Raw genomic sequence first — 55,097 nt, forward strand, 5'->3', positions numbered from 1 at the left:
CTTCTGCGAGGGTGGGCCCGCCCTGGCCGATGCCCTGGCGCGGCAGGATCTGGTGGATGAGCTCGTTCTCGTCACCGGCGGCTCGGGCCGGGGGCGGGGCGATGTCCCGGCCTTAGGTTCTGCCCTTCAGGAAAGAATGGACGAGCTGCGGCTCGTCGGCGAGGAGCAGCTGGGCTCCGATCTGTTCATGTTCTGGGAGAAACCCTGATGTTTACCGGGATCGTCACCGATGTTGGCGAGGTTGTCGCAGCGGAAGGCGCTCAAGGAACCCTGCGTCGCCTGCGGATCAACGCGTCTTACGACCCGGCCTCCATTGCGCTCGGGGCTTCGATCGCGTGCGGCGGGCCGTGCCTCACGGTGGTAGCCGTCGGCCCCCGCGAGAACGGCTGCTGGTTCGACGTGGACGCGGCCAGCGAGACCCTGGAGCGCACCACGGTGCCGCACTGGGAGGTCGGGACCAAAATCAACCTGGAACGCTCCCTGAAAATCGGCGACGAACTCGGCGGCCATATCGTCACGGGTCACGTGGACGGGGTCGCGACCATCGTGGCGCGGGAAGGGATCACGGCGAGCGACGATCCATGGGGACCGACGGCCCGATTCTACATCAAGGCGCCGGCCGCGCTTGCGCCCTTCATTGCCGAGAAGGGCTCCGTCTGCCTCGACGGAACGTCACTGACCGTGAATTCCGTCACGGAGGACGTGTTCTCCGTGCTGATCATTCCCCATACGCTCGCCGTCACGACCTGGGGCGAGCGGCAGGTCGGGGATCTTCTCAACCTGGAGGTCGATCTGATGGCGCGCTATGCCGCACGGCTTGCGGAGGCGCGCCGGGCGGGGTAGGGGACGCACAACACCTTCCCTATCGGTCCATCGCCTTCGTTCCCGGAAGCCGTGTGGATGCTTTTTCGAGGCGGCGGGCCTGAGCCCGCCCGGCTCGGCGGGGCGTCCCGGGCCTTCTCCGGATCCTCCCTCGGGATGGGCGAAGGTTCAGGACCGGGGCTTCGGCCCTCCGACAGTTTCAGAACGGTTTTCCGATGGTCGCTCATTCCGCAAAGTCTTCCTCCCCCCGTCCGCCCGTCCCCGGCGCCCGTATCCTGATCGTCGAAGCCCGCTTCTACGACGACATTGCGGACGAGCTTCTGCGCGGTGCCCGGCAGGCTGCCGAGGCGGCCCAGGCCAGCGTCGACGTGCTGACTGTCGATGGCGCGCTCGAAATTCCGGCGACCATGGTGATCGCCCTCGAGGCGGCCGCGAAGGCCGGCCGGCCCTACGATGCCGTCGTGGCGCTGGGCTGCGTTATCCGCGGTGAGACCGGGCATTACGACATCGTGGCCGGCGAGAGCGCCCGCGCGCTCATGGACTTGTCGGTGGAGCGCCGCCTCCCGCTCGCCAACGGCATCCTGACCGTCGAGAACGACGAGCAGGCCTGGACCCGCGCGCGCGTCAATGAATTGAATAAGGGCGGGGGCGCCGTGGACGCGGCTCTCGCGGTCCTGCGTATCCAGCGGAAAGTCCAGGAGGCCTGATCATGGCGAAGCCCGCAGAGCGTTCGGCCGCGCGCCTCGCAGCCGTGCAGGCCCTCTACCAGATGGACGTGTCCGGCAAGGGCGTGATCGACGCGCTCGCTGAGTTCGAGGCCTTCTGGATCGGCCGCGAGGTCGAGGGAATCGAGTTTCAGCCCTCGGACATCGAATTCTTCCGCAACATCCTGTCGGGCGTGGTCGACAACCAGCGCGCCATCGACGTGAAGATCGACAAGGCGCTCGCGGCCGGCTGGCCCCTGAAGCGGGTCGAGGCGGTGTTGCGTGCGATCCTCCGGGCCGGAGGCTACGAGCTCATGTTCCGCAAGGACGTGCCGGCTCGCGTCGTCATCACCGAATACGTGGACGTGGCCCACGGCTTCTACCACGAGGACGAGCCGGGCCTCGTGAACGCCGTCCTCGATACTCTCGCCCGGGACGTGCGGGCGGGCGAGCTGGAAAAGAAATCCGCCGGGCACCCGAAGCGGTAACCCAAACCCGGAAGAGGTAGGACGGCCCATGACATCCGCGCCGCGCCCCTCCGAGGATGCCCTCATCGCCCGGTTTTTCGCGCCGCTCGCGGCCGCAGGCGGGCTTGGCCTGAAGGACGACGCGGCCTGTATCTCTCCACGCCCGGGGCATGACCTCGTCCTCACGACGGATGCCCTTGTCGAGACGGTCCATTTCCTCCCAGGCGATCCGCCCGGCTCGGTCGCGCGCAAGGCGCTCGGCGTGAACGTGTCCGATCTTGCGGCCAAAGGCGCCGAGCCGGTGGGTTTTCTGCTCGCGCTCGCCTTGCCGGAGGATTGGACGGAGGCTTGGCTTTCCGCCTTTGCGGCGGGCCTCGGCGAGGCGGCCGGGGATTTCCGATGTCCGCTCCTGGGGGGCGACACCGTGAAGGCGAGGGGAGCCCTCACACTCTCGGTCACGGCCCTCGGCGAGGTGCCGGCAGGCCGCATGGTGCCGCGCACGGCCGCAAAGGCGGGCGACATTCTCTGCGTCACCGGGACCATCGGCGACGGCGCTCTCGGGCTCGACCTGCGCAAGGATCCGCCCTGGGCAGCTGGGCTCAGCCCGGGCGAGCGGGACTTCCTGGCGGCCCGCTATCTTCACCCCCAGCCGCGGCACCAGCTTGCGGTGGCCCTGCGCGATCAGGCCCGCGCTGCCATGGACGTGTCGGACGGGCTCGCGGGCGATCTCGCCAAAATGATGCGGGCGAGCGGCGTCTCAGCCGTCGTCGACCTCGACCGGGTTCCCCTGTCGCTGGCGGCGGCCATGGCCGTGAGGACCGATCCTGGCCTAATCGACCGGATCGTCACGGGCGGGGACGATTACGAGATTCTCTGTGCGGTCCCGGAAAAAAATGTCGACAGCCTGCGCGGTGCGGCCGAAAGGTGCGGCGTGGCGCTGTCCGTCATCGGCCGAGTCGTGTCGGGACACGAGGCACCGGTCTTTCGGACGGAATCAGGCGAAAGACGGTACGATGGCGGCTCCTTCTCTCACTTCTGACGTGGCGACACCGGCCGCAGGCGACGGGCTCGCCAAGCGGAATGCTCTCGTCCTCGCCTGCGCGCAGGCCCTGGGCGGCGCGAACCCGGCCATCGTCGTGTCCCTCGGCGGCCTCGTCGGGCAGGTGCTGGCCGAGAACAAGGAGCTCGCGACCCTGCCCGTGAGCCTCACCAATCTCGGACTGGCTCTCGGGACCATCCCGGCCGCCATGCTCATGCGCCGCGTCGGCCGGCGCAGCGGCTATATCGCCGGGGCCGGGATCTGCGTCTTCGCCGGGTGTCTCGCGGCGTTCGGCATCGCGTCGGGCAGCTTCCTGATCTTCTGCCTGGGCACCTTCATCTCCGGTTTCTACGGCTCCTTCGTTCAGAGCTACCGCTTCGCCGCCACGGATGCGGCTTCCGATGCCTTCAAACCGCGGGCCATCTCATGGGTGATGACCGGCGGCCTCGCGGCCGGCATCATCGGGCCGCAGACAGTGATCTGGACCCGCGACCTGATCCCGACCGCGCCCTTTGCGGGCGGGTTTCTGGGGCAGGCGAGCCTTGCGCTCCTGTCCCTTGGGGTCGTGTCCCTCCTGCGGACCCCGCCGGCCGGTCCGGCACCCAAGGCGGGCTCCGCTGCGGCCGGTGGCCGGCCGCTGAAGGAAATCGTCTCCCAACCGCGGTTCATCGTCGCCGTGGTGGCCGGCCTCGTCTCCTACGGGCTGATGAGCTTCATCATGACGGCCGCGCCCCTGGCGATGATCGGCTGCGGCCATCCGGTAGGGACGGCGGCGCTCGGCATTCAATGGCATATCCTCGCCATGTTCGGCCCGAGCTTCTTCACGGGCCGTCTCATCGGGCGCTTCGGCAAGGGCACCGTGACGGCCACGGGCCTCCTGCTCATTGCCGTTGCGGCAGCCATTGGGCTCTCGGGTCTGACCGTCGCGCATTTCTGGGGAACGCTCATCCTCCTCGGCATTGGATGGAATTTCGGCTTCATCGGCGCGACGGCCCTGGTGACCGACTGCTACCGGCCGGAAGAGCGGGCAAAAGTGCAGGCGGCCAACGATTTCCTCGTCTTCGGTTCGGTCGCCGTCGCGTCCTTCTCGTCGGGAACGCTTCTGAATTCCGGTGGCTGGGAGAGTGTGAACTGGCTCGTTTTCCCGCCCGTCATCGTCGCGCTGATCCTGCTCGCGTGGCAGAAAAGCCGAAAAGTTCCCGTGCCTGTCTAAAGTCTTCCTGTGAGTCATGCGGAAGTTGCGTTGCAGCCTGTCTTGATTTTTGGCAGCGTTTGCGGACTTCGCTGGGGGTAAGGGCCGATCAAGGCCGATAATCAGGCCTTGAGAGCGGCATTCTGCTTCCCATAACAAGGATGGCACAATGGCACTCACCCTGATTATTTTGGGCGGCCTTCTTTCGATCGTTTATGGCCTCTGGGCCATCAACGACGTGATGAAGCGCGACGCCGGCTCACAGCGCATGCAGGAGATCGCAGCCGCGATCGCCGAAGGCGCCAAGGCCTATCTGCGCCGGCAATACATCACCATCGCCATCGTCGGCGTGGTGCTCTTCATCATCATTGCCTATCTGCTCGGTATCCGGGTCGCCATCGGCTTTGCCATCGGCGCCATCCTGTCCGGAGCCGCGGGCTTCATCGGCATGAACGTGTCCGTTCGCGCCAATGTGCGTACCGCGCAGGCGGCCACCCAGTCCCTGGGCGGCGGTCTCGACGTGGCCTTCAAGTCGGGTGCCGTCACGGGCCTCCTGGTGGCGGGCCTCGCGCTCCTCGGCGTCGCTCTTTACTTTGGCTATCTCACCCGCATTGCCGGCCTCGCGTCGGGAAGCCGTGAGGTCATCGACAGCCTTGTGGCCCTGGGCTTCGGCGCCTCGCTCATCTCCATCTTCGCCCGTCTCGGCGGCGGCATCTTCACCAAGGGAGCCGACGTGGGCGGCGACCTCGTGGGCAAGGTCGAGGCCGGCATTCCGGAGGACGACCCGCGCAACCCCGCCACCATCGCGGACAACGTGGGCGACAACGTCGGTGACTGCGCCGGCATGGCGGCCGACCTCTTCGAGACCTATGCGGTGACGGTGGTCGCCACCATGGTGCTTGCGGCGATCTTCTTCGCCGGTCAGCCCATCCTCGAATCGATGCTGCTCTATCCGCTCGGTATCGGGGCCGCCTGTATCCTGACCTCCATCATCGGCACGTTCTTCGTGAAGCTCGGACAGAACGAATCGATCATGGGTGCTCTCTACAAGGGCCTGATCGCGACCGGCATCCTCTCGATCGTCGCCATCGCGCTCGTGACCTACTTCACCATCGGTTTCGGGCCGGTGGAAGGCACGTCTTACACGGGGCTGTCCCTGTTCTGGTGTGCCGTGGTGGGTCTTGTCGTGACGGCGCTCATCGTGGTCATCACCGAGTTCTACACGGGCGTCGGGTTCCGGCCGGTCCGGTCCATCGCCCAGGCCTCGGTAACGGGTCACGGCACCAACGTGATCCAGGGCCTTGCGGTGTCGCTCGAATCGACCGCGCTTCCGGCTCTCGTGATCATCGCGGGCATCATCGTCGGCTATACCCTGGCGGGCCTCTTCGGCATCGCCATCGCGGTCACGGCCATGTTGGCCCTCGCCGGCATGATCGTGGCGCTCGACGCCTTCGGGCCGGTCACCGACAATGCGGGCGGCATCGCCGAGATGGCCGGCCTGCCCAAAGAGGTGCGCAAGTCCACCGATGCGCTCGACGCGGTCGGCAACACCACGAAGGCCGTGACCAAGGGCTATGCCATCGGTTCGGCCGGCCTCGGCGCACTGGTGCTGTTCGCGGCCTATACGTCGGACCTCAACTACTTCACGCAGAATGCGGCGACCTACCCGTATTTCCAGGGCGTGAAGCCGGACTTCTCCCTCGCCAACCCCTATGTGGTCGTGGGCCTGCTGTTCGGCGGCCTCATCCCGTTCCTGTTCAGCGGCATCGCCATGACGGCCGTCGGACGCGCGGCGGGCGCGGTGGTCGAGGAGGTGCGGCGGCAGTTCCGCGAGAAGCCGGGCATCATGGCCGGGAAGGATCGTCCCGATTACGGACGTGCGGTGGACATGCTCACCCGTGCGGCCATCAAAGAGATGATCATCCCGTCGCTGCTGCCGGTCCTCGCGCCCATCGTGACCTACTTCGTGGTCTATGCGATTGCCGGCAAGAGCCAGGCCTTCTCGGCGGTCGGCGCCATGCTGCTCGGCGTGATCGTTACGGGCCTCTTCGTGGCGATCTCCATGACGTCAGGCGGTGGCGCCTGGGACAACGCGAAGAAGTCCTTCGAGGACGGCTTCACGGATTCCTCGGGCACCACGCACCACAAGGGCTCCGAGGCGCACAAGGCCTCGGTCACCGGCGACACCGTCGGCGACCCCTATAAGGACACGGCGGGGCCCGCCGTGAACCCGGCCATCAAGATCACCAACATCATCGCGCTCCTGCTGCTGGCGATCCTGGCCCACTCCTGATCGTTCGGGCATAGTCCCGAACAGGCCCCGCGGTTCGCGCCGCGGGGCTTTTACATGCGGGCAGGAACTGACGCGGCGTTGCGGCGCTTGATCCCGGCGGCCACTCGTATTATCGAGGCGCCACGGTCTGCAGTTCACCGAGGCATCGCCGCCCTTACCGGGTACGCTAAACCTGCCACTCTCGAAGTCGACGGACACCATTCTCCCGTGCCGCGTCGGAAGGGCGATCACCGGTCATCCCCAGTCGGATCAGGCACGATACGAGGGATAGGTCATGTCCAGAACGGCACTGCCATTTTACGCTCACGATATTTCCGCCGTAGCGCGCTCCCTGCGCCAGCAATTGGCCGAGCACGATGCCCCGCCAGGGCACGTGGAGATGCTCAACATGCTGGCCCGCTCCGTCGGGCACCGCAATTTTCAGCAGCTCCGCGCCCAGATCGCCGCCTATGAGCGCCTGAGCGATCCGCCCTCCGCCGAGGCGGAGGGCGTGGATTTCCGTAGGCTCGAGCGCCTCGCGCGCTGCTACGACGGGGAAGGGTGCCTCGCACGCTGGCCCGCCAAGCACAGCGAGCGTCTCATTGCCCTGTGGGTGCTCTGGTCCCGCCTGCCGGCCAAGCAGGCTATGACCGAGCGTGAGGTCAACGAGCGGCTCCAGGCCCTCCACGGCTTCGGAGATCATGCCCTGCTGCGCCGGGAACTCTGCGATCTCGGCCTCATGGAGCGGACCCGGGACGGACGGGTCTATCGGCGAGTCGAACGGCCCATGCCGGCTGACGCCCAGGCGATGGTCCAGGCCCTGAAACGCAGGAACCGGGACGCCTGATCGACACGGAGCTTCCGCAAGGTCGCTCCATGGCAAAAAGCAAAGCAAAAGGCCGGGCAAATGCCCGGCCTTTCTGTCGTCTGCCCTTAAGGCGTTGATCAGACCCCGAATGGGTTGAAATTGTTGGTGCCGCGCAGGATCTGACCCAGGAAGCTCGCCTCCTGGCCGCCAGAGGGCGTCGTCCGGGTGATGAAGTCGAACACCTTGCCGTCCTGCAGGCCGTAGAGCGCGACCCGCTCCACCTTGAGGTTCTTGTCGAAATAGACCGCCATGACCTTCTGTTCGACGATCTGCTCTCCCATGAACTGGAAGGTGCGCCGGGAGGTCTGGCTGATGTAGTACCAGGACTTGTTGCCCACGGTGGACACGGTGGACGGGGTCCCCAGGGTGGTAAGGACCTGCTCGCCGTTCATGCCCTTCTTAACCTGGCTGACGGTTTGTTCGTCCACAAAGTAACCGCGATGGAATTCTTCTCCGCCCATGCAGCCTGCAAGGGATGTGGCCAGGAAAGTCGCCGCCGCCAAGCGCACGAAGAGAGTGTGATATCGACGCATCGTAGGGTTCTTCCAGGATTGTGGCGCGGACAAGCTTGCGCCTTCGGATGGTGATGGCGTAACCCGGTGTCACGTTTTTGACAAGGCGGGAAGGTAGTGGAGCGGTGATCTTCAGGCTGTTTCGGAAGGATCCTCAGCGCATCCTGATTGCGTCCCTTTACAAGAGGGTCGCCGAGGCCTCCCGTGTCCCCGGCCTCTATGCCGGGCTCGGCATACCGGATACCCTGGAGGGGCGTTTCGAGTCTTTGTCCCTGCATATGGTCCTGACCCTGAGAGCCCTGCGCCTTCTTCCTCCGCCGGCCGACGAGCTGGCCAAGGACCTGACGGATGCGTTCTTCCAGGACCTGGATGCCTCCTTACGGGAGATGGGCGCCGGCGATACGGTCGTGCCCAAGCGTATGAAAAAGCTCGCTTCCTCCTTCTACGGCCGGGCCCATGCCTATGATGCGCCCCTGGACCGGAAGGACGAGGCCGCCCTTGCTCTGGCGCTCGGCCGCAATGCTCTCGGCAGCGACGCGCCGGCCTCGCCCCTGGCCCGCTATGCCCTGACGGCGGATCTTGACCTGAAACAAGCGGATCTCGCCTCGCTCCTGGAGCGGGGCCCCGTTTTCCCGAATTCCGAAGCCTTTGCAGGGGAGAAGCATCATGACGCCTGAAGCCGTTGGCCCGCTGACCCGGATCGTCGATGTCGTGAACATCCCGCCGGCCGGCAAGCCTGTCCATGTGGTGGCGTCCGATGAGGAGTGCCGGGCGCTCGCGCAGGATTTCGGGCTCCCGGGGATCCAGACCCTTTCGGGCGATTTCAACCTCACGTCCACGGCCAAGGGCGTCCATGTGACAGGTGTCGTCAAGGCCGACATCACCCAGATCTGCGTGGTCAGCCTCGACCCCTTCGATTCGAGCATCGAGGAGGAGGTGGAGGTGGATTTTGCCGAATCCTCGGGGATGCCGGCCGAGCCGCCCACCGAAATGCACGAATACGAACCCCCTGACGAAATCGTGAACGGGCAGATCGACCTCGGCGCCCTGACGGCCGAGTTCCTGGCACTTGGACTCGATCCCTATCCACGTAAGCCCGGCATCAGCTTCGACTACACGGACCCACGGGACGCCAAGGATTCCCCCTTCGCGGCCCTGGATACCTTGAAGGACAAGGACTAAATATCCGGAAAAGCACGGGATTCCACCTCCGGCCCGTCCTGTGCGGCTTGCTCCCGCCGCATGCCGCCCTGGAACAGAATTCGGTTGCGGAGCCCCGGCAAAGCGCTATTTTCCGGCCCCTGTCGACCCTCATCTCAGAAAGAAACGACCGTTCATGCCCCAGCCAGTCCGGATCTCGCTTGACGCGATGGGCGGCGACCACGGCCCGTCCGTTGTGATCCCAGGCGCCGCGTTGGCTGTCGAGCGCCACCCCGACGTCCGCTTTCTGCTGTTCGGGAACGAGCAGGTCCTCACGCCGATCCTGAACGGCTATCCGAAGCTCAAGGACGTCACTGAGATCCGCCATACGGAGATCGCCATCGGCATGGACGACAAGCCGAGCCAGGCCATCCGCATGGGCAGGGGGCGCTCCTCCATGTGGAAGACGGTTCAGGCCGTCCGGGACGGGGAGGCGGATGCGGCGGTCTCGGCCGGAAATACCGGCGCCCTGATGGCGACCGCGAAGATCTGCCTCAAGACCATGGCCCATATCGAGCGGCCCGCCATCGCGTGCATGTGGCCGACCCTGCGCGGCGAGAGCATCGTGCTCGACGTGGGCGCGACCATCGGTGCCGATGCGGGGCATCTGGTCGACATGGCGATCATGGGCGCTGCCATGGCGCGCATCGTGTTCGATCTCGACCGCCCGACCGTCGGGCTCCTCAATGTGGGCACCGAGGAAATCAAGGGCATCGAGACCGTGAAGGAGGCCGGCCGGATCCTGAAGGAATCCAACCTGCCTCACCTGGAATATCGCGGCTTCGTGGAGGGCGACGATCTCGGCAAGGGCACGGTCGACGTGGTGGTCACGGAAGGGTTCACGGGCAATATCGCCCTCAAGACCGCCGAGGGCACGGCCAAACAGATCGGCGAATATCTCCGTTCGGCCATGACCCGGACCCTGATGGCCAAGATCGGCTACCTTTTCGCGAAACAGGCTTTTAACGCCCTCAGGGACAAGATGGACCCGCGCAAGGTCAATGGCGGTGTCTTCCTGGGCCTGGAGGGGGTCGTTGTGAAGAGCCACGGCGGCACCGATGCGCTGGGCTTCGCCAGCGCCATCGACGTCGCCTATGACATGGCGCATTTCGAATTGATGAAGACGATCCGTGGCATGCTGGAGCATGACCCGGTCGAGCAACAGGCCTGAGGAAGGCACATCTTGAAACGCATCCGTTCCATTGTGCGCGGCGTCGGCTCGTATCTGCCGAAGCGGCGTGTGACGAATTACGATCTCGAGAAGCTGGTCGAGACATCCCACGACTGGATCGTGCAGCGCACGGGGATCGAGGCGCGCCACATCGCGGACGATGACGAGACCACCTCGGTGCTTGGCATCAAGGCCGCAGAGGCGGCCCTTGCGGATGCCGGCCTGACGCCCGCCGATATCGACCTGATCGTCTGCGCCACCTCGACGCCTGACCATACCTTCCCGTCGACCGCCACGATGATCCAGGCCGGGCTCGGCATGCATCACGGCGCGGCGTTCGACATCCAGGCCGTCTGCACCGGGTTCGTCTACGCGGTGGCGACGGCCGACAAGTTCATCGCCTCCGGCTCGCACAAACGGGTCCTGGTGATTGGGGCCGAGACCTTCTCGCGAATCCTCGATTGGAAGGATCGCACCACCTGCGTGCTCTTCGGCGACGGCGCCGGAGCGATTGTGCTCGAGGCACAGGAAGGCGAGGGGACTTCCGCCGACCGTGGCGTGCTCACCTCCCACCTGCGCTCGGATGGGCGTTACCGCGAGAAGCTCTATGTGGACGGCGGCCCCGGCTCCACGAAGACCACGGGCGTGCTCAAAATGGAGGGGCGGGAGGTCTTCCGCTTCGCCGTCGGTTCCGTGACAGATGTGGTTCAGGACGCCTTCGATGCCACCGGAACGACGGCCGAGGATCTGGCCTGGTTCGTTCCGCACCAGGCCAACAAGCGCATCATCACGGCGAGCGCGGACAAGCTCGGCATCGCACAGGAGAAGGTGGTGATCACCGTGGACCGTCACGGCAACACCTCGGCGGCATCGATTCCGCTTGCCCTCGACGTGGCCTGCAAGGACGGGCGCATCAAGAAGGGCGATCTCGTGATGATCGAGGCCATCGGCGGCGGCTTCACCTGGGGAAGCGCCCTCATCCGCTGGTAGGGGAACATTCTCCCGCTTTGTCAATGGGTTGACCATACGGCCTCTTGTGCATAGCGTCTGCGGGAAGGACGCCCGGATCGTGCATTCGGGCCTTGGGGGATTTCGATGACAGGCAAAACTGTAACGCGGGCGGATCTGAGCGAGGCCGTCTATCAGAAGGTCGGTCTCTCCCGCACCGAATCGGCCGAGCTCGTGGAGCGCGTTCTGGCGGAGATCTGCGATTGTCTCGCGGCGGGCGAGACCGTGAAGCTCTCTTCCTTCGGTTCCTTCATCGTCCGCGACAAGGGCGAGCGCATCGGCCGGAATCCCAAGACCGGAATCGAGGTGCCGATCGATCCGCGCCGGGTCATGGTCTTCAAGCCGTCCAACGTACTCAAGGCTCGGATCAACGGCGAAACGGTTCCGAGCGAGGATTGAGACCCGCCATGGCCGGCGGCGCCTCTGACAAGGGCCCGGACGCCTTCCGCACGATCAGCGAGGTGGCCGAGGAGCTCGATCTTCCCCAGCACGTCCTGCGCTTCTGGGAGACGCGCTTCGCGTCCATCCGCCCCCTCAAGCGCGGCGGTGGGCGCCGCTATTACCGCCCCGACGACCTCGACCTTCTCAAGGGCATCCGCCATCTCCTCTACGGAGAGGGCTACACCATTAAGGGCGTGCAGCGCATCCTCAAGGAGGAGGGCGTCCGCTTCGTCCAGGCCGTCGGGCGCGGTGAGCTCGTCGTGGCCGCCAGCCGCCCGGAGCCCGATGAGCTGGCAGACGATTCCCTCGTAAACGAAGCCAGCGCGCCCGAGGAGGTTCAATTCGAGCCTGCACGCGCCCTCGAGAGCCGCCCGGTGGAGGCGGACTGGGACAGCCTCCACGCTGCCCTGGACGAGCTACTGGAATGCGACCGCGTCCTCTCGACTCTGCGCACGCCGCCTGAAAGTGGTGTCAGTGACTAGGAATTCAGAGGTATCGAACGGCTTCGGGCGTATGTCTCGGGTGTGGTCAAGCTGGTTATCCGTCCGCCATCCTTCCCTAATGTGAATTTCAGGGCTTGCACTCCGGCGCGGCGAAAGCTAGATCATCCAGGCCTTTCGGCAGTCGGAGCGTAGCGCAGCCCGGTTAGCGCACTAGTCTGGGGGACTAGGGGTCGGAGGTTCAAATCCTCTCGCTCCGACCATTAAACCTCTTGAAAATAAAGAGCAGTTTCGATGCGGCGCCTGCGGGCGCCGTTGTTGTTTTGCGCCTGAATGGCCTCTCAAGGCCGCAGGGTTCCTTCACCGCCGGTTCGTCTGCCGAGGTCTAAAAGAATCGAAACCTGGAGCTGGCGGGCAAGCCGCTTTACGGCTGCGGTCGCCTGAGGTGCGATATACCTATTCCTGCCGTGCCAGAAGCGCGTCGGTCACGTCCCGGCCCGTATGCTTGGGCGTGATCAGGCGGCTGAGATCGAATCCTTGCCGCCGCGCTTCGGCGAGATAAGCCGCCTTCTCGGTCTCGTCGACGTTCGGCTCCCTCGCTAGGAGCCACAGGTGGTTTCTGTCGGGAGTTCCTACCAGGGAGAGCCGATAACCAGGGTCGAGCTTGAGAACCCAGTAATCGCCTTTCGTGAATGGCACCCAGCGAAGTCCTTCCGGCAGAAACGACACCTTCAACTGGGACTTGCCGTCATTGACAGGCGTGGCCTCGCCGAGAGCCTGGGTCGGCTTGCCTTCGGCGTCGAAGCAGCGATTATCGACACGGATGGTGCCGTTCGGCTCCAGGCTATAACGGGCCGTAATGTCGGTGGCGGCTTCATCCTCCCACTTCAGGGGCAGGCGGCAGATCTCGTACCACTTGCCGAGATAGTGGTTCAGGTCGAGCATCGGGATCGCCGTGACAGGATGGGCATCGGTCATGCTTTTCTCCGTCGTCCAAGCCATTCAACGGACGTTTCACGGTTCCGTTCCTGATGGGGAGGAGTGCGTTCCTAAAAGGAGCTTCTGGCCTGTCGCGCCTCGCCAGGAGGAACGCTGTAGGTTCAAGCCTGTGAAATGTTTCCGGGATTAGCGGCCAAGGTCCCCGATGTCGCACGGGAGTACGCCCTGCAGGGCCGAGTGTTGACACCCTTCGCGCCGACAATAGCTATTGGTTTTCGTCGGCATGGCAGTCATTCCAGTGCCTTGCCTCCCGCCATGCCCCTGTAGCTTTGCCAAGAGCCCGTAGATTGCCCATGAGTGAGAATGAAACGCCCAGTCGCGTGGAAAACGATCCACCGCTTCCCGATGTCGAAGGCGAGGGGCAAAGCGTAGGCAGACCGGCGGCGGGCGAGCATGAGCATGTCTCGTACAATCCGACGGGCGGGCCGGGTTTCCACCACTGGCAGGAGGCGACGATCACCCAGCCGGGGCTGGGCGAGCGCGGCAACGTGTTCTTCGCCGCCATCGAGATGACCCGTATGCCGATGATCCTCACGGATCCCAACCTGCCGGACAATCCCGTTGTCTTTGCCAACCGCGCCTTCCAGGACCTGACCGGCTACACGGAGGAGGAGGTGCTCGGGCGCAATTGCCGCTTCCTCCAGGGTTCCAATACGGACCAGACGGCTGTGGCCGAGCTGCGGGAGGCGATCAGCGAACGCCGGGCGGTCTCGGTCGAGCTTCTGAACTACAGGCGCGATGGAACGCCCTTCTGGAATGCCTGCTTCGTCGGGCCTGTGTTCGACAAGCGTGGCAGGCTCCTCTACTTCTTCGCCTCCCAGCTCGATGTCACACGACGCCGCACCTCCGAGCAGGCTTTCCGTCAGGCCCAGAAGATGGAGAGCATCGGCCAGCTCACCGCAGGCCTCGCCCACGATTTCAACAATCTCCTGCAGGTGGTTTCCGGCAACCTGGAGCTTGCGCTCTCGCGCACGGACGACGAGTCCCTGCGACGGCCGCTCGAGAATGCCAGTCGCGCGGCCGAGCGCGGATCCAAGCTCACCAAGCAGCTCCTCGCATTTGCCCGCAAGACCCGACTTGAGGCCAAGCCGACCAATCTCAACAATCTGATCCTCGAATTCGGGGAGATGCTGGAGAACTCGGTCGGTCCCCAGATCGAGGTCCAGCTCAACCTGCGATCCCGCGTGCCCCCGGCCCTCGTCGACCCGGTGCATTTGGAAATGGCCGTGCTCAACGTGCTCATCAATGCACGGGATGCCATGCCGAAGGGCGGCTGCGTCACGATCAGCACTTCCAAGGTGCATCTGAACGGCAATGCTCCCGCTCATCACCTGCCCCCAGGAGATTACGTGGCCCTCTCGATCACGGACGAGGGCGACGGCATGCCGCCGCATGTGCTGGAGCGGGCAACGGAACCCTTCTTCACCACCAAGGGCCAGGGAAAGGGAACCGGACTCGGCCTCGCCATGGTTCACGGCTTCGTGCAGCAATCGCTCGGGCGCCTGGAGATCGAAAGCGAGCGCGACAAGGGCACGACCATCCGCATGCTCTTTCCGGCAGCGGAAGCCCAGGCAGCCGCTGCCGCTCAGCCGAGCCGGAAGCCGCCGGCGCCTACGGAGCCGCGTGGGCAGGCCGAGACGATCCTCGTGGTCGAGGACAGCCACGACGTTCTGGAGCTCGCCCGTGAACACCTGACGACGCTCGGATACAATGTCCTGGTGGCACACGATGCCGATGAGGCGCTTGCGGTCCTCGAGAGGGCAGACGGACAGATCGATCTGCTGTTCACGGACCTTGTCATGCCGGGCAGCATGAATGGGTTGGCGCTGGCCGATGTCGTCCGGGAGCGTGCCCCCGGTGTCGGGATCCTCCTGACGACCGGCTACAACGATGATCTCCTTTCGGAGAACAGGGGAACAGCCGGAGCCGACGTATTGGGCAAGCCCTATCGGCGCCTGGAGCTGGCAGATCGGGTCAGAGCAGCCCTGAACAATCGGGGGAAGGAGCGGCGCGTACTCCCGAAGGCTCCATCGCGGGGGCCACGCCACGAGGGCTGACCCCGGATTCACAGGCTCACGCTTGAATAATCTGGGTCCTGATCGCGTAACGGACGAGGTCGGCGAGGGAGTTGAGCTCTAATTTGCGCATGGCGGTGGTGCGGTGTGTCTCCACGGTCTTGACGCTCAGGTCCAGGAGCTGAGCGATCTGCTTGTTGCTCTTGCCTTCGGCGAGAAGCTGCACGATCTCGCGCTCCCGGGACGTCAGGCGTTCGGCCGTGGGTCGGCCCACCCTTGCTTCTCCCTCCTTGAGAAAGCCGTCGAGCAGAAGCTCCGATACCCGCCCTGCGAAAAATGGCTTCCCGTGCGACAGGCTTTCGACCGCCGGGATGAGCTGGCGCACGGCATCGGACTTGAGCAGATAGCCGCGAGCGCCGGCAACGAGGACTTCCCTGATCAATTCCTCGCTTTCATGCATCGTGAAGATCAGGACTTCCGTATCCGGCAGGCTCTGCCGGATACGTCTCGTCGCGTCGAGCCCGTTGAGACCCGGCATGGACAGGTCGATGACTGCCACCTGCGGCCGATGCTGGAGGGCCAGATCCACCGCATCCCTCCCGTTCGAAGCTTCTGCGCAGACCTGCCAGCCCGGATGCTGCTCCAACAGGTCCTTGAGCCCGCGCCGGACGATGTCGTGGTCGTCGGCCAGAAGTATTCGAAGCATGGGTGTCTCCTAAGCGGCCGACGGGTCTTCGTCCCCGGGCGGCGGGGCAGACCAAGGATGCTGATCCGATTCCAAGAGAGTGATCGGCACCTTGGCGCCCACATGTGTGCCCGAAGAGTCCGAGCGGATGTCGAGCCGTCCGCCCAACTGCTCAAGGCGCAGGCGCATTCCCGAGATGCCGATGCCGAGTTGCCCGGCCTCCTCCAAGGCCGTCCCTCTGGAGGTCCTGAAGCCCAATCCGTCATCCACTACATCGAGGTGGACCATTCCGGCCGTTCGATAAAGAGCAATGCGAGCCCGCTTGCTGCCGGAATGGCGGTGGACGTTCGACAGCGCCTCCTGGGCCACGCGGTAGAGGGCAGTGGCGATGGGCTTGGGCAAGGGCTCGCAGCTCTTCTCGATGCTCACATCCACCTGGATGCCGCTGCGGTCCGAAAACCCCTTGGTGAGCCAGCTCAACGCCGCGGGGAGGCCGATATCGTCGAGGAGTGGGGGATGGAGCAGATAGGACAGCGTGCGGACCTCCCGCAGGCTCTGCTCGGCCAGGTCGAGAGTCTCCGACAGCGCGCGACGCACGGGTTCCTTCGCGTTCCCGAGCCCTTCTCCGAGGCGTGTGGCATTCAACGTGATGGCAAGGAGGTTCTGGGCGGTGGTGTCGTGAAGCTCCCGTGCGATGGCGCGCCGCTCCTCATCCTGGAGATGCATGAGACGACTGCTCAGGCGGGCCAGTTCCTCCTGCGTGCGCTTCACCTCGGTGATGTCCTCATGGGCGATCACGATCCGCCGTGTCGGCGCCTGGTCCGGCCGCGTCACGCGAAGCTGGAACCAGCGTGGTCCCTGCGGGCTGCGGCAAGGGTATTCCATGCGAAATTCGGAGCGCGCGCCTTCGATGATGTCGCGCAGCGCTTCCGCGGTTTTCGCCGCATCCTCCGACAGGGGGGCGGCCGCCTCGCAGACGGCCAGGTAGTTCATCCCGACCCCATGGCTGTTGTCGGCATAGCCGGCCGCATGGGCGAAGGTGCGCCAGGCCTGGTTCACGGCGATGATCGTCCCTGCCTCGTCCAGCACAGCAATGTGGGCCGATAGGGCATCGAGCGTTGAGCGCAGCAGGGCCTCCGCCTCCACGTCGGGTGCGATGAGGGTCGGCAGGGCACGGGGCCGCACTGTCGTCATGGCGCGGCGTCGCCTGGAGCTCACCGGGCCTGCCGGCGATGAAAGGCTATCGGAAACTGGACGATCCATTCTGGCCTCGGCCTCTGGTGGGGCTCGCTGATCCACGAGGGAATATGGCGGTTTCGCTGGGGACTTCCCACGGTCGCACGGAGAAAATCAGCCGAGTACGGTGATTTTCCCGATTCACTCAGGACATTCCCGATCAAAAAGGGCCGGGGGGCCGGACATATCCTCCGAAGCTGGCGCTGATAACGACGGCGCGGCAATGAGAGGATGGGACCATGAACGTGAAGTACATTGCCTATGCCATGACTGCCATGCTTGCGGCCGCAACTCCGGCTGCAGCGGCGGACATCGTCGAGACCGCCGTCTCCAACGGCAACTTCAAGACGCTGACGGCGGCTCTCCAGGCTGCCGGACTTGTCGATACCCTTAAGGGCAAGGGGCCCTATACGGTCTTCGCGCCCACCGATGAAGCCTTCAAGAAGCTCCCGGCCGGAACGGTGGAGAACCTGCTGAAGCCGGAAAACAAGGCCCAGCTCCAAAAGGTGCTGACCTATCACGTTGTGGCCGGGAACGTCATGTCCGGTGATCTGAAGGGCAAGACGACGGACGCCAAGACCGTCGAGGGCAGCCCGGTTCGGGTCGATGCCAGCGGCAGCACCGTCAAGGTGAACGATGCCACTGTGACGAAGGCCGACGTCAAGGCCTCGAACGGCGTGATCCATGTAATCGACACCGTGATCATGCCGAAGTCCTAAGGTGCAGAAAGTTCGGGGCGGAGGTGCGCCGCTGCCCCGAACTCACCTGTCGCGCTAGCCTGAGATGCGAGAGGTCGAGAGATGATCTTCGCCGGTTCGAGGCAAGCCAGCGCCGGTTTCAGGAAGATCTAAAGATGATTGAATTCCATAGGATGAATATTCCTAGAAAAACGTTGAATATATTTCGGATTTCGATTTATTTTACGGCCGATATCGTAATGTTGAAGTGTATTCTTGCCCATGATTATGATGGTTGACAGCCAATGTCGTAATCTACTTTCTGGATCGGGCTGTGGGGCGAAAGCTCTCACCATCCATTACAAAGGGCAACACAGCGATGAGCACACCAACGAGCCAGGAGACCCTGTACCTTCAACTCGTGAATGAGACGCGCGCGAAGGCGGGGGTCAATGCTCTCACGTTCGATGGCGAGCTTCTCGGCTCTTCCGACGCCCACAGCGCCTGGATGGACCAGACCGACATCTTCTCCCATACAGGCGTGGATGGATCGAACGCGGGCGACCGCATGACCGCAGCCGGCTACGGCTGGGAGGGCTGGGGTGAGAATATCGCCTACGCCAGCGGCCCGCTCGATGAGACCACGGTTCGGAAGCTGCACGACATGCTCGTGAACTCCCCGGGCCACTACGCCAATATTGTCAACGGCTCGTTCGAGGAGATCGGGATCGGCCTGAAGGCAGGCACGATCAATGGCGAGAATGTCGTGTTCGTCACCCAGAATTTCGGCATCCCGAATGCCACGGAGCGGGCTGAGGCGAACGACATAACCACTTCCACCTCCGGCAGAACCATCTCCGGCACCAGTGGGAATGACAGGCTCAACGGCACTGACGGCGACGACACGCTCTATGGATATGCGGGATACGACGTGCTTGACGGCAAGGCGGGAGCAGATGCCATGTATGGTGGCCCGGGCACCGACGTCTATTATGTCGATAACCCGGGCGACAGAGCGTACGAAGTGGCTGGGGAAGGCGAGGACACGGTTTATAGCACCATTTCCTATTCCCTGGTCGGGAGCGTGGTGGAGAACCTCACTTTGTTAGGGGCCGAGAGCATCAACGCCACCGGCAACTCCCTTCACAACTGGCTGACCGGGAACTCAGCCGGCAACACTTTGGATGGTGGCGCACTAAACGACACTCTGAACGGCAAGGGCGGCGCAGACGTGCTGATCGGTGGTGCCGGCAACGACAGGTTCGTGTTCGACGACGCGAGGGACGCCCGCGGCGATACGATCGTGGACTTCGAGCATGGGGCCGACAGGATCATGCTCATACCCATCGACGCCAATGCTCTCGTCGAAGGGGATCAGGCGTTCACCTTCATCGGCACCGAGCGCTTCCATCAGGTTGCGGGCGAGCTGCATGTCTATCATCTGGCAGACCGTAACACCTACATTTCAGGCGACACCAACGGCGACGGGCACCCTGATTTCGCCATCAAGGTGCTCGGCTGGCACACATTCACCCAGGACGACTTCGTGCTCTGAGGCCGGTGAGGGACCGAAGTGGCCGGGCAATCTCATGGTCGCCGCATGCGACCTTTGTCTAGCATTCTGTCCAATGAGCCTCTATACCGACGATGTCAGGCTCGCCTGACTATGATCGTAGAGGCAGAGTGGAATAGGCGTTTAGGACGCGGGTTCGATTCCCGCCGCCTCCACCATAAGCACATTGGCAGTCCAGGTCCTGCAGACGGGTTTGGGTGACTCGCTCCTCGTGGGCGGATTATTGTCTCGGTGTGTTTCTGATGGGGGCGATATGGGTTCGACTGGGCGCGATAAAGACTAGGCTGCGATTAGGCTGAGCTACGGCCTCAATAGTGCAAATTCACAAATGCCAACGACAACGTTGACATGGGTGCGGTGCGCCTCGCGGCGTAACCATCCGGGGCTCGGGACAGCCTAGCAACAGAAACGGCACCTTCGGGTGCCGTTCCCATTTCAGGCCTTTGGGCTCCTCAGCGACCGCTGACCCGCAAAACAGAGAGACAAAGAACACATGTCGGTTATTCAAGTGGACGGCTATATCCGGGTTCCCAAAGGGACGGTGGTTTATCCCAAAGGCGATGGCGTCGAGGCTCCGTCCGCGCGCGATCAGGTCGTGAGAGTGACGAACATCTTCGACGTGGACGTGAAGAGCGACAATTTCTACCTGCTCCTGCCCGACGACATGCGTCTGCGCTATTTCGAAGCCAGTGGCAGTAAACGTCCCATTGATCAGGATATTCTGGCGTTCACGGATCGCCTGACCCAGGGCGATTACCGCGCGGTGGAATGGTCGAGCAAATGGACGCTGATTGCCAATGTGCAGCCCGCTGAAGCCCCTGCGAACGCGAAAGCTGCCCGGAAGACGGCGAAGGCGGAAAAGAAGCCGGTCACCAAGCAGGAGCGGATGGTGATCGGTTCAATGTGGCAATTCGTTCAGGATGCGGAGCTTCGCTACAGGGTGCGCAACCCCGCTTATGCGGCCATGCGCGACGACATCGACAGAAGCCTTGGTCACTTGTCTCCGAGTGTTCGAAGGCAAGCTGTCGACGCAAAGCTGAATGAGCTTGGTGTTGCGGATTATCTGGATGAATCCTGGGGTCATGTGAAGGCTGGCGAGACCTTCACGGTTCGTGGCAAGCTGACCTCAGGCTTTGGAGGCGAGCAGGACGTGCCGATGCTGTTCCGGGGCGAGAAGTTCACGCTGCCCTATACGAGCCTCGAGCCATACGTTGAGCCGGTGAGCGAGCAATAGGAAACCGAGCAGGTCTGCTTGATGCCGGTCGTCAGGGGACGACCGGATCGAGCGCCGTTAACGGATCATCGAACTGGGCCTCAAGCCGCTTGCGGCCACGATTGAGATCTCTCCGCCTCGAGAAGCTGTTCCGCCGTGCGGGTGAACTGGCTGCCGGAAAGGCCCGGCGGGATAGGCGCGAGATAGGTCACCGCGACGGTTCCGCCGCGCTTGAAGCGCTGCCCCGGCCCCCAGAAGTGCCCCGAATTGAGGGCGACCGGGAGAACTGGGCGGTCCAGTTTTGCGTAGAGCAGTTCTACCCCTCGCTTGAACGCGATGGGCTCGGAAACCGATTTCCTGGTTCCCTCGGGAAAGATCAGGACTGAGCGGCCCTGGGCAATGGCCGCGCGGCTTTCGTCGACCATTTTCCTGACCGCTTTCGGGCCGCTCTCCCGGTCGATCAGGATCATCGGAGACTTGCGCAGGAACCACGAGAAGACCGGGATCGTCAGCAGTTCCTGCTTTGCGACGATAGCGACGTCCGGGAAGAGGATCAGGAAAGCCAGGGTTTCCCAGGTCGACTGGTGATTCGCAACGATCAGGCAGGGCTCGCCCGGAATGTTGTGCCGGCCGCGTTCGGCATAGGTGAGACCCACCAGCCAGTTCAAGCCGATAAGAACCCCTCGAGCCCAAAGGCGCGACATCACCCGCACCCCGCGCTCGGGCGACCCGCAGAGCCATAGGATAGCCAAGGCAGGCGTGAAGAGCCCGGTCCAGACAGCTAACGAGATGTCGAACAATTTTGAGCGAAGGCGCTGCATGGGTCTTGGTGTGTTCGTTAGAGCCACGCGTGATTTTGGTGCTGGCTCGAGCTGAAAGGGGGGCAAAGCGGCGCAATAAAGATGCGCCGCTGAAAACCCGGTAATGGTGCTCGGACTTTGCCGAACCCGTTCCGTTAGGCTTTCACCGCTGGTGTTTCGGTCCGCGGGCTGGCGCTTGGAGCCGTTCCGGGCCGACGCGGTCCTGCGAAACGAGGCTTGGGCTTGGGCGCTGCAATCAATCCTTCCCGGATAGCCTGCTTGCGAGCCGCCTTACGGTTGCGCCGGATCGCTTCCGCCTTTTCGCGAGTCTTGCGCTCGGAAGGCTTCTCGTAGGCTTTGCGTGCCTTCATCTCGCGGAAGATACCTTCGCGCTGCATCTTCTTTTTCAGGACCCTCAGAGCCTGATCGACATTGTTGTCACGTACGAGAACCTGCATAGAATCTCCTCACTAAACGATGGGTTTGACACTGCCGCCGTATCTCTTCGGCGGATGACGTCGACTCAATTCCGGAGCCGAGAGAGCTACATGCTCCGAATGTCGCTCTCTCGGACGGCTCTTTCGATCGTGCCTGACTTGATCCGGTATGAAAGCTCGCCCGTCTCATCGGCCGGCATCAGCCGCACAACTTCGTAGACGCCGCCGGCGCTTGTCTTGGTATCGGAAAAGCCGGGCTGCCTCAGTCGAACCATCTGCCGTACTTTGAACTTGTGGGACATTTGTCAATCTCCTTGGTGCTGAATGAATGGATGGGAATGCCCCCATCAATCAGGCCGGGCAGGAATTACTACTTTCGCGCCTTGCGAGCCGCGTACCGGGCATCGCGGGCAGCCTTGCGCTCGGCCTCTAACCTGGCTTCGTTCGCGACCTTATCGGCGGCTGCGCGCTGCTCCTGCTCCGCTTGCTCCGCCGCGCGTGTCTCACGCTCTGCCGCAATGCGAGCGTCCTCGGCGAGACGTTGGGCTTGCCGTTCCGCATTGCGTGCTTCCCGCTCTGCGCTTATGGCCGCCCGGGCAGCTCGCCTCTCGGCAACCGCGGGGTCGTCTGGTCCAGGTCGCTGGCGGAATTTGGCGGCCATCGCCTGTTTCGCATCTCTGGCGGCGCTCAGCCGCTCAGAAAAGTCTTTCTGCTTCATTCCACTCGTTGATCTCATGCAAATGTCCAAACAGGCCTATGCCAACTAACGGACACGCCTGATGCTGGTGATGGTGCCTTCCGGCAGCGTGCCTTGCTCTTGCTGAGCTCGGGCAATGGGGCCGACAGCCCAGGCGTCGAGTGCCTTCGAAGCATCGTCGACCCACAGATAGGCGGTGCGGCCATCGTCGTAGCTGACCATGAACATGACCGATTTCGCAGGGTTGGCTTTTCGGAATGTATTCATCTCTTCCTCATGCGTGACTGTCGAAATGACCGGCTTTTTAAAGAAAAAGCCGCTCCACCTCGGAGCGGCTTTCCATCGAGCGCAGCTTGTGTGCGCTCTATCGTCCTCAAGCGGCCTGAATGTTGTTGACGGCGATCTTGCCGGAGCGGCGATCCTCAGCCGTGTCGAAGGAGACCTTCTGACCTTCGCGCAGTCCGCGGATGCCAGCGCGCTCCAGAGCCGTGGCGTGGACGAACACGTCCTTGTCGCCATTGTCAGGCTGAATGAAGCCGAAGCCCTTCTGGTCGTTGTAGAATTTTACGGTGCCCGTATTCATGATGATATCCTTGGTTTGTATCAGTGCACGTGAGCCCGAGGGCACGCGACAGCATGCCCTCAGCTCGGGTTCGTCGATGTTTGGGAAGGCTGTCTGAACGTGCGCCTGGCATGCCAAGGCGTAACGGCCCGATTGTCCGGCCAAATGTCGATAAACGATATCTAGTGCGTCAATCAGGCAAATACAAGGCATGGACGCGCAGTAATTTCTCAGACGGCTCTAAAAAGCCAAATCGAGTGGGAAGTCGAATGTCAGCCACCAAGATTTATCGGGCGACTATTTTCTCTGAGTTTTCATCTATTCGGCTTCTACTATCTTGTATCAATTGAGAAGGTGGTCCATATGGCATCAATCAAACCGACATGTTCGGCCTGCTCTCTGAAGCTCAAGATTGAGCGCCGAGCCCGCTTTCCGCATTTTTGAAGTTTGGTCGCTGCGTGGAACGACACGGCGGTTCCGTCGTTTCGCACTGCGTTCAGCCCCATCAACAATGAACGATATCGGCTCGGCTCAAGGCCGGAGCCACTCAAGGACATTATGAAGATTATCCCCCAGACGAAGCTCGTTAAGGCAGCATTCCAGCCCTCAACCACAACGCCCCCACGCAAGTCCAGCCCGACATGGCAGCCACACCAAAGCGGTCTCACGCGCGAGGAAATCCGGGCGATTGTCCTCGAGCAGATCGGGTAAGATCGCCTAGGTCAGGAAGTCTGATGTTTCAGGGCATTCCTACCATTGCACGCGTCTCCGGGCCTTTCATAGCCACCAGCAGCTTGTTGGGTTCTTCCTGGAGATCCAGTTTTCGGCATATTCCGGACGTTGCCACGCTTTGAGTATATGCCGGTAGGCCAGCTCATCAGTACTTCCGCAGAGCGCGTGCTTCAGCGGAAATCGCGAGTTGAAATCCGAAGCCGCGGCATTTTAGGGTTCGAGATGCCCACCTGAGCCTCTGCGAGGTCTTTCCGGCTCTCCCGCGACGCCTCCTTCGCTCCATGGCGTGCCTCACCTCCATGGGGGGCGGGCAGGGGAGCGTCACGATTAGCAACGCTGCGCAGCAGATCCGACAGGTCGAGGAAGTGCTCGGCAATAAGATGCGTAACCTCGCCTTCGCGCTGAAGCTTCCCCCGGCAGCCGATGAGTCCGGTCGAGAGGATCAGCCGCCGCTGCTTCTCGAACAGGGCCGGCCAGATCACGATGTTGGCGACCTCCGTCTCATCCTCGATCGTCATGAACGTCACGCCCTTGGCCGAGCCCGGCTTCTGACGCACCAGAACCAGTCCCGCCACCGTCGCCCACTGACCATCTCGGACATGCCTGAGGTTGGCGCAGGGGATGATGCGGCGCTGTGCAAGGTCCTGACGCAGGAACGCGAGCGGATGTTGACGCAGGGTCAACCCTTGCGAGCGATAATCCTCCACGACTTCCCGTCCTTCCGTCATGGGCGCGAGGGCGACAGCAGGCTCGATCGTCTCTGACCGGATTCGATCATCGCGCTCGTCCGCTGCCGCGAAAAGCGGCATGACCTCATCCGATAGACCCCGGATTGTCCAAAGCGCATCGCGACGGTTTATGCCAAGGGAGCCATAAGCATCGGCATCGGCCAGGCGCTCGAGGGCCGACACGGGAATGCCCGCCCGTCTCCATAGGTCCTCAATAGACGCGAAAGGCTGCTCCGCGCGGGCGCATGGGATCTGGCCGCCATCCGCATTGGCGAGGCCGAGCACCATCCGGAAGCCGAGGCGGACCGCAAACCGGCACGGATCACCGGTCGCCTCCAGGGTGCAGTCCCAGCGCGAGTGGTTGATGTCCACCGGCCTAACCTCGATGTCGTGGTTGCGGGCGTCCCGCACGATCTGGGCCGGGGCATAGAAGCCCATCGGCTGTGCATTGAGGAGCGCACAGCAGAACACGTCCGGGTGATGGCGCTTCATCCAGGAGGACGCATAGGCGATCTTGGCGAAGGATGCGGCATGACTCTCCGGAAAACCGTAAGAGCCGAAGCCTTCGAGCTGTTTGAAGGTGCGCTCGGCGAAGTCCCGATCATAGCCGCGGCTCGTCATCCCCTCGATCAGCTTGTCCCGAAATTTTGAGACGCCAGCGGTCATTTTGAAGGTCGCCATGGCGCGTCTGAGTTGATCGGCCTCGGACGGGGTGAAGCCGGCACATTCGATGGCCACTCGCATGGCCTGTTCCTGGAACAGGGGTACGCCAAGGGTCTTCTCCAGCACCCGCCGGAGTTCCGGTTTGGGATATTTAGGCTCCTCGCGTCCCTCGCGGCGGCGTAAGTAGGGATGGACCATGTCTCCCTGGATCGGGCCAGGCCGAACGATCGCCACCTGGATCACCAGATCGTAGAATTTTTGGGGCCTCAGCCGCGGCAGCATGGCCATCTGGGCGCGGCTTTCGATCTGGAAGACGCCGACCGTATCCGCTTTTTGAATCATCTCGTAGGTCGGCTTGTCGTCGAGCGGGATCGTGGCGATCTCCCGATCCTCGTTCTTGTGCTCGCGCAGGAGATCGAAGGCGCGGCGCATGCAGCCAAGCATGCCGAGCCCCAACACATCGACCTTCATGAAGCCGAGGACATCGATGTCGTTCTTGTCCCACTCGATGACCTGCCGGTTCTCCATGGCGGCCGGCTCGATCGGGACCAGGTCGTCGAGGCGCTCCTGCGTGAGGACGAAGCCCCCCGGATGCTGCGAAAGATGGCGCGGCGTGCCGATGAGCTCGCTCGCCAGCTCCAGCGTCATCCGTAACCGGGGATCTCTGAGGTTGAGGTTGAGCTCCTGGGCATCCTTCTCTGTCACCCCGTTGGTGCCCCAACCCCAGACGAGGCCGGACAGGCCAGCTGTCATGTCCGCGGGCAGTCCCAGCACCTTGCCAACCTCACGCAGCGCCCCCTTGGCCCGATAACAGCTCACGACCGCCGTCAGGGCGGCCCGATGCCGGCCGTAGGTGTCGTAGATCCACTGGATTACCTCTTCGCGCCGCTCATGCTCGAAATCGACGTCGATGTCCGGTGGCTCGCGGCGCTCCTGGGAGACGAACCGCTCGAACAGCAGGTCGTGCTCAACCGGATCGATGGCCGTGATGCGGAGCACGAAGCAGACCGCCGAATTGGCGGCCGAGCCGCGACCCTGGCACAGGATGCCTTGATCTCGGGCGAAACTGACGATGGCATGGACGGTCAGGAAGTAGGGGGCATAACCCAACCCATCGATCAGGCGCAGCTCCCGCCGGATGGTTTCGGCCACCCTATCTGGAACGCCACCGGGGTAACGGTCTCTGGCCCCTTTCCAGGCCAGTCGCTCGAGCTTCTCCTGAGCGGTCTCGCCCGGTTCCGTCTCGGACGGATACTGGTAGCGCAGCTCGTCCAGGGAAAAGCGGCAGCGCTCCACGACCTCCTGAATCCGTCCGACGGCATCCGGATGGCGCTCGAACAGACGCGCCATCTCGGCCGGATCCTTAAGATAGCGGTCGGCATGCCGCTCTAGGCGATAGCCGGCTTCATCGATGGTGCAACCCTGACGGATGCACGAAACCACATCCTGCAAACGGCGGCGTGAGGGGTGGTGGTAGAGGACGTCGCCCATGGCGACCGTCGGCACGCGGGCCGCCTGGGCGGCCTGCTCTACATGATAGAGCCGGAGGTGCTCGTTGGGCGCGAAGCGCCGGATCAGAGCCATGTAGGCACGGTTACCGAAGGTCGCCTTGAGGCGGACGAGGTTCGCCCGAAGTGCATCGTCGGCCGCATCCCCGAGCAGGATCGCGAGCAATCCTTCATTCCAGGCGACCACATCCTCCCAGGCGAGCAGGCATTGGCCCTTGCCGCCGCGCGACTTGCCGAGGCTCAGCAGCCGGCACAGGCGTGAATAGGCCGCCCGATCGGTCGGATAGACGAGCAGCGACGTGTTGTCGGCGAGATCGAGCCGGCAGCCCACGACGAGGCGCACACCCGTCTCCTTTGCGGCTTCATGGGCGCGCACGATGCCCGCGAGCGAGTTGCGGTCGGTGATCCCCAAGGCCGAGATTCCGAGCAATTTGGCCTGTGCAAACAGCTCGGCCGGGCTCGATGCTCCGCGCAGAAAGCTGAAATGGGTCGTCACCTGGAGTTCGGCATGCATCAGGAGAACAGCCCATGCAGCCACCAGCGTCCACCCTGTGCCATGGGTGCGTCCCGAAAGATCCAGAAGCGACCGCCTTCCACGGTCTCGACCCGGTAGTAATCGCGGGCGGCCGCGCCCACATCGCCGTTCCACCATTCCGGCGTAATGCGCTCCGGGCCGTCGGCCCGCGCGACCTTGTGGCGGATCTTGCGCCAGATGAAGAAGGCTGGCGGATGGTCCGGGAGGAGGGCTGTCGCCACGATCTCTTCGGGCGGATCGAGCAATCGGGCTGGGCGCGGCAAGGCTGGCGGCCATCCCGATCCCGTTGGTGGCGTGAGAGCTGGGATCCTGCGCGCCATGCGCTCAGGTACAAGGCTCTCGACAGGGGCGAGACGATAGACTTTCTTCAGGCCGACACGCGCACCGAGACGATCCACCAGCCGGCCCAGATCTGCCTCGGCCGCCATGTCGCCTGCAATCCCCTGCGCTTCGGCCTGGGTCTCGGCCAAGGGCTCGACCTTGCTGGCGATGAGCACGACCTCCTCGATGCCGAAACCCGGATCGACGGCTTGCAGCCGCTCCTCGAAGAGCCTTGCCAGGTGATCAGGGTCCCGCGATGCCCGGGCGGTACCGACACGCAGGCTCGTGCCGCGTTGGTCGACGCGCTGGACGAGCAGGTCGAGCCGGCGCACGCCTTTGCCTCGCCGCTCCAATTTCCCGCAGAGGTCCAGAGATAGGTCCCGCACGAGAGTTTCGAGATCCTCGAGCCGCCCGATGGGATCCGCCAGGGCGCGGCTGGCCATCGGGGTCTCCTGCGGGATCAGGGGCGAGATCGGCTCGAAGGCATGCCCCAGCGCTTGGTCGAGACGCAGCGCCACGTCGCGGCCGAAGCGGCGGACCATGGGGGCGCGCGGCATGGCTGCGAGCTGGCCGATTCGCTCGATGCCGAGTCGATGCAGGGCATTGAGGGTATCGGCAGGCAGACGCAGGGCCCGCAACGGTAGAGGCGCGACCGCTTCGGCCGTTCGTCCCGGCGCCACGATCCCGCCCGATCCGCAGCGGGCGACCGCCCAGGCAGCGCCGGGCGCATCGGCAATGGCGATCCGGGCCGCGATGCCCTGGCGTGCCATCCGGTCGGCGAGATCCTGCAGCAGAGGTTCCTCGCCGCCGAAGAGGTGCGCCGCGCCTGCTACGTCGATCCATATCCCGTCAGGAGGATCGGGCGCGACGATGGGCGAATAGCCGATTGCCCATCGGGTGAGATCGCGTAAGGAGGCTTCGTCCTCCTCCGGCGTCGCATCGATGCTGTGCAGATCCGGCACCAACGCCTGCGCCTGCGCGAAAGGCATGCCGGACGAGATCCCGAGAGCCTGGGCGGCCCGGCAGGCGGCCCGCACGATGCGGCGCGCGCCGACGGTGTGGACGGTCACGAGCGGCTTATCGCGCGGCGGATCGCCGAACCGGCGCCTGATCCGATCGGTCGGCCAGGTCGGCAGGTAGAGCGAGACGACCCTTCGCATCGCAGGCCTCCACAATCCAGGAACGGGGTTCAGCCCCGCGGGCGCGCAGGAGTTCAACCTGCCAGCGCTCGCGCCCGAGACCAGGGACTGGCAGGCTCTCGGATGGGGTCGGGGCAATGCGCCAGCGGGTCATGGCGGCTGTCGGAAGGCTGACCAGATCCTTCTCGGCAACGCTCCACCAGCGGCGGATGACGAGGGCGGTAACGCCCGAACCCTCGGCAGCGAGTTGCAGGCGGCGCGAGGCGGTCAGGCCGAGGCGGGTGACCTCGCCGACCACGGCTGCGAGCCCTCTTGCATGCAGGCCTTCTTCGACGAGAGGGAGAATGTCCCGGTCACGCGTGGCTTCGGCGTAGATCACCCGGTCAGGATGAAGCCCTGCCCGAAAGAGGCCGGGGGCGAAGAGGTCGCGACGGGTCAGGCACCAGAGGATGGGCCCTTTGAGGCGGGCGGCGATGCCAGCGGTGAACAGGGTCGTGCAGCCGGCAAATTCCGACGCAATGCCGGCCTCGATCATCTCATGAAGGGCACCGCGGGCGAGACCGCCATCGGGGAGATGCTCGTCGAGAACAGGGATCCCGAAGGGTAGGGAGCCCGCCTTGCGCGATCCGCCCTCCAGGTGGGAGATGCTGCGCCGCAGGTCGGCAAGCCTGTCCTTATGCCCGGCATGCATGCTCCGTGCCCATTCGGTTCGTCTATTGATGATGTTCCTATTATGTTCTCGGTTGCCGTTGAGTCAATCGGCCGCATCGAGGCTGTGGATACAGTGGAGAAGAGTGTTGCGTGAGGGCAGACGCTCTATGAAAGCCACGCACTCTGACAAGGCGACTGCAGATGACTTCCTTCCTGCTCCCTGTCTTGCAACATACCATCCGGAGCGTTCCGACGCGCTGCGCGTAGCTGAGGTCACATAGGCTGCGGCGGAGCGCCCTGGTCTGGCAACGAGCCGGTCCAGGCTTAGCTTCAACCGCAGTCGGCCAGCCAGTTCTGCCTGAGAGGAAATCAGCATGGACCAATTCATGGGCGGATGCCTGTGCGGGAAGGTTCGAATCGTAGCGTCGGGGCGTCCATACCGGGTCGGCCTTTGCCACTGTCTCGACTGCCGCAAGCATCATGGGGCCGTTTTCCACGCATCCGCGATCTTTCCGCAGGATGCGGTAACGATCGATGGCGAAACCCGCGCCTATGCCGGGCGGTTTTTCTGTCCCCGCTGCGGCTCGTCGGTCTTCGCGCGCACGGCTGACGAAATCGAGGTGAGCCTGGGATCCCTGGATACCCCTGACCAGCTGAAGCCGACCTACGAAAACTGGATTGTCCGTCGCGAATCCTGGCTGCCGCCATTTCCGCTCTCGAGACGCTACGAACGTGATCGTGAGGCCACGAGCCGCTTCGAGGAGTAGGGGATAGGATTTGTACGGCGGTTGCCTGCTGAGCTCCGCATGCTCCGAGGCGGCATCCGGAAAAGCCTGGGCCCGTTGTCCACCGCAGCTGGACCGAGAGGGTCCCTTGGGCCGGAGGGCGGCAGGAAAGTGCCGGCGCGGCCTTTCGAGCCGCGCCGGGAAAGTCGTCGCTTACGGATAGGTGCAGACGTAGCGCATGCCGTTATGGGCAAGGAACGTGCCGGTCACCGGGTCGTAGGAACGGTACTTCTTCGCGCAATAGGCAGCGACGGACGGGCTCACGGTGCCGGGAGGCGGAGGAGCGGCCGGCTGGGCCTGGGCCGAGTTGGCGATGGCGCCGGCGATCAGGGCGCCCGCCGCAATGCCGGCGACGCCTGCCGCAACGGCCGCGCCGTTGTTGTGGCGGTAGTAAGGACGGCCGTAATAGGGACGTCCGTAGTAATAACCGCGGCGATAGTAATATTGCGAATAGCTTTCGTTCGGATAAGCCTTCTGCACGTCGGGCAGGGCCGGGCGGGGCAGCATCTCCGCGCTTGCGGGCAGTGATGTAGCGAGCGTTGCTGCACCAATCAGGGCCGCTATGAACTTGCGCATCTTTCACTCCTGATGAGAACGGGGCCAGGACGGCCTCCGTCTGGGAATTCAAGCCTTGGTACCTATAGCTCGGCGGTCGGTCCGGCACAATCGGCCGCCGGGCCCGCGAGCCCCTTTCGGCAAGGCCAAAGCGGGCCGAAACGCCGGTGTTGTGCGTCGCCGCACATGGCCTCCCGGCCATTCGATGGAAGAAACCACCGGAACGCGGGGCTCGCTCACATTCTCTAGGGAAATCCCCCGCTTTTCACTAATACTTCTTCAGAAAATGTGATTATGTTATGAAATCGTCTCGACTGGGGCCTTCATGCGCGGATACGTGTTGCTCATTCTGACCTTTCTCGGCCTGGCCTGCGCCGCGCCCGTGTGCGCGGCCGAGCCTTTGCCGATGCCCAAAGGGCAGGTGATCCTGACGGTCACCGGGTCGGTCGCGCAGACGAACGCGCCGGGGCAGGCCCGTTTCGACCGGGAAATGATCGAGGCCCTTGGGGCTGCCTCCATCAGGACGAGTTCCGCCTGGACGGACGGAGTCCAGCTCTTCGAAGGCGTTCCCCTTAAGGCGGTGCTGGACAGGGTCGGTGCTACCGGAACCTCCATGACGGCTTCGGCCCTCAACGAGTTCGAGATCACGATTCCGTTTGAGGACCTGAAATTCTCGCCCCTTCTGGCCACGAAAGCCGAAGGCCGGCTGCTCATGATCCGCGACAAGGGGCCGCTGTGGATCATCTATCCTCGGGACGATCACGAGGAGCTGCGCGACAACCGCTATGAATCCCGCTGGGTGTGGCAGCTCAATCGCCTGCATATCGAGTGATGACCGTGAGCTTAAAGAGTTACAGGACCGCTCTCATCACCCTCGTGGCCATCGCGAGCATGGTGGCCTGTCTCGTGTTCACGGTGGCGCGGCTCCTCGACGTGGAGAACGATCTGCGCAGCGAGGATACGCACACCAATCTCTGGCAGATCACCCAGACCCAGTTCGAAGCCTCCCTGCTGGCCGAAAGCCTCGCCCGGGCGGCCGCTCACGAGAGTTTTGCCGATAACGAGCAGGCGCCGGACTTCAGGATCGCCATCCTGATCAGCCGCCTCGCGGTCCTGCTCGAAGGCCCGCAGGCCCATCTCGTGGAGCATTTCGGGCATCTCGGGGACCTCAAGCGGGCCTATCTCCAGCTGACCCTGGCCGAGCCCCTGATGCAGGGTCCACTCGATCCCGCCTTCGCGCTCCAGCTCAGGGGGCAGGCGCGGGGGCTCGCCCAGGACCTGCGGGATCTTGCCAACAAGGTGATGATCCTCAACCGGGAGCAGGGGGCGCTGAAGCGATCCATGTACCTGCGGGTGGTGTTCGAGAGCCTTGCCTTCGTCATCGGCATCGTGGTGAGCGCCGCTTTCCTGCTGCTGCGCCTCTTCAAGGGCGTCCACGAGGCGACCCAGGCCCGGCGCCTCCTGCGCCAGGAGCAGGAGCTGTCCGATCTCGTCATCAACAATATCAGCAACCAGGGCATTATCATCTTCGACGAGCAGCTGAGCTGCCTGCTCTGGAATCCCGGCATGGAGACCCTGCTCGGTCTCAATGCCGATAATACGGTCGGGCACCGTCTTCAGGCGCTTGCCCCCATCTTCGAGAAGACCGGGGTCGCTCAGGCGCTGACCGAGGCCATCCGCGGGACGAGCGCGATCCTGGAAGACGTGGGGCTCTCACCGCAGGGGCAGGCGCGCTGCCTCGAGATCAACTGCTTCCCGCTGCACATCGCGGAACGCCGGCTCGGCATCGCGTTCATCCGCGACATCACGGAGCAATGGGAGGCCCGCAAGCAGGCGGAGCGCCAGAATTTCGACCTTACGATCAAGGTGCAGCAGCGCACGGCGGCCCTTCAGCAGGCGGAACGGCGGCTCATCGCGGCCATCGAGACCGCGCCGGATGGGTTCGCGGCTTTCGACTGGACCGGAAGGCTCCTGTTCGCCAACGAGCAGATCCGTTCGGCCGAGCCGGTGACGGTGTGGTGCGCCGAGGACATGACCCTTTCGACCTTCCTGCGCTGTTTCGCCATGTGCGAGGGGGCGGACGAGCGCCTTCTCACCCATGACGACACCTTCGTGGATATCGAGCTCGACCTGCGGATCCGGGAGGGCAGCTGGGCTCACCTGTCGGTGACGACCGTCGACGGCGGGACGATCTTCGTGCGGCTGACGGACATTTCCGGCTATAAGCAGGCCGCGCAGGCTCTCCAATCCGCCCTCGACCGCGAGCGGGAGACGACCGGAGCCTATCGCAACTTCGTCTCGATGGTCTCCCACCAGTTCCGGACCCCGCTCGCGATCCTCGATTCGAGTGCCCAGCGCATTCTGCGGCGGGGTGAGAGCCTCACACAGGACGAGCTCGCAGTCCGCATCCAGCGGATCCGCAGCGCCACCAAGAGGCTGACACGCCTTGTGGAAAGCGTGTTGAACGCCGCGAAGCTCGATGCGGGGCGCATCGAACTCAATCCCACATCCTGCAATCTCATCGATCTGGTCTGGGACATCTGCGATCGGCAGCGGGAATTGAGTGCCCATGCCGAGATCCGTTTCGATGCGCCTGAGACCGCCGTCCAGGTCTATTGCGACAGCATCCTGATCGAGCAGGTGGTCATCAATCTCCTGACCAACGCGATCAAGTATTCCGGCGAAACTCCGGTCGTCGAGGTCAAAATCTGGATGGACGGGTCGCGCGCCTATTGCTCGGTCCGTGATTGGGGAATCGGGATTCCGGCGGATGAGGTCTCCCGGATCTTCGAGCGCTTCTATCGCGCAAGGACCGCGACCGGCATCGCCGGAACGGGAATCGGACTGAATTTCGCACAGAAGATCATGCACTTGCATGGCGGCGAGATTCAGGTGGAAAGTTATGAGGCTGCGGGATCGCTGTTCACGTTCGACCTTCCCATGTCGAACGTGGACCAGTCTCAGCAGGCGGCATGAAAGGGGCCTGAGGACGATGGATGTCCGTCAAACCATCCTGTGCATCGAAGACGAGGACGACCTGCGCACCGATATCGCGGAGGAACTGGAATCCGCCAACTACGACGTGATCCAGGCCGCGAACGGCAGCGAGGCGCTGGCCATGCTGAGGGCGAAGCGGCCTGATCTGGTCCTGTGCGACATCACCATGCCGGGCCTCGGCGGTTACGATGTGCTCAAGGCCATGCGCGAGAAAGGGGAGCTGGCGGATATTCCATTTATCTTCCTGACTGCCCTGGCCGACCGGAACGACGTTCTCGTCGGCAAGCAGGCAGGTGCGGACGATTACCTCGTAAAGCCCATCGACTACGAAATCCTCCTGGCCACGGTGGCGGCACGCCTGAATCAGGTGGCTCGCGTGCAGAAGAGTGCCGTCCAGCGGGCCGAGGAGGCCTGGCAGGAGATCCTGAAATCCTCCCGCGGGCGCACCGTAGAGGCCCTTTACAAGGCGACCTTCGCGTTCGACCGTTTCCTGGTCGGCGTCGTGGTGGTGGACGAGAAGGGCAGCGTTCGTCTCATGAACAAGGAGGCGGAGCGGATCCTTGCGGAGGACGATGGCCTGAGCGTCTTCCAGGGCGTCCTGAAGGGGACGATGCCCAAGCAGAACGCCAAGCTGCACGAGAGCATCGGGAAGGCCTTCCACGAGGAATCCCTCGACGAGATGATCTCGTTTCAGCGTCTGTCCGGAGGGCGACCCTATCTGGTCCTCATCCCGGGACAGCGTTTCTCGGCCGAGGAAAAGCCCGAGGCAGTGGTGCTGCTCCTCATCGACACCGAGCAGCGGACGAAGGTCTCGGGCGACACCCTGGTGCGGCTTTACAATCTCACGCCCTCGGAGACCCGCGTCGCCCTCATGCTCATCGACGGCAAGCGCCTCGACCAGATCGCCGACGAGCTCGACGTGGCCCAGACGACGGTCGTATTTCACCTGAAAAACCTGTTCCGCAAGACGGAGACCAACCGTCAGGCGGACCTGATCCGGGTTCTGCTCTCGGTGCCGCTGCGCACGGCCGGTGACTGATCGGTCTTTACCGGGCAGTTACCAAGTTTCGTGAAGGAGCGCGTTTCAATGGGGTCTGCGGCGTTCGCCACGCCATTGCCACGGTTCGTTCAGGTTCCGGAGAGGTTTCGGGGCCTATAACGGTCGGGAACGCGCAGGGAAGGTGCGAACCCTGCATGAGCAAGGTGATGCGATGAAGACCTTTCGTATGATTTCCGGCGCCGCGCTGGCCATGGCCCTGGTTGTGGGCGCCGCCTCTGTCGAGCCTGCCGCGGCGCGTGACCGGCTTTCTCCCGGTGCGGCTGCGGCCCTCGGCGTGCTCGGTGGTCTTGCGGTCGGCGGCGCCATCGCGGCGTCCCAGAGCCCAGCTTATGCGGCTCCGGTCTATGCCCCTCCGCCGCCGCCTCCGCCGGCACCCGTCTATTACGAGCCGGCCCCGCCGCCGGTCTATGTGGAGCGCTGCTTCACGGACCGCTACAGCGAGTGGGTCCCGGGTTGGGGCTGGCAGCCACGCCGCCGCACGGTCTGCAATTAGAGACCGAAGGATGTCGAGACGATCAGGCCCGCGCATGCGCGGGCCTTTCCTTTTCTGGGCGTTGTTTTCGGGGCCAGGCGCAACCCCGATTCTCCTTGGGCGTTGAAGGCCTGACGCATTCATGAGAGCGCAGGCAATGTCCAAATCCCCAAAAGGCCCTGGCGAGCCCCACAACCCCACGCTCAATCCCGGGGATCAAGCCCGGCCCGGCACGCCCGGCGTAGGTGAAAACCTGTGCCGTGACTGCAAGGGCAGTGGGCGAATCGGCAACCGGCCATGCCCCACCTGTGGCGGGACGGGCATTATCCTGGAGGAGATCGGCGGCGCCTGAGGGCCACGTCCAACCGTCAGGTTTTGTCGGGCTTGCCCATCCAGCGGATCAGGGGCAGCAGCGGCACGATCCAGATCAGCCCAAGGAAAATATAGGCCAAGGTCTGCACGAGCTTGGGCGCCTCGGTGATCCGTCCCTCAGCGGCCGCCATGGCGAACATGACGTAGAAGCCGATGAAGACCAGCATGATCACGGTACCGATCAGCTTGCGCGTGCGAATGCCCATATGTCTCGTCTCCATCGTCCTCCTGCACCCGAGCCGCGCGCCGTCTGGATAGGGCAGGGCCAAGGTGCGTCACCGGCATGAATTGCCTGGAGGGACCGCAGCCTCTATGTGACAGCCCATATCCCGGGTTCAAGCCCCAATTCATCGTGAGAGTGAGCATGGCTGTCGCAGCCTCGACCCAGGGCATGGCCCTTTCGAGCTTCCCCGAGACGCGTCATCTTTCCGCCGTGCGCGCCTGGCTCTACGTCCTGGCCGCCCTGGTCATCGCCATGATTGCGGTCGGCGGCGCCACGCGCCTGACCGGCTCCGGCCTGTCCATCACGGAGTGGAAGCCCGTCACGGGCGCCATTCCGCCCCTGACGGAGCAGGCCTGGATGGCGGAATTCGAGAAATACCGCCAGATCTCCCAATATGAGCTCGTCAACAAGGGCATGACCCTCTCCGAGTTCAAGTTTATCTATGCCTGGGAATGGGGGCACCGCCAGCTCGGTCGGCTGATCGGCCTCGTGTTCTTCCTGCCTCTCGTGTTCTTCTGGCTGCGCGGCATCATCAAGGGCCGCCTTGCGCTGACCCTGCTCGGCATCGGCGCGCTGGGCGGCCTGCAAGGGGCCGTCGGCTGGATCATGGTCGCGTCCGGCCTGGAGCCGGGCATGACCGCCGTGGCGCCCATAAAGCTCGCGCTCCATCTGACGGTGGCGAGCATCATCCTGGCCTGCCTCGTCTGGGTCGCGGCCGGGCTGCGAAGGGGTGATCCATCCATCGTAGGACCAGAGCCAAGGCGCAGCCTCGCCCCGGCAATCCTGGTAGCCCTTGTCCTGGTGCAGATCGCCCTCGGCGGGCTCGTCGCAGGTTCCAAAGCCGGCTTCACCTACAATTCCTGGCCGCTCATGGACGGGGCTTTCGTCCCACCGGCCGCGGTGCTGTTCAGCGTCAAACCCCTCATCGAGAACTTCGTCGACAATCTCGCGCTCGTGCAGTTCAACCACCGCATGTTGGCCTATGCGCTTGTGGCCTTCGCCTTATGGCACGCCTGGTCGTTGAGCCGGCAGGCACCTGCCTCGAAGGCGGCACGCCGGGCGAGGGCGCTTGCCGGGCTCGGTCTCGCTCAGATGGCCCTTGGCATCGTAACGCTGATCCTCGTCGTCCCGCTCTGGGCCGGATTGCTCCATCAGGTCTTCGCCATGGTGGTCCTGTGCATGGCCGTGGCCCATGCCCGCGTATTCGGTCTCACGTCCGAACGGCCTGCAATGGCTTGAGGCATAGAGCGGGTACTTCCGTGCTTTAAACGGTGAGAGTCACGGTCTAGCTTGTCTTTCCGGAAGCTGGTTTGCGTCCGTGCTGGTGCGGACGTGAAGACGTGGGAGCGCCGGGTATGAAGACCGCGATCGTGTTCGACTGTGAGTTCCTTTGTGTCCAAGGTTCGCAAAGCCGATTCTGGTGCGGGGCCCACGATCCCGACCCGGTCATCGCGCAGATCGGGGCCGTTAAGCTCGGGCTGGACGGGGACTTCCCGCTCGTCGAAACCTTCAAGACCTATCTCCGTCCTGTCGACCGGTTCGGCAGTCCCTATGCTATCGACCCCTTCTTCACAAAGCTGACGGGCATCACCGAAGAGGCCGTCCGGGCCGAAGGGGTGCCGCTGCAGGCGGCGCTCACGGAAGTCGACCGCTTTTCGAATGGGGCACGGTTCTGGTCGTGGGGCAAGGATGAGCTGAATATGGTCGCCATCAGCTGCTATGTGGCGGGCATCGAGCCGTCGATCCCGGCACAGCGGTTCGACAATGCCGTCAAGCTTGTGCTCGCGGCCGGGATGCCGGTCGAGGATATCGGGAAGACGCCGAGCAACAAGCTCGCGGACTATTACGGCGTCGATCACCCTCCCTTACAAGGACACGACGCCCTCGACGATGCCCTTTCGGTAGCCTATGCGCTGCAACATCTTCTGAGGATGGGGATGTTGCATCCGGATGTCTTCGACCGCACCTAGCCTCAGGCAGAGCGAACGGATCTGCACGATTTCGTCAGGCCAGTTCCAAAAGAAAAAGGGCAGCCGAAGCTGCCCTTTCTTCCTCCGTAACCTTTTTAAAGGTTAGCGGATGATCTGGACGACCTTGTGAGAGCTGGGCTCAACCAGGACGGGCGTGTTGTTCACGACCGTGTAGCGATAGCCCTTCACACCGTACTCTGCCGGAACCTCGTAGTAGGTCACGCCCGACGAGGGGAGAACCGTACCGACGCGCAGTTCCTGGCTATAGGAGTAGGACGGAACGCCCTGGGTGACGACGTACTGCTGGAACTTGGGCTGCTGGTCGCCGACGATGCCGCCGACGATCGCGCCGGTCACGCCACCCACCGCCGCGCCCACCGGGCCGCCAACGATGGCGCCGCCGACAGCGCCCGTCGCCGCACCAGCAGCCGCGCCGCCCTGGGCATTCGTCTGGGCAAAGGCGCCGGCCGGTACGAGGGCAGCAAGAACAACACCGGTGAGAAGAAGGTTCTTCGACATGATTTCGGACTCCTAAGCTGTGAAAGTCGGAGTTCTAACGGCCATGCCTGCTTGCAGTTCCGGGCATTCATTTGCTGTTCACTGAAAAACCGCCGGTTTTTTTACTGTCGGCCATGGAACAATTTGGCTGGAAGCTCAGCAGCAGTGGGGCTTGGCCGTGGCGGGTTTTTCCAAAGGGAAAATAGTCGTTTCGGTTGGGAGCTTGGTAAATATATTGTTAAATGGATACAGTGTTAGACGTGGCACGGCCTGCGGGAACCGTGCCTGCAACGGGAAGCAACGGGAGTAAGGCATGAACGTGCTGGTTTTTGCGTCACGCAAGGGGGGCTCCGGGAAGAGCACGCTTGCCGCTCATCTTGCCACCTATATCGCGACGCCGGAGCGCAAGACCCTGCTGGTCGATTGCGATCCGCAGGGCTCGCTGTCCTTCTGGCATCGCATCCGTGGAGAGGAAAATCCGGCGCTGAGGCATAACCCTCGCGACCTTGCCCATACTCTCAAGACGGCACAGAGCGAAGGTTATGAGTGGGTGCTCATCGACACGCCGCCGAACAAGTCGCCCATCGTGGTCGAGGCGATTCGCCATGCGACCCTGGTGATCATCCCGACCCGGCCGAGCCTGTTCGACATCGCGGCCGTGCAGGACACCGTCGCGATCGCACGCGAATTGCGGAAGCCCTATGCGGCGGTCATCAATGGCGCCCCCGCCAAGCGCGCCGGAGGAGAAGCTCCCATAGTGGCCGATGCGCGGGGCGCGCTCAGTGCCCTGAAGGTCCCTGTCTGGGCCGGGCAGATCACCCACCGTGCCGATTTTTCCATGGCTCTCGCGGAAGGCGAGGGCGCCGAGGAGTTCGATCCGGGCTCCTTCGCGGCCGACGAGCTTGGGCGCCTCTGGACGGCCATCGACCGTTCGATCAAAGCCGTGCAGTCCTACAAGGGCCGAGGCACCCGCGCGGCCTGAAGCCTTCCACAAAACTCCCCAAAAAAAGCGGCCCGTCAGGGCCGCTTTCCGTTTGTAGACACGTCGCTGCGCGATCACGCGGTCGCAAGGGCCTGGTCGAGATCGGCGATCAGGTCGTCCTTGTCCTCGAGGCCAATGGAGAGGCGCACCACTTCCGGGCCGGCGCCAGCCTGGACACGCTGCTCGTCCGTCAGCTGCCGGTGAGTGGTGGAAGCCGGGTGGATCACCAGGGAGCGGGTGTCGCCAATATTGGCGAGGTGCGAGAAGAGCTTCAGGTTCGACACGAGCTTCACGCCCGCCTCGTAGCCACCCTTCAGCCCGAAGGTGAAGACCGCGCCGGCGCCCTTGGGGCAATAGCGCTTGGCGAGGTTGTGGTAGCGATCGCTCCGCAGGCCCGGATAGCTCACCCAGGAGACTTTCTCGTGCGCGGCCAAGTGTTCGGCCACCGAGAGGGCATTGTCCGAATGCCGCTGCATGCGCAGAGGCAGGGTCTCGATTCCGTTGAGAATCAGGAAGGCGTTGAAGGGCGAGAGGGCCGGGCCCAGATCGCGCAGGCCCAGCACCCGGCATGCAATGGCGAAGCCGAAATTGCCGAAGGTCTCGCCCAGCACCATGCCGCCGTATTCCGGGCGCGGCTTCGAGAGCATGGGGTAGCGGTCATCGCCCGCGAAGTTGAACGAGCCGCCGTCGACGATGAGGCCTCCGACGGAGTTGCCGTGACCGCCCAGGAACTTGGTGGCCGAGTGCACGATGATGTCCGCTCCGTGCTCGAACGGGCGGATGAGATAGGGAGAGGCCATCGTGTTGTCGACGATGAAGGGCAGACGATGCTTCTTGGCGATGGCCGAGATCGCCGCGAGATCCACGATCACGCCGCCCGGATTGGCGATGGATTCCACGAAGATCGCCTTAGTCCGCGGCGTGATGGCGGACTCGAACGAGGCGGGATCGTCCGAGTCCGCCCAGACCACATTCCAGCCGAAATTCTTGTAGGCGTGATTGAACTGATTGATGGAGCCGCCATAGAGCTTCTTGGAGGCCACGAACTCGTCACCCGGCTGGAGCAGGGTGTGGAAGGTCAGGAATTCCGCCGCATGGCCGGACGCGACCGCGAGCGCCGCCGTGCCGCCCTCCAGGGCCGCCACACGCTCCTCCAGCACCGCGCAGGTCGGGTTGCCGATGCGGGAATAGATGTTCCCAAAGGCCTGCAGGCCGAAGAGCGAAGCCGCATGATCCACGTCGTCGAACACGAACGAGGTCGTCTGGTAGATCGGCGTCGCTCGGGCACCCGTCGCCGCATCCGGAGCGGCTCCGGCGTGAATGGCAAGAGTATCGAAGCCGGGCAGGCGGTCGGTCATGGCAAAGCCTTCTTCACAGGACACAGATGTTCTATTTAAAGAACGATATGTTCGTCAGGTCAAGAAGGCTGTCGATGCGGAAGCTGTATAAGCCGCTTCTGGCCTCAAGGGCATCAAGCACTGCAGGTTCCCGAGCGAGAAAGAAGAGGCCGCACATGAAAAAGGGGCCTTTCGGCCCCTTCGTTATTTCTTCGGTGTGTCGCCTTACCCGCGCTGGGCGACCGTGATGTAGTCGCGCTTGGGGGCGCCGGTGTAGAGCTGACGCGGGCGGCCGATGCGCTGGGACGGGTCCTCGATCATCTCGCTCCACTGGGCGATCCAGCCCACCGTACGGGCGAGGGCAAACAGCACCGTGAACATGGAGGTGGGGAAGCCCATCGCCTTGAGCGTGATGCCCGAATAGAAGTCGATGTTCGGGTAGAGCTTCTTCTCCAGGAAGTACTCGTCCTTCAGGGCGATCTGCTCCAGCTCGATGGCGACGTCGAGGAGCGGGTCGTCCTTGATGCCGAGCTCGTTGAGCACCTCGTGGGTGGTCTTCTGCATGATGCGCGCGCGCGGGTCGTAGTTCTTGTAGACCCGGTGGCCGAAGCCCATGAGGCGGAACGGATCGTTCTTGTCCTTCGCCTTGGCGATGTATTGCGGGATGCGGTCGGGCGTGCCGATCTCCTCCAGCATCTTGAGCGCCGCCTCGTTGGCGCCGCCATGGGCGGGACCCCACAGGCAGGCGATGCCGGCCGCGATGCACGCGAACGGATTGGCGCCCGACGAGCCGGCGAGCCGCACCGTCGAGGTCGAGGCGTTCTGCTCGTGGTCCGCATGGAGGATGAAGATCCGGTCCAGGGCCCGCGAGAGCACCGGGTTGACCTTGTACTCCTCGGCCGGGACCGCGAAGCACATGCGCAGGAAGTTGGACGTGTAGTCCAAGTCGTTCTGCGGATACACGAAGGGCTGGCCCACATGATACTTGTAGGCCATGGCCGCGAGCGTCGGCATCTTGGCGATCATCCGCATGGAAGCGACCATGCGCTGGTGCGGATCCGCGATGTCGGTCGAGTCGTGGTAGAAGGCCGAAAGCGCGCCGACGCAGGCCACCATGATGGCCATGGGATGCGCATCGCGGCGGAAGCCCTGGAAGAAGCGGTTCATCTGGTCGTGCACCATCGTGTGGCGCGTGACGCGGTAATCGAAATCCGCCTTCTGGGCCGCGGTCGGCAGCTCTCCGTAAAGAAGCAGATAGCAGGTCTCGAGGAAGTCGCCGTGCTCGGCGAGCTGCTCGATGGGATAGCCGCGGTACAGAAGAACGCCCTTGTCCCCATCGATATAGGTGATCTTCGACTCGCAGCTCGCCGTCGAGGTGAAGCCCGGATCGTAGGTGAACACCCCCGTCTGGCCGTAGAGCTTCGAAATGTCGACGACGCTCGGGCCGACGGTCCCGTGCTTCACCGGCAATTCGACCGACTTCTCGTTGATGTTGAGCGTGCTGGAATTGGAGCTCATGCGTCTTCGCCCTTTCAGCAGGAGGCCGGGCTTAACCTAGGGCAGCCGTTCGGTGGGAGAAGGTCTCTCCGGGGCTGCCGAACCGAGGTCACCGGTCGGTGGGAGGATGAGGTTGGGTAGCTTATCCGTGGGGGAGGAGCAAGCACGTCTAAAGGTGAGTGCGCCAGCTATGCGGCAGGCGCAGCACTGAGCTGGTCACGCAGGCGAAACAGGGTTTCGTCCTTGCCGAGCACCGCCATCACGTCGAACAGCCCCGGCGAGGTGGCCCGGCCCGTGAGAGCCGCGCGCAGGGGCTGGGCGACCTGCCCGAGCTTGGCTCCGATCGCCTCCGCATGGGCGCGGACCACGGCCTCAACATTGGCAACGGTCCAGTCGTCCACGGCTTCGAGCTTGGCGTCGATGCCCGCAAGGCGCGGCAGGCCATCCGCCAGAAGGCTCCTGGCCTTCTCGTCGAGGTGCAGGGGGCGCTGGGCATAGAGGTAATAGGCGCTGTCGAGCAGCTCCACGAGGGTCTTGGCGCGCTCCTTCAGGCCCGGCATGGCGGCCAGGAGCTTTGCACGCAGAGCAGGCGTGAAGGTGCGGCCGAGGTGATGGTCGTCACCCTCCAGCTCCGGGAGCAGCTGCTCCAGGGCCTCTACCAACTCCCCGTCGGAGGATTGGCGCATGTAGTGGCCGTTGAGATTCTCGAGCTTGGCGAAGTCGAACCGGGCAGGGGAGCGGCCGATGCTCTTCAGATCGAAGGCGTCGATCATTTCCTGCTGGGTGAAGATCTCCTGGTCGCCATGGCTCCAGCCGAGGCGGACGAGGTAGTTGCGCAAAGCCGCCGGGAGGTAGCCCATGCTGCGATAGGCCTCGACCCCGAGGGCGCCGTGACGCTTCGAGAGCTTGGCTCCGTCCGGACCGTGGATGAGCGGCACGTGGGCCATCTTCGGCACGTCCCAGCCGAGCGCCTGGTAGATCTGGGTCTGCCGGGCTCCGTTGGTGAGATGGTCGTCGCCGCGGATCACATGGGTCACGCCCATGTCGTGGTCGTCCACCACCACGGCGAGCATGTAGGTGGGCGTCCCGTCGGAGCGCAGGAGAACGAGGTCGTCCAGGTCCTTGTTCTGCCAGACCACGCGGCCCTGCACCTCGTCCTCGACCACGGTCTCGCCCTCGGTCGGGGCCTTGAGGCGGATCACCGGCTTGACGCCGGGAGGAGCCTCTGACGGGTCGCGGTCGCGCCACCGGCCGTCATAGCGCATGGGGCGGCCCTCGCGCCGGGCGGTCTCGCGCATTTCCTCCAGCTCCTGGGGCGTCGCGTAGCAGTAATAGGCGCGGCCCTGGGCCAGGAGGGACTCGGCAACCTCCTTGTGGCGGGCGGCGCGGGAGAACTGGTAGACCACGTCCCCGTCCCAATCGAGCCCGAGCCATTTCAGGCCGTCGAGAATGGCCTGGATGGCAGCCTCGGTGGAGCGCTCGCGGTCCGTGTCCTCGATGCGCAGGAGCATCTTGCCCCCTTGCCGTCGCGCATAGAGCCAGTTGAACAAGGCCGTTCGCGCGCCCCCGATGTGCAGGAAGCCGGTGGGAGACGGGGCGAAGCGGGTGACGACGGTCATCGGCGAGAAAACCTTGGCAAGGAACAAAATGGGCCCGGCAGGAGCCATCGGCACGAATCCACAGGGTGGACTTGGCCGGAACGTGGGGTCGTCTACCATGTAAACCACCCCGACGTTAAGCCGCACCGATGGCCGAAACCGATACGAAAGAGACCCGCCCCCTGCCGCGCCTTGCTGCGCGGGCCGTGGCGCTGCCTCTGGGGCGCGGGCTCACGGACTTGGCGGTTCTCCCGGTTCGCCTCCCGGATGTCCCGGCCTGGATCGGAGGCGAGCTGACGCGGGAGGTGGCGCAGCGCCGGCTTTTTCCCTGGATCGCCGTGGCCTTCGGGCTCGGCATCCTGCTCTTCTTCCAGGCCGAGGAGCCTTCGCTCGCGGCGCCTTTGGCGGGGGGCATCCTGTCCATGGCGGCAGCCTGGCTGTGCAGGCGCAGCTTTGTGGCGATGGCCCTGCTGATCGGCCTGACGGCCGTCTTCGCGGGGTTCCTGGCTGGCGGTCTCCGCATTCGAGCCGTCGATGCTCCGGTCCTTGCCCGGACGACCATCGCGTCCGTATCGGGCTTCATCGAGACCGTGGAGGAGCGAGGCCAGGGGCGCCGGCTTCTTCTGCGGGTCGCAAAGATCGAAGGCGTTCCGGCCGATGCTACGCCGCGTTATGCGCGGGTCACCACCCGAGCGGGAGATCATCTCGCTCCGGGGCAGTTCGTCAACGCGAAGGCGCGTCTTCTCCCGCCGCCACAGCCCGCTTGGCCTGGCGGCTACGATTTCGGCCGAGATGCCCGCTTCCGGGAGATTGGGGCCGTGGGCTCGCTCCTGGGAACCGCAAAGGTTCTGGAGCCGCCGGAGGGCCGGCCCTGGCTTCTGGCGGCGGCCGCGCGGATCGATGCGGCGCGCAATGCCCTTACGGAACGGATCGCCTCGGCCATTGGCGGTCCGGCGGGCGGCGTGGGCGCGGCGCTCGTCACCGGCAAGCGGGGCCTCATCGGCGAGCCGACCAACGACGTGCTGCGTGCTGCCGGCATCTATCACATCGTGTCGATCTCCGGCCTCCACATGGTCCTGGCGGCCGGAACCTTCTTCTGGCTCATCCGGGCCTGTCTCGCGCTGTTTCCCGCCGCAGCGCTCCTGTGGCCCGTGAAGAAGATCGCGGCTCTCGCGGCGATGGTGGGAGCCTCCGCCTATTGCGTGTTCACGGGCGCCGACGTGGCGACGGAGCGCTCCTTGGTCATGACTCTCGTGATGTTCGGCGCCGTGCTCGCCGACCGGCCAGCCCTGAGCATCCGCAACCTCTCGGTTGCGGCGCTGCTGGTGCTTGTCCGGGAGCCCGAGGCCTTGCTCGGGCCGAGCTTCCAGATGTCCTTCGGAGCGGTCGCGGCTCTCACGGCCGTGGCGCCCCTCCTGTCGCGGATCGGTGCGAGCGACAAGCCTGCTACCCCGCTTGGATCTGCCCTGCGCTGGACGGCGCGGCGGGGAATCGGCCTCTTCGCCACAACGCTTGTGGCGAGCCTCGCGACCGCGCCCTTCGCGGCCTACCATTTTCAGACGGTCAATCCTTATGGGCTGATCGGCAATGCGCTCGCGCTGCCTCTCGTCTCCATAGTGGTCATGCCTGCGGCCCTGCTCGGAGTCCTGGCCTATCCGTTCGGTCTCGACCGTCCTGTCTGGCAGGTCATGGGCTTTGCGGTGAACCGGGTCCTCGACGTCTCGGCCTGGGTCGGCGGTATCGACGGGGCGAGCCTGACGGTTCCGGCCCTCGGCCTTGCGGCCCTGGCCCTCATGAGCGCCGCGCTACTCCTCCTGACCCTTCCGGCATCGTCCCTGCGCTGGCTTGCGCCTCTGCCCATGGGCGCGGGCCTCGCGGTGGCGACGCCCAACCGCTACGACGTCTTCATTGACCGGGAAGGGGCGGGGGCGGCCATCCGCCATGCGGGAGGCATGCTCACCCTGGTGGGACGCCCCTCGGATTTCGTGACCGAGCAATGGTTGCGGGCGGACGGGGACGGTCGCCGGGCCGGGGACGACTCGTTGCGGCGGGAGGCCCGCTGCGACCGGGGCGGCTGCGTCGTCGAAGGTGCGGATCGCCACTCCGTCGCGTTCGTGCAGGACATTGCCGCCCTCGAGGAGGATTGCCACCGTGCAACGGTGATCCTGACGAAACTCAAGGCGCCGCCCCGTTGCGATGCCGGCCTCGTCATCGACCGGGAAGCTCTTGCGGCGCGAGGGGCCATGACTCTGCGGTTCCTGAGCGGCGATAGGGTCGAGATCCGGTCCGTGCGCAAGGGAACCGAGATCGCTTCTCTCGCCAGGGCAGAGATCCCGCCCACTCCTGAAACGAAAAACCGGCCGCAGGCGGTGCGGCCGGTTCCGGAGCAGGATCTCCCCGAGGGAGATGTCAGTAGCGACGAACCAGACTGACGAGCTTGCCCTGAATCTTGACCCGGTCCGGGCCGAGGACGCGGGTCTCGTAGGCCTGGTTGGCGGCTTCCAGCGCAATGGACGAGCCGCGGCGGCGGAAGCGCTTGAGGGTCGCCTCCTCGTCGTCGATGAGCGCCACGATGATGTCGCCCGTATTGGCCGTGTCCTGCTTGCGGATCACCACCAGATCGCCGTCCAGGATGCCGGCCTCGACCATCGAGTCGCCACGCACCTCGAGGGCGTAGTGCTCGCCCTGGCTGAGGAAGTCGTTGGACAGGGTGATCGAATGGCTGCGGTTCTGGATGGCCGAGATGGGCGTACCGGCAGCGATCCGGCCCATGACGGGAATCGCGATATCGCGGTTCCTCTCCTCCGGAGCAGGCGCGGGAGCCGGCTTGGCCTTTCCGGCGAGGCCGCCCTCCACCACGCTCGGGGTGAAGCGCTTCTGCCCGGCCGGGCCGCCCACCGTCTCGGGCAGTCGGATCACCTCGAGGGCACGCGCCCGATTCGGCAGGCGCCGAATGAAGCCCCGCTCCTCCAGAGCCGTGATCAGGCGGTGGATGCCGGATTTCGATTTGAGATCGAGCGCGTCCTTCATCTCGTCGAAGGATGGCGGAACGCCTGATTCCCGCAGCCGCTCATGAATGAAGCGGAGCAATTCGTGCTGTTTGCGCGTCAGCATGGCTGGCCCTTACTGCTCCAGCAGGAGCGATTCTGAAAACAAAGCAGGAACAGGTTAGCTGTTCTTGCTGTGTTCTGCAAGCCTATGGCTACGCTCGGAGGAACAGATTCAACAAAATCGCGCCAGCCGCAGGATGCGGCAGGGTTCGCCTGCGCGAGCGGCGGGCGCATGAGGCGGCCGGACCAGGAGGGCGTCCGAGCGCCCGAGAATGCCGAGCATGGACGAATCCTGCCTCTCGTGCGGCAACACCACGGGAACGCTCAGCAGACCGGAGCCGGTCTCAATCTCGCGGAGCGCCAGGGCGGCTCGCATATAGTCCTGGCGTTCGCCGTTCGGCGGAAGGTCGGCACCGAGAATCGCGCCTTCGGTCGGGTCTGCACCTGCCTGAGGATCACCGCACAGGGCCCTGATTGCCGGAACGAGGAAAAGGATGGCGCAGACCAGGGTCGAGACGGGATTGCCCGGTAGGCCGAGGAGCAGGGTCTTCCCGAGGCGGCCGTGCATCAGCGGCTTGCCGGGTCTCAGGGCAACGCGCCAGAAGCCCAGGTCCATTCCCTGACGGGTCAGAGCCTTCTGCACAAGGTCGTGCTCCCCGACCGAGGCGCCGCCCAGCGTCACGAGAATGTCGGCCTCAGCCTTACGGGCCGCTTCGATCCGTTCGTCCAGGGATTCGAGGGTGTCGCGGGCGATCCCAAGGTCCAGAGCTTCGCCGCCGGCCTTCTCGACGATGGCCGCCGTGGACGGGAGGCTGGACGCCACGATCTGATCCGGACCCGCAGGCTCGCCGGCCCGCACCAGTTCATCGCCGGTCGCGAGGATCGCGACGCGCGGCCGGCGCCTCACGGCGAGCGACCCATGGCCCATGGCGGCCGCCAGGGCGATGTGGCGGGCATCGAGCCGGGTCCCAGCCGAGAGAAGGACATCTCCGGCTCCGAAATCCAGGCCGGCCGGGCGAATATGGCGAAGTGGACGGGGTGCCTCTGCAATCACAACCCGGTCGCCGTCCACCGCCGTGTCCTCCTGGAGGACGACGGCGTCGGCTCCTTCGGGCAGGGGGGCGCCGGTAAAGATACGCACTGCCTCGCCGGGGCCGAGCGTACCGGAGAAACGGCGGCCGGCCGCGCTGGCACCGATCACCCGCAGGGTCACGGGAGCCTCCGGGCAGTCGGTGCTGCGCACTGCGTAGCCGTCCATGGCGGAGGCCTGGAAGGGGGGCTGGTCCCGCAGGGCCGTCACGTCCTCGGCGAGGGTGCGGCCCGCGAAGTCGCCGAGGGGCAGTCGCTCGGTCGCGACCAGTCCCGGGACGCTGTCCAGAACCCGGCGGAGGGCCTCCTCGACGGGAATCAGGCTCATGGGCGCCTCCTCACGGCGCCTCGAAGGTGCCGGAGCGCCCGCCGCTCTTCATGCGCAGGCGCACATTGTCGATCCGCATGGTGCGGTCGGCGGCCTTCACCATGTCGTAGACGGTCAGGCAGGCCACCGAGACGGCCGTAAGCGCCTCCATCTCGACGCCGGTCTGGCCGGACACCTTCACCTCTGCGGTCACGCGCACACCCGGCAGATTGTCGTCCAGGGTGCAGTCGACCGCTACCTTGGAGATCGCGAGGGGGTGGCACAGCGGGATCAGCTCATGGGTGCGCTTCGCCGCCATGATGCCGGCGAGTCTTGCAGTGCCGAGCACGTCGCCCTTCTTGGCGTCTCCCTGGCGGATCAGCGCCAGGGTCCCGGGCTGCATGACGATTTCGCCCTCTGCGATGGCGGCCCGGCTCGTCACCTCCTTCTCGGACACGTCCACCATGTTGGCGGCGCCGGAGGCGTCGAGATGGGTGAGCCGCGTCATGCGGCCTCGCCGAACAGAAGGCGCCGCGTCGCTGCCGCGACATCCGCTTGGCGCATCAGACTCTCGCCGACCAGGAAGGTGCGGATGCCGACGCGGCCCAGCCGCTCGATATCCGCAAGGGTGAAGATGCCACTTTCGCCCACCACGATCCGGTCGGACGGGATCAGGGGCGCCAGCTCCTCGCACACGCCGAGCGATACCTCGAAGGTACGCAGGTTCCGGTTGTTGATCCCCAAAAGCTTCGTGCCGAGGGGCAGGGCGCGGTCGAGTTCGGCGCGATCATGCACCTCGACCAGCACATCCATGCCGAGGGCGTGGGCGGTCTCGACAAGGCTGCGGGCCTGCTCATCGGTGACGCTCGCCATGATCACGAGAATGCAATCCGCGCCCCAGGCGCGGGCCTCGTAGACCTGATAGGGCTCGAACAGGAAATCCTTGCGCAGGACCGGGAGCCCGGAGGCCTCGCGGGCCTGCATCAGATATTCGGGCTGCCCCTGGAAGGAGGGGCCATCCGTCAGGACCGACAGGCAGGTCGCGCCGCCCTCCGCATAGGCTTTCGCCAGGGAGGGCGGATCGAAATCGGCCCGGATCAGGCCCTTGGAGGGGCTCGCCTTCTTCACCTCCGCGATGAGGGCAGGACGCTCCTCCGCCAGATGGCGCACGATAGCGGCCGCGAAACCGCGCGGTTTGGGAGCCGCCTGCGCACGTCGCTCGATCTCTGCCTGCGGGATCGCGGCCTTGGCGGCGGCAATCTCCTCACGCTTGTAGGATTCGATGCGGGCGAGAACGTCGCTCATGGCGGCTTCCTTTAGGCGTTCGATGCCTGGACCAGGCGCATCAGGGTCGCTTTGGCGGCGCCGCTGTCAAGGGCGCGGGTCGCCTGGTCGAGGCCGGCGCGCAGGTCAGGAGCCGCGTCGGCGATCACCAGGGCGGCGGCCGCATTGAGGAGGGCGACATCGCGATAGGGGATGCGCGCCCCTTCCAGCACCGCGCGCAGCTGGGCCGCATTGTGCTCGGGATCGCCGCCCTTGAGGTCTTCGAGCTTGGCGACCGGCAGGCCCACTTCCTCGGGCGTCACGGTGAAGCGGCGCACGGTTCCGTTCTCCAGCGCCGCCACGTGGGTGGGGCCGGTGGTCGTCATCTCGTCGAGGCCGTCGGAGCCGTGCACGACCCAGAGCTTCTTGGCGCCGAGCTCCTTCATGACCTGGGCCAGCGGGTCGAGCCAGGCCTCCGAGAACACGCCGAGGAGCTGACGGGAGACCGAGGCCGGGTTGGCCAGGGGACCGAGCAGGTTGAAGATCGTGCGGGTGCCGAGCTCCACACGCACCGGCGCCACGTGGCGCATGGCGGCGTGGTGGGTCTGGGCGAACATGAAACAGAGACCCGCCTCTTTCAGGCAGCGCTCCAGCCCTTCCGGGTCAAGCCCGAGCTTCACGCCCAGCGCCGAGAGTACGTCCGCCGTGCCGGATTTCGAGGAAGCGGCGCGGTTGCCGTGCTTGGCGACCTTGACGCCTGCGCTTGCCGTGATGATCGCCGCAAGGGTCGAGATGTTGTAGCTGCCGGAATGGTCGCCGCCCGTGCCGACGATGTCGACCGCACCCTCGGGCGCTTTGACCTTGAGCATCCGGCCACGCATGGCCGACACGGCGCCGACGATCTCCTCCAGCGCCTCGCCGCGGACCCTGAGGGCCATCAGGAAGGCGCCGCTCTGGGCGGGGGTGACCTCGCCGGACAGGATATCGTCGAATGCCGAGCGGGCCTCTTCGCGCGTCAGCGACGCGCCGGTGGCGACCTTGGCGAGGTAGGATTTGAAGGATTCCATTGGTTCTCAGTGCCCGGCCGCGGGAGCGCCGTTGCGTCCCTGGCGATGAGCGGCGTTCCATGAGGCCGCGAGGTCGAAGAAATTGCGCATGATGGTGACGCCGTGCTCCGAGAGGATGCTCTCGGGATGGAACTGCACGCCGTGCACCGGCAGATGGCGGTGGGACAGGCCCATGATGAGCCCGTCGGCGGTCTCGGCCGTCACAGCGAGACCGGCCGGGCAGGTCTCCCGGTCGACGATGAGCGAATGATAGCGCGTCGCCTTGAACGGGCCGTTGATGCCGCGGAAGATCGTCTGGCCGTGGTGCTCCACGTCGGACACCTTGCCATGCATGGGCAAGGGCGCGCGGCTGACCGTGCCGCCATAAACCTGGCCGATGGTCTGAAGACCGAGGCAGACGCCGAAGACTGGGATCCGCGAACCCACCCGCTCCACAAGATCGAGGCAGATGCCGGCCTCGTTGGGCGTGCAGGGGCCGGGGGAGAGCACGATGGCGTCCGGATCGGCGGCAAGCACCTCGTCCGTGGTGAGCGCGTCGTTGCGCACCACCTCCACGCCGGATACCAGCGGCGCCACGAGGTGGACCAGGTTCCAGGTGAAGCTGTCGTAATTGTCGATGACGAGAACGCGGGTCATGGCGCCCCGACGTTTGCGCATGGGCGAAGCCCGGTCAAGGGAAGCGTTGCCGTCTCGTTCATTGGCCGATCCTCGCCCGGCTCGCGAAGCGGACGGCCTCCTCGGCCGCGCGGAAGAGGGCCTTGGCCTTGTTGATGCATTCCTGCTGCTCGGAAGCCGGATCGGAATCGTAGACGATTCCGGCCCCGGCCTGCACGGCCATGCGGCCGTCCTTCACCAGGGCCGTGCGCAGCACGATGCAGGTATCCATCTGCCCGTCGGCGCCGAAATAGCCGATGCAGCCCGCGTAAGGCCCGCGCTTGTGCTTCTCGAGCTCGTCGATGATCTCCATGGCCCGCACCTTCGGGGCGCCCGAGACTGTTCCGGCCGGGAAGCCGGCCACGAGGGCCGCGAGGGCATCGTATTTCTCGTCGAGGCGGCCCTCCACGTTCGACACGATGTGCATGACCTGGCTGTAGAATTCCAGGAAGAACGAATCCGTCACCTCGACCGAGCCTATGGCCGAGACGCGGCCCACGTCGTTGCGGCCGAGATCGAGGAGCATGAGGTGCTCCGCGCGTTCCTTCTGGTCCGCCAGGAGGCTGTCCGCATGGGCCCGGTCCTCGGCCGCGGTGGCACCGCGGGGGCGCGTTCCGGCGATCGGGCGGATCGTGACCTTGCCGTCCCGGACCCGCACCAGGATCTCGGGCGAGGAGCAGACGATCTGAAAATCCTCGAAGTCCAGATAGCAAAGGAACGGGGCCGGATTGACCCGCCGCAGGGACCGGTAGAGGGCGAAGGCCGGAAGGGTGAAGGGGGCCTCGAAACGCTGGGAGAGCACCACCTGGAAGATGTCGCCGGCGCGGATATATTCCTTCGCCTTCGCGACCATGGCCCTGAACTCCTCCGGCGTCGTGTTCGACACCGGCGGCTCGAAATGGACGGACGAAGGGTCGGTCCTGTCCTCGATGGGCATGGGGCTGTCGAGGGCGAGCCCGACCTCGTCAAGCCGGGAGAGGGCCGTCTCGTACGCCGCCTTGGCGGATACCCCCGCCTGGGGGCGCACGGGCGTGATCAGGGAGATCTCGTCCTTCACGGCGTCGAACACCACCATGACGGTCGGGCGGACAAGCACCGCGTCAGGCACCTTCAGGACGTCCGGGTTCGGCTCCGGCAGCCGCTCCATGAGGCGGACCATGTCGTAGCCCAGATAGCCGAAGAGCCCCGCCGCCATGGGCGGCAGCTCATCGCCGAGCGGCAGGGCGCTTTCGGCGATCAGGGCCCTGAGGCTCTCAAGAGGATGCCGCTTGTCGGGCTCGAAGCGCCCTTCGCGGGCAAGCGCCTGCCGGTCGAGGGAGGCCTGACCGTCCTGGCAGCGCCAGACGAGGTCAGGATCAAGGCCGATCATCGAGAAGCGGCCCCGAACGGCGCCGCCCTCGACGGATTCCAACAGGAAGGCGGGCCCCTTCCGGCCGTGCCGCAGCTTCAGGAAAGCCGCGACCGGGGTCAGCAGATCGCCGACGAGGGTTGTGCGCAGGACGCCTGCCTGACCCTTGTCGTAGGCTCCGGCGAAGGTTTCGAAATCGGGTGCGACGACCATGGGATCAAAGGTCGCCGCCGCCCGTGGCCTGGCGGAGGGCCTGCTGGTTGATGGTGACGCCGAGATCCTTGCGGATCTGCGCGATGTACTCGTTCACCAGGTCGTCGCCCATGCCGTTGCGGAGCTGGGTTTCGATCTGCTGGGCCTCCTGGGAAGTCGGCGCGAGGGGCGGGACGGATGCAGCCGTGACCTTGAACACGGCCCGCGTCTCGGCGCCGGACGCGGCGTTGCCGGGCTGGCCGACCGGGACCGAGAAGATGCGGGTGACCGCATCGGCGTTCAGTTCGTCCTTGGCGACGCCGCGGGCGAGGTCGGCTGCGCTCTTTGCCGCGGCGCCGGCATCCTGGGCGACGGCCTCGATGGCCTCGCCCTTCTCCAGGCGCTCCGTCAGACCGCGGGCCTTCTCGGAGAGGCGACGGGACACCTCGTCCGTATGCCAGAGCTTGGCGACCTGGTCCCGGACCTCGTCCAGGGTCTTCTCGCGGGAGGGCTCGATTCCCGTCACGTCGAACCACACATAGCCGCCGTCGGGCATGCGCAGGGGCTCGTTGTCGACGCCGATATCGGACGCGAAGGCCGCCTTCACGACCGCATCGCGACCGGGGAGCTCCACGGGCTTGCCGGCCTTGTCCAGGCCTTGGCTGTCCACGGCCGGGATCTGGACGAGGGGGAGACCCTTCTCCTTGGCGATCTCTGCGAGCGGACGGGCGCCGGCCCGCTGGTCCTCGATGGCATCGTGGATGGATTCGAGCTGATCGCCGGCGCGCGCCTTGGCAAGCTCCGCGCGGATCTCTCCAGCCACTTCCTCGAAGGGCTTGACCGATTCCGGCGCGATCTTCGTCACGCGCACGAGCACCGGGCCGAAGCGACCGTCCACGGGGCCGCTGGTGGCCCCTTCCTGAAGCGAGAAGGCCGCCTCGGCCACGGCCGGGTCCAGCATCTCGCTCTTCGTGAAGGTGCCGAGCTCGAGATCCTGCGGCGGAACCTTCCGCTCCTCCGCGATGCTCTCGAAGGTCGCACCTTCCTTGATCCGGTTGAAGGCGGCCTCAGCCTCCTCCTTCGACGGGAAGGTGATCTGCTGGATCGTGCGCTTCTCGGGGGTGCCGAACTTGGCCTTCTCCTGCTCGTAGCGCTGGCGGGCATCGGCATCGCTTATGGATTCCGGCTTGGCCAGGGAGGTCGCGTCGAGGGCCATGGCCGTAAGGGAGCGGTATTCAGGGGCCTGGAAGGCGCCCTTGCGCTCGTCGAAGAAGCTCTGGAGCTGCTCCTGGGTCGGAGCCGGAATCTCGCCCGCCATGGCGGCGGTCAGCACGAAATAGGAGGCTGTCCGGCGCTCGGTGGAATAGCGGTTGAAGGCTTCCCGGGCCGCCATCGGCACGGTCAGGTCGCCCGCAATGGCCTCCGCCAGATGGATGCGGGCCATGGCGCTGCGCTGTTCGTGCACAAATCCGGCCTCGCTGAGGGAGGCGTTGCGGAGCACCTGGTCGAAGAGAGCGCGGTTGAACTGCCCGTCAGCGCCCCGGAAGGCCGGATCCTCCGTGATGGAACGGGCGACCAGCTGGTCCGACACGCTCAGGCCAAGCTTCCTGGCCTCTTCGGACATGACCGCCTCGTTCACGAGATTCGACAGGACCTGCTGGTCGATCCCGAAGAGCCGGGCCTGTTCGGGCGTGATGACCGTGCGGAACTGTCGCCCGAGGCGTTGCAGCTCGTTGTTGTAGGCCGTGCGGACGGCGTCGATCGTAATGTCCGTCTTGCCGACTCGGGCGATCGAAGAGGGCGGGGTCGCGCGGAAAATGTCGCCGATGCCCCAGATCGCGAAACTGACGATCAGGAGGCCGAAGAAGATGGCCATGAACGTCTTGCCGACCAGGCTCTGACCGGCCTTGCGCATTCCTCGAAGCATAGCGAACCCGTTTTCTCGAAACTCGTTAGAGAGGGCGATAACCGATCAGCGGCCCGGGGAAAAGGGCAAGTCGGTTGAAAGAGTCTTCAAGTCTCTGGTACTGCCACATTATCAAGCGTGACAGGAGAGCCCGAATGAGCGTCGATCGGCCGCGCCCGCTGGTGGCGGGGAACTGGAAGATGAACGGATTAAAGTCTTCCGCCAAGGTGATGAGCGAGATTCAGGCGGGCTATACGCCCGGCCTGAAGGCGAAGGTCGAGCTGGCCGTCTGCCCGCCCACCACACTCCTGGGCATGTTCGCCCTGATGGCGGTGGGCTCTCGGGTCGCTGTCGGCGGGCAGGATTGCCATGCCAAGGAAATGGGTGCCTTCACGGGCGATCTCTCGGCCGAGATGCTGGCCGATGCCGGGGCATCCTATGTCATTCTCGGTCACTCCGAGCGACGTCAGTACCATGACGAGAAGGACGCCGACGTCTGCGCCAAGGCCCTGGCGGCCCACCGGGCGGGGCTCACGGCTATCGTGTGCATCGGCGAGACGCAGCAGGA

At 64.6% G+C, this 55,097-nt stretch carries 54 protein-coding genes, 1 tRNA gene, 1 other RNA gene and 1 pseudogene (2 of these 57 cut by a window edge); 30 read left to right on the plus strand and 27 right to left on the minus strand.

Annotation, left to right across the window (positions count from 1 at the left end; genetic code table 11):
- The 8 genes from ribD to C4E04_RS09680 all read left to right on the plus strand — a co-directional run.
- Positions 1-208: the final stretch of a bifunctional diaminohydroxyphosphoribosylaminopyrimidine deaminase/5-amino-6-(5-phosphoribosylamino)uracil reductase RibD gene (ribD, locus tag C4E04_RS09645; RefSeq protein WP_109597090.1), read on the plus strand. It extends 935 nt beyond the left edge of the window; the window shows 208 of its 1,143 coding nt (coding positions 936-1,143); its start codon lies off the left edge, out of view; the stop codon is at positions 206-208.
- A complete protein-coding gene (locus C4E04_RS09650; RefSeq protein WP_109597091.1) occupies positions 208-843 on the plus strand; it encodes a riboflavin synthase in 636 nt (211 codons plus the stop codon). Before ribD ends, C4E04_RS09650 begins: the two co-directional genes overlap by 1 nt.
- A 194-nt stretch (positions 844-1,037) precedes the next feature.
- Entirely contained in the window at positions 1,038-1,529 is a 492-nt protein-coding gene (ribH, locus tag C4E04_RS09655; protein ID WP_109597093.1) for a 6,7-dimethyl-8-ribityllumazine synthase, read from the plus strand.
- Positions 1,530-1,531: 2 nt separating this feature from the next.
- Positions 1,532-2,014 carry a transcription antitermination factor NusB gene (gene nusB, locus C4E04_RS09660; protein WP_109597095.1) on the plus strand — a complete coding sequence of 161 codons (483 nt, stop codon included), beginning with the start codon at positions 1,532-1,534 and terminating at the stop codon, positions 2,012-2,014.
- A 28-nt stretch (positions 2,015-2,042) separates the two neighbouring features.
- A complete protein-coding gene (gene thiL / locus C4E04_RS09665; protein ID WP_109597096.1) occupies positions 2,043-3,032 on the plus strand; it encodes a thiamine-phosphate kinase in 990 nt (329 codons plus the stop codon).
- Complete coding sequence (locus C4E04_RS09670; protein WP_109597097.1) at positions 3,007-4,245, plus strand: MFS transporter; 1,239 nt, start codon at positions 3,007-3,009, stop codon at positions 4,243-4,245. Before thiL ends, C4E04_RS09670 begins: the two co-directional genes overlap by 26 nt.
- 148 nt (positions 4,246-4,393) lie before the next feature.
- Complete coding sequence (locus C4E04_RS09675; protein WP_109597099.1) at positions 4,394-6,517, plus strand: sodium-translocating pyrophosphatase; 2,124 nt, start codon at positions 4,394-4,396, stop codon at positions 6,515-6,517.
- A gap of 274 nt (positions 6,518-6,791) precedes the next feature.
- The gene (locus C4E04_RS09680) at positions 6,792-7,343 is read left to right on the plus strand and encodes a DUF2087 domain-containing protein (RefSeq protein ID WP_109597100.1); all 552 of its coding nucleotides are present in this window, start codon (positions 6,792-6,794) and stop codon (positions 7,341-7,343) included.
- Positions 7,344-7,441: 98 nt separating this feature from the next.
- On the opposite strand, the gene C4E04_RS09685 is transcribed toward C4E04_RS09680, so the two are convergent.
- The gene (locus C4E04_RS09685) at positions 7,442-7,897 is read right to left on the minus strand and encodes an outer membrane protein assembly factor BamE (protein WP_109597102.1); all 456 of its coding nucleotides are present in this window, start codon (positions 7,895-7,897) and stop codon (positions 7,442-7,444) included.
- Between the two features lie 104 nt (positions 7,898-8,001).
- On the opposite strand from C4E04_RS09685, the gene C4E04_RS09690 reads away from it, so the two are divergent.
- The 7 genes from C4E04_RS09690 to C4E04_RS09720 all read left to right on the plus strand — a co-directional run bounded on the left by C4E04_RS09690 (position 8,002) and on the right by C4E04_RS09720 (position 12,399).
- Positions 8,002-8,553 (plus strand): ubiquinol-cytochrome C chaperone family protein, encoded by a 552-nt coding sequence (locus C4E04_RS09690; protein ID WP_109597103.1) that lies wholly within the window; start codon positions 8,002-8,004, stop codon positions 8,551-8,553.
- On the plus strand, positions 8,543-9,058 hold the full coding sequence (locus C4E04_RS09695) for a DUF177 domain-containing protein (protein WP_109597104.1): 516 nt from the start codon (positions 8,543-8,545) through the stop codon (positions 9,056-9,058). Before C4E04_RS09690 ends, C4E04_RS09695 begins: the two co-directional genes overlap by 11 nt.
- Before the next feature lie 154 nt (positions 9,059-9,212).
- Complete coding sequence (gene plsX / locus C4E04_RS09700; RefSeq protein ID WP_109597105.1) at positions 9,213-10,247, plus strand: phosphate acyltransferase PlsX; 1,035 nt, start codon at positions 9,213-9,215, stop codon at positions 10,245-10,247.
- A 12-nt stretch (positions 10,248-10,259) separates the two neighbouring features.
- The gene (locus C4E04_RS09705) at positions 10,260-11,237 is read left to right on the plus strand and encodes a beta-ketoacyl-ACP synthase III (RefSeq protein ID WP_109597106.1); all 978 of its coding nucleotides are present in this window, start codon (positions 10,260-10,262) and stop codon (positions 11,235-11,237) included.
- Positions 11,238-11,342: 105 nt separating this feature from the next.
- The gene (locus C4E04_RS09710; RefSeq protein ID WP_109597107.1) at positions 11,343-11,654 is read left to right on the plus strand and encodes an integration host factor subunit alpha; all 312 of its coding nucleotides are present in this window, start codon (positions 11,343-11,345) and stop codon (positions 11,652-11,654) included.
- A gap of 8 nt (positions 11,655-11,662) precedes the next feature.
- Positions 11,663-12,178, plus strand: coding sequence for a MerR family transcriptional regulator (locus C4E04_RS09715; protein ID WP_109597108.1), 516 nt, complete (start codon positions 11,663-11,665; stop codon positions 12,176-12,178).
- 143 nt (positions 12,179-12,321) lie between these two features.
- Positions 12,322-12,399 (plus strand) — tRNA-Pro (locus C4E04_RS09720).
- A gap of 193 nt (positions 12,400-12,592) precedes the next feature.
- Here the strand turns inward: C4E04_RS09720 and C4E04_RS09725 are convergent.
- Positions 12,593-13,114, minus strand: a complete 522-nt coding sequence (locus C4E04_RS09725) for a lipocalin family protein (RefSeq protein ID WP_109597109.1) — start codon at positions 13,112-13,114, stop codon at positions 12,593-12,595.
- 314 nt (positions 13,115-13,428) lie between these two features.
- Here C4E04_RS09725 and C4E04_RS09730 point away from each other — a divergent pair, with 314 nt between their 5' ends.
- Positions 13,429-15,192, plus strand: coding sequence for a histidine kinase famiy protein (locus C4E04_RS09730; protein WP_109597111.1), 1,764 nt, complete (start codon positions 13,429-13,431; stop codon positions 15,190-15,192).
- A 16-nt stretch (positions 15,193-15,208) separates the two neighbouring features.
- Here the strand turns inward: C4E04_RS09730 and C4E04_RS09735 are convergent, their stop codons facing one another.
- Entirely contained in the window at positions 15,209-15,856 is a 648-nt protein-coding gene (locus tag C4E04_RS09735) for a response regulator transcription factor (RefSeq protein ID WP_109597112.1), read from the minus strand.
- 9 nt (positions 15,857-15,865) lie between these two features.
- Positions 15,866-17,029, minus strand: coding sequence for a PAS domain-containing sensor histidine kinase (locus C4E04_RS09740; RefSeq protein ID WP_162559341.1), 1,164 nt, complete (start codon positions 17,027-17,029; stop codon positions 15,866-15,868).
- Positions 17,030-17,310: 281 nt separating this feature from the next.
- On the opposite strand from C4E04_RS09740, the gene C4E04_RS09745 reads away from it, so the two are divergent.
- The 4 genes from C4E04_RS09745 (at position 17,311) to C4E04_RS09760 (ending at position 20,555) form a co-directional block, all read left to right on the plus strand.
- Entirely contained in the window at positions 17,311-17,790 is a 480-nt protein-coding gene (locus C4E04_RS09745; protein ID WP_109597115.1) for a fasciclin domain-containing protein, read from the plus strand.
- Positions 17,791-18,127: 337 nt separating this feature from the next.
- Positions 18,128-19,303, plus strand: coding sequence for a CAP domain-containing protein (locus C4E04_RS09750; RefSeq protein WP_109597116.1), 1,176 nt, complete (start codon positions 18,128-18,130; stop codon positions 19,301-19,303).
- Between the two features lie 55 nt (positions 19,304-19,358).
- Positions 19,359-19,739: a transfer-messenger RNA gene (gene ssrA, locus C4E04_RS09755) on the plus strand.
- Between the two features lie 90 nt (positions 19,740-19,829).
- Positions 19,830-20,555, plus strand: coding sequence for a hypothetical protein (locus C4E04_RS09760; protein ID WP_162559342.1), 726 nt, complete (start codon positions 19,830-19,832; stop codon positions 20,553-20,555).
- An 80-nt stretch (positions 20,556-20,635) separates the two neighbouring features.
- Here the strand turns inward: C4E04_RS09760 and C4E04_RS09765 are convergent, their stop codons facing one another.
- The 9 genes and pseudogenes from C4E04_RS09765 to C4E04_RS09805 form a co-directional block, all read right to left on the minus strand.
- Positions 20,636-21,355, minus strand: coding sequence for a 1-acyl-sn-glycerol-3-phosphate acyltransferase (locus C4E04_RS09765; RefSeq protein ID WP_109597119.1), 720 nt, complete (start codon positions 21,353-21,355; stop codon positions 20,636-20,638).
- Positions 21,356-21,489: 134 nt separating this feature from the next.
- Complete coding sequence (rpsU, locus tag C4E04_RS09770) at positions 21,490-21,792, minus strand: 30S ribosomal protein S21 (protein ID WP_109597120.1); 303 nt, start codon at positions 21,790-21,792, stop codon at positions 21,490-21,492.
- Between the two features lie 86 nt (positions 21,793-21,878).
- Positions 21,879-22,073, minus strand: a complete 195-nt coding sequence (locus C4E04_RS09775) for a hypothetical protein (RefSeq protein WP_109597122.1) — start codon at positions 22,071-22,073, stop codon at positions 21,879-21,881.
- A gap of 131 nt (positions 22,074-22,204) precedes the next feature.
- Positions 22,205-22,507: pseudogene (locus tag C4E04_RS21385) on the minus strand (DUF6481 family protein); the annotation flags it as partial.
- Between the two features lie 27 nt (positions 22,508-22,534).
- On the minus strand, positions 22,535-22,735 hold the full coding sequence (locus tag C4E04_RS09785) for a hypothetical protein (RefSeq protein WP_109597125.1): 201 nt from the start codon (positions 22,733-22,735) through the stop codon (positions 22,535-22,537).
- Between the two features lie 106 nt (positions 22,736-22,841).
- Positions 22,842-23,051, minus strand: a complete 210-nt coding sequence (locus C4E04_RS09790) for a cold-shock protein (protein WP_109597126.1) — start codon at positions 23,049-23,051, stop codon at positions 22,842-22,844.
- 881 nt (positions 23,052-23,932) lie between these two features.
- Positions 23,933-27,175: an error-prone DNA polymerase gene (locus C4E04_RS09795; protein WP_109597127.1), complete on the minus strand. Its 3,243-nt coding sequence runs from the start codon at positions 27,173-27,175 to the stop codon at positions 23,933-23,935.
- Positions 27,175-28,677 (minus strand): DNA polymerase Y family protein, encoded by a 1,503-nt coding sequence (locus C4E04_RS09800; protein WP_109597129.1) that lies wholly within the window; start codon positions 28,675-28,677, stop codon positions 27,175-27,177. The genes C4E04_RS09795 and C4E04_RS09800 overlap by 1 nt, the downstream gene beginning before the upstream one ends.
- Positions 28,595-29,347: an ImuA family protein gene (locus tag C4E04_RS09805; protein WP_109597130.1), complete on the minus strand. Its 753-nt coding sequence runs from the start codon at positions 29,345-29,347 to the stop codon at positions 28,595-28,597. The genes C4E04_RS09800 and C4E04_RS09805 overlap by 83 nt, the downstream gene beginning before the upstream one ends.
- 334 nt (positions 29,348-29,681) lie before the next feature.
- On the opposite strand from C4E04_RS09805, the gene C4E04_RS09810 reads away from it, so the two are divergent.
- The gene (locus C4E04_RS09810) at positions 29,682-30,074 is read left to right on the plus strand and encodes a GFA family protein (protein ID WP_109597131.1); all 393 of its coding nucleotides are present in this window, start codon (positions 29,682-29,684) and stop codon (positions 30,072-30,074) included.
- Positions 30,075-30,245: 171 nt separating this feature from the next.
- On the opposite strand, the gene C4E04_RS09815 is transcribed toward C4E04_RS09810, so the two are convergent.
- Complete coding sequence (locus tag C4E04_RS09815; protein WP_109597133.1) at positions 30,246-30,668, minus strand: BA14K family protein; 423 nt, start codon at positions 30,666-30,668, stop codon at positions 30,246-30,248.
- 304 nt (positions 30,669-30,972) lie between these two features.
- Here C4E04_RS09815 and C4E04_RS09820 point away from each other — a divergent pair, with 304 nt between their 5' ends.
- From C4E04_RS09820 to C4E04_RS09835, 4 genes are all read left to right on the plus strand, one after another.
- The gene (locus C4E04_RS09820) at positions 30,973-31,479 is read left to right on the plus strand and encodes an oxidoreductase (RefSeq protein WP_109597134.1); all 507 of its coding nucleotides are present in this window, start codon (positions 30,973-30,975) and stop codon (positions 31,477-31,479) included.
- A gap of 5 nt (positions 31,480-31,484) precedes the next feature.
- Positions 31,485-33,623 (plus strand): ATP-binding protein, encoded by a 2,139-nt coding sequence (locus C4E04_RS09825; protein ID WP_162559343.1) that lies wholly within the window; start codon positions 31,485-31,487, stop codon positions 33,621-33,623.
- A gap of 16 nt (positions 33,624-33,639) precedes the next feature.
- The gene (locus C4E04_RS09830) at positions 33,640-34,683 is read left to right on the plus strand and encodes a response regulator (RefSeq protein ID WP_162559344.1); all 1,044 of its coding nucleotides are present in this window, start codon (positions 33,640-33,642) and stop codon (positions 34,681-34,683) included.
- Between the two features lie 172 nt (positions 34,684-34,855).
- On the plus strand, positions 34,856-35,197 hold the full coding sequence (locus C4E04_RS09835; RefSeq protein ID WP_109597139.1) for a hypothetical protein: 342 nt from the start codon (positions 34,856-34,858) through the stop codon (positions 35,195-35,197).
- Positions 35,198-35,544: 347 nt separating this feature from the next.
- Here C4E04_RS09835 and C4E04_RS09845 read toward each other — a convergent pair whose 3' ends face one another.
- Positions 35,545-35,754: a DUF2842 domain-containing protein gene (locus C4E04_RS09845; protein ID WP_109597143.1), complete on the minus strand. Its 210-nt coding sequence runs from the start codon at positions 35,752-35,754 to the stop codon at positions 35,545-35,547.
- Positions 35,755-35,939: 185 nt separating this feature from the next.
- Here C4E04_RS09845 and C4E04_RS09850 point away from each other — a divergent pair, with 185 nt between their 5' ends.
- Together C4E04_RS09850 and C4E04_RS09855 are read left to right on the plus strand one after the other, a co-directional pair.
- Positions 35,940-37,010 carry a COX15/CtaA family protein gene (locus tag C4E04_RS09850; RefSeq protein WP_371682060.1) on the plus strand — a complete coding sequence of 357 codons (1,071 nt, stop codon included), beginning with the start codon at positions 35,940-35,942 and terminating at the stop codon, positions 37,008-37,010.
- A 116-nt stretch (positions 37,011-37,126) separates the two neighbouring features.
- Entirely contained in the window at positions 37,127-37,741 is a 615-nt protein-coding gene (locus tag C4E04_RS09855; RefSeq protein WP_109597147.1) for a 3'-5' exonuclease, read from the plus strand.
- 102 nt (positions 37,742-37,843) lie between these two features.
- Here C4E04_RS09855 and C4E04_RS09860 read toward each other — a convergent pair whose 3' ends face one another.
- Positions 37,844-38,260: a DUF1236 domain-containing protein gene (locus C4E04_RS09860; RefSeq protein WP_109597149.1), complete on the minus strand. Its 417-nt coding sequence runs from the start codon at positions 38,258-38,260 to the stop codon at positions 37,844-37,846.
- A gap of 292 nt (positions 38,261-38,552) precedes the next feature.
- On the opposite strand from C4E04_RS09860, the gene C4E04_RS09865 reads away from it, so the two are divergent.
- Complete coding sequence (locus C4E04_RS09865; protein WP_109597151.1) at positions 38,553-39,221, plus strand: ParA family protein; 669 nt, start codon at positions 38,553-38,555, stop codon at positions 39,219-39,221.
- A gap of 74 nt (positions 39,222-39,295) precedes the next feature.
- Here the strand turns inward: C4E04_RS09865 and C4E04_RS09870 are convergent, their stop codons facing one another.
- The 3 genes from C4E04_RS09870 to gltX all read right to left on the minus strand — a co-directional run bounded on the left by C4E04_RS09870 (position 39,296) and on the right by gltX (position 43,674).
- Positions 39,296-40,579 carry an O-acetylhomoserine aminocarboxypropyltransferase gene (locus tag C4E04_RS09870; protein WP_109597153.1) on the minus strand — a complete coding sequence of 428 codons (1,284 nt, stop codon included), beginning with the start codon at positions 40,577-40,579 and terminating at the stop codon, positions 39,296-39,298.
- 204 nt (positions 40,580-40,783) lie between these two features.
- A complete protein-coding gene (gene gltA, locus C4E04_RS09875; protein ID WP_109597155.1) occupies positions 40,784-42,076 on the minus strand; it encodes a citrate synthase in 1,293 nt (430 codons plus the stop codon).
- A gap of 167 nt (positions 42,077-42,243) precedes the next feature.
- Entirely contained in the window at positions 42,244-43,674 is a 1,431-nt protein-coding gene (gene gltX, locus C4E04_RS09880) for a glutamate--tRNA ligase (protein WP_109600978.1), read from the minus strand.
- A gap of 128 nt (positions 43,675-43,802) precedes the next feature.
- On the opposite strand from gltX, the gene C4E04_RS09885 reads away from it, so the two are divergent.
- On the plus strand, positions 43,803-46,085 hold the full coding sequence (locus C4E04_RS09885; RefSeq protein WP_109597157.1) for a ComEC/Rec2 family competence protein: 2,283 nt from the start codon (positions 43,803-43,805) through the stop codon (positions 46,083-46,085).
- Here C4E04_RS09885 and lexA read toward each other — a convergent pair.
- The 8 genes from lexA to C4E04_RS09925 all read right to left on the minus strand — a co-directional run bounded on the left by lexA (position 46,063) and on the right by C4E04_RS09925 (position 54,538).
- Entirely contained in the window at positions 46,063-46,767 is a 705-nt protein-coding gene (gene lexA / locus C4E04_RS09890) for a transcriptional repressor LexA (RefSeq protein WP_109597159.1), read from the minus strand. The genes C4E04_RS09885 and lexA overlap by 23 nt on opposite strands.
- 108 nt (positions 46,768-46,875) lie before the next feature.
- Positions 46,876-48,120 carry a gephyrin-like molybdotransferase Glp gene (gene glp, locus C4E04_RS09895; RefSeq protein ID WP_109597161.1) on the minus strand — a complete coding sequence of 415 codons (1,245 nt, stop codon included), beginning with the start codon at positions 48,118-48,120 and terminating at the stop codon, positions 46,876-46,878.
- 10 nt (positions 48,121-48,130) lie between these two features.
- A complete protein-coding gene (gene moaC / locus C4E04_RS09900; protein ID WP_109597163.1) occupies positions 48,131-48,607 on the minus strand; it encodes a cyclic pyranopterin monophosphate synthase MoaC in 477 nt (158 codons plus the stop codon).
- A complete protein-coding gene (gene trpC, locus C4E04_RS09905; RefSeq protein WP_109597165.1) occupies positions 48,604-49,404 on the minus strand; it encodes an indole-3-glycerol phosphate synthase TrpC in 801 nt (266 codons plus the stop codon). Before trpC ends, moaC begins: the two co-directional genes overlap by 4 nt.
- 11 nt (positions 49,405-49,415) lie before the next feature.
- On the minus strand, positions 49,416-50,429 hold the full coding sequence (gene trpD / locus C4E04_RS09910; RefSeq protein WP_109597167.1) for an anthranilate phosphoribosyltransferase: 1,014 nt from the start codon (positions 50,427-50,429) through the stop codon (positions 49,416-49,418).
- Between the two features lie 6 nt (positions 50,430-50,435).
- Complete coding sequence (locus C4E04_RS09915) at positions 50,436-51,065, minus strand: aminodeoxychorismate/anthranilate synthase component II (RefSeq protein WP_109600980.1); 630 nt, start codon at positions 51,063-51,065, stop codon at positions 50,436-50,438.
- 58 nt (positions 51,066-51,123) lie between these two features.
- On the minus strand, positions 51,124-52,644 hold the full coding sequence (trpE, locus tag C4E04_RS09920) for an anthranilate synthase component I (protein WP_109597169.1): 1,521 nt from the start codon (positions 52,642-52,644) through the stop codon (positions 51,124-51,126).
- Between the two features lie 4 nt (positions 52,645-52,648).
- Positions 52,649-54,538, minus strand: coding sequence for a peptidylprolyl isomerase (locus tag C4E04_RS09925; protein WP_245416283.1), 1,890 nt, complete (start codon positions 54,536-54,538; stop codon positions 52,649-52,651).
- A gap of 146 nt (positions 54,539-54,684) precedes the next feature.
- Between C4E04_RS09925 and tpiA the strand changes: the two genes are divergently transcribed.
- A protein-coding gene (gene tpiA / locus C4E04_RS09930; protein WP_109597246.1) for a triose-phosphate isomerase crosses the window boundary here: on the plus strand, positions 54,685-55,097 show its 5' portion. The gene runs 355 nt beyond the window's last position; 413 of the gene's 768 nt are visible here — the first part of the coding sequence; the start codon lies at positions 54,685-54,687; its stop codon lies off the right edge, out of view.

The sequence above is a fragment of the Microvirga sp. 17 mud 1-3 genome (assembly GCF_003151255.1).
GTDB lineage: Bacteria > Pseudomonadota > Alphaproteobacteria > Rhizobiales > Beijerinckiaceae > Microvirga.

What these genes read in the sequence shown, in the direction of transcription:
- C4E04_RS09650 (WP_109597091.1), top strand. Translation starts at nt 208, where the DNA reads ATGTTTACCGGGATCGTCACCGATGTTGGCGAGGTTGTCGCAGCGGAA.
- ribH (WP_109597093.1), top strand. Translation starts at nt 1,038, where the DNA reads ATGGTCGCTCATTCCGCAAAGTCTTCCTCCCCCCGTCCGCCCGTCCCC.
- nusB (WP_109597095.1), top strand. Translation starts at nt 1,532, where the DNA reads ATGGCGAAGCCCGCAGAGCGTTCGGCCGCGCGCCTCGCAGCCGTGCAG.
- thiL (WP_109597096.1), top strand. Translation starts at nt 2,043, where the DNA reads ATGACATCCGCGCCGCGCCCCTCCGAGGATGCCCTCATCGCCCGGTTT.
- C4E04_RS09670 (WP_109597097.1), top strand. Translation starts at nt 3,007, where the DNA reads ATGGCGGCTCCTTCTCTCACTTCTGACGTGGCGACACCGGCCGCAGGC.
- C4E04_RS09675 (WP_109597099.1), top strand. Translation starts at nt 4,394, where the DNA reads ATGGCACTCACCCTGATTATTTTGGGCGGCCTTCTTTCGATCGTTTAT.
- C4E04_RS09680 (WP_109597100.1), top strand. Translation starts at nt 6,792, where the DNA reads ATGTCCAGAACGGCACTGCCATTTTACGCTCACGATATTTCCGCCGTA.
- C4E04_RS09685 (WP_109597102.1), bottom strand. Translation starts at nt 7,897, where the DNA reads ATGCGTCGATATCACACTCTCTTCGTGCGCTTGGCGGCGGCGACTTTC.
- C4E04_RS09695 (WP_109597104.1), top strand. Translation starts at nt 8,543, where the DNA reads ATGACGCCTGAAGCCGTTGGCCCGCTGACCCGGATCGTCGATGTCGTG.
- plsX (WP_109597105.1), top strand. Translation starts at nt 9,213, where the DNA reads ATGCCCCAGCCAGTCCGGATCTCGCTTGACGCGATGGGCGGCGACCAC.
- C4E04_RS09710 (WP_109597107.1), top strand. Translation starts at nt 11,343, where the DNA reads ATGACAGGCAAAACTGTAACGCGGGCGGATCTGAGCGAGGCCGTCTAT.
- C4E04_RS09715 (WP_109597108.1), top strand. Translation starts at nt 11,663, where the DNA reads ATGGCCGGCGGCGCCTCTGACAAGGGCCCGGACGCCTTCCGCACGATC.
- C4E04_RS09725 (WP_109597109.1), bottom strand. Translation starts at nt 13,114, where the DNA reads ATGACCGATGCCCATCCTGTCACGGCGATCCCGATGCTCGACCTGAAC.
- C4E04_RS09730 (WP_109597111.1), top strand. Translation starts at nt 13,429, where the DNA reads ATGAGTGAGAATGAAACGCCCAGTCGCGTGGAAAACGATCCACCGCTT.
- C4E04_RS09735 (WP_109597112.1), bottom strand. Translation starts at nt 15,856, where the DNA reads ATGCTTCGAATACTTCTGGCCGACGACCACGACATCGTCCGGCGCGGG.
- C4E04_RS09740 (WP_162559341.1), bottom strand. Translation starts at nt 17,029, where the DNA reads ATGACGACAGTGCGGCCCCGTGCCCTGCCGACCCTCATCGCACCCGAC.
- C4E04_RS09745 (WP_109597115.1), top strand. Translation starts at nt 17,311, where the DNA reads ATGAACGTGAAGTACATTGCCTATGCCATGACTGCCATGCTTGCGGCC.
- C4E04_RS09750 (WP_109597116.1), top strand. Translation starts at nt 18,128, where the DNA reads ATGAGCACACCAACGAGCCAGGAGACCCTGTACCTTCAACTCGTGAAT.
- C4E04_RS09765 (WP_109597119.1), bottom strand. Translation starts at nt 21,355, where the DNA reads ATGCAGCGCCTTCGCTCAAAATTGTTCGACATCTCGTTAGCTGTCTGG.
- rpsU (WP_109597120.1), bottom strand. Translation starts at nt 21,792, where the DNA reads ATGCAGGTTCTCGTACGTGACAACAATGTCGATCAGGCTCTGAGGGTC.
- C4E04_RS09775 (WP_109597122.1), bottom strand. Translation starts at nt 22,073, where the DNA reads ATGTCCCACAAGTTCAAAGTACGGCAGATGGTTCGACTGAGGCAGCCC.
- C4E04_RS09785 (WP_109597125.1), bottom strand. Translation starts at nt 22,735, where the DNA reads ATGAATACATTCCGAAAAGCCAACCCTGCGAAATCGGTCATGTTCATG.
- C4E04_RS09790 (WP_109597126.1), bottom strand. Translation starts at nt 23,051, where the DNA reads ATGAATACGGGCACCGTAAAATTCTACAACGACCAGAAGGGCTTCGGC.
- C4E04_RS09795 (WP_109597127.1), bottom strand. Translation starts at nt 27,175, where the DNA reads ATGCATGCCGAACTCCAGGTGACGACCCATTTCAGCTTTCTGCGCGGA.
- C4E04_RS09800 (WP_109597129.1), bottom strand. Translation starts at nt 28,677, where the DNA reads ATGCGAAGGGTCGTCTCGCTCTACCTGCCGACCTGGCCGACCGATCGG.
- C4E04_RS09805 (WP_109597130.1), bottom strand. Translation starts at nt 29,347, where the DNA reads ATGCATGCCGGGCATAAGGACAGGCTTGCCGACCTGCGGCGCAGCATC.
- C4E04_RS09810 (WP_109597131.1), top strand. Translation starts at nt 29,682, where the DNA reads ATGGACCAATTCATGGGCGGATGCCTGTGCGGGAAGGTTCGAATCGTA.
- C4E04_RS09815 (WP_109597133.1), bottom strand. Translation starts at nt 30,668, where the DNA reads ATGCGCAAGTTCATAGCGGCCCTGATTGGTGCAGCAACGCTCGCTACA.
- C4E04_RS09820 (WP_109597134.1), top strand. Translation starts at nt 30,973, where the DNA reads ATGCGCGGATACGTGTTGCTCATTCTGACCTTTCTCGGCCTGGCCTGC.
- C4E04_RS09830 (WP_162559344.1), top strand. Translation starts at nt 33,640, where the DNA reads ATGGATGTCCGTCAAACCATCCTGTGCATCGAAGACGAGGACGACCTG.
- C4E04_RS09835 (WP_109597139.1), top strand. Translation starts at nt 34,856, where the DNA reads ATGAAGACCTTTCGTATGATTTCCGGCGCCGCGCTGGCCATGGCCCTG.
- C4E04_RS09845 (WP_109597143.1), bottom strand. Translation starts at nt 35,754, where the DNA reads ATGGGCATTCGCACGCGCAAGCTGATCGGTACCGTGATCATGCTGGTC.
- C4E04_RS09850 (WP_371682060.1), top strand. Translation starts at nt 35,940, where the DNA reads ATGGCCCTTTCGAGCTTCCCCGAGACGCGTCATCTTTCCGCCGTGCGC.
- C4E04_RS09855 (WP_109597147.1), top strand. Translation starts at nt 37,127, where the DNA reads ATGAAGACCGCGATCGTGTTCGACTGTGAGTTCCTTTGTGTCCAAGGT.
- C4E04_RS09860 (WP_109597149.1), bottom strand. Translation starts at nt 38,260, where the DNA reads ATGTCGAAGAACCTTCTTCTCACCGGTGTTGTTCTTGCTGCCCTCGTA.
- C4E04_RS09865 (WP_109597151.1), top strand. Translation starts at nt 38,553, where the DNA reads ATGAACGTGCTGGTTTTTGCGTCACGCAAGGGGGGCTCCGGGAAGAGC.
- C4E04_RS09870 (WP_109597153.1), bottom strand. Translation starts at nt 40,579, where the DNA reads ATGACCGACCGCCTGCCCGGCTTCGATACTCTTGCCATTCACGCCGGA.
- gltA (WP_109597155.1), bottom strand. Translation starts at nt 42,076, where the DNA reads ATGAGCTCCAATTCCAGCACGCTCAACATCAACGAGAAGTCGGTCGAA.
- gltX (WP_109600978.1), bottom strand. Translation starts at nt 43,674, where the DNA reads ATGACCGTCGTCACCCGCTTCGCCCCGTCTCCCACCGGCTTCCTGCAC.
- C4E04_RS09885 (WP_109597157.1), top strand. Translation starts at nt 43,803, where the DNA reads ATGGCCGAAACCGATACGAAAGAGACCCGCCCCCTGCCGCGCCTTGCT.
- lexA (WP_109597159.1), bottom strand. Translation starts at nt 46,767, where the DNA reads ATGCTGACGCGCAAACAGCACGAATTGCTCCGCTTCATTCATGAGCGG.
- glp (WP_109597161.1), bottom strand. Translation starts at nt 48,120, where the DNA reads ATGAGCCTGATTCCCGTCGAGGAGGCCCTCCGCCGGGTTCTGGACAGC.
- moaC (WP_109597163.1), bottom strand. Translation starts at nt 48,607, where the DNA reads ATGACGCGGCTCACCCATCTCGACGCCTCCGGCGCCGCCAACATGGTG.
- trpC (WP_109597165.1), bottom strand. Translation starts at nt 49,404, where the DNA reads ATGAGCGACGTTCTCGCCCGCATCGAATCCTACAAGCGTGAGGAGATT.
- trpD (WP_109597167.1), bottom strand. Translation starts at nt 50,429, where the DNA reads ATGGAATCCTTCAAATCCTACCTCGCCAAGGTCGCCACCGGCGCGTCG.
- C4E04_RS09915 (WP_109600980.1), bottom strand. Translation starts at nt 51,065, where the DNA reads ATGACCCGCGTTCTCGTCATCGACAATTACGACAGCTTCACCTGGAAC.
- trpE (WP_109597169.1), bottom strand. Translation starts at nt 52,644, where the DNA reads ATGGTCGTCGCACCCGATTTCGAAACCTTCGCCGGAGCCTACGACAAG.
- C4E04_RS09925 (WP_245416283.1), bottom strand. Translation starts at nt 54,538, where the DNA reads ATGCGCAAGGCCGGTCAGAGCCTGGTCGGCAAGACGTTCATGGCCATC.